Annotated in this window: 58 protein-coding genes and 1 pseudogene (2 of these 59 running past the window's edge); 17 read left to right on the forward strand and 42 right to left on the reverse strand. The window is 42.1% G+C overall.

Features of this window, described 5'->3' with window-relative positions:
* From ACIQXN_RS01215 to ACIQXN_RS01230, 4 genes are all read right to left on the reverse strand, one after another.
* Positions 1-1,131, reverse strand: the 5' portion of a protein-coding gene (locus ACIQXN_RS01215) for a DNA translocase FtsK (RefSeq protein ID WP_402960917.1). It extends 1,686 nt beyond the left edge of the window; only the first 1,131 of its 2,817 coding nucleotides appear in the window; it begins with the start codon at positions 1,129-1,131; the stop codon falls past the left edge of the window.
* A gap of 356 nt (positions 1,132-1,487) precedes the next feature.
* Positions 1,488-2,288, reverse strand: a complete 801-nt coding sequence (locus ACIQXN_RS01220) for a DUF1444 domain-containing protein (RefSeq protein ID WP_402961710.1) — start codon at positions 2,286-2,288, stop codon at positions 1,488-1,490.
* A gap of 56 nt (positions 2,289-2,344) precedes the next feature.
* Positions 2,345-2,656 carry a thioredoxin family protein gene (locus ACIQXN_RS01225; protein WP_402960919.1) on the reverse strand — a complete coding sequence of 104 codons (312 nt, stop codon included), beginning with the start codon at positions 2,654-2,656 and terminating at the stop codon, positions 2,345-2,347.
* A 133-nt stretch (positions 2,657-2,789) separates the two neighbouring features.
* Positions 2,790-3,299, reverse strand: coding sequence for a hypothetical protein (locus ACIQXN_RS01230; RefSeq protein WP_402960921.1), 510 nt, complete (start codon positions 3,297-3,299; stop codon positions 2,790-2,792).
* 121 nt (positions 3,300-3,420) lie between these two features.
* Between ACIQXN_RS01230 and ACIQXN_RS01235 the strand changes: the two genes are divergently transcribed.
* Positions 3,421-3,870 (forward strand): YtoQ family protein, encoded by a 450-nt coding sequence (locus tag ACIQXN_RS01235; RefSeq protein ID WP_402960923.1) that lies wholly within the window; start codon positions 3,421-3,423, stop codon positions 3,868-3,870.
* Positions 3,871-3,942: 72 nt separating this feature from the next.
* Here the strand turns inward: ACIQXN_RS01235 and ACIQXN_RS01240 are convergent, their stop codons facing one another.
* The 3 genes from ACIQXN_RS01240 to ACIQXN_RS01250 form a co-directional block, all read right to left on the reverse strand.
* Entirely contained in the window at positions 3,943-4,806 is an 864-nt protein-coding gene (locus ACIQXN_RS01240; RefSeq protein WP_402960925.1) for an AraC family transcriptional regulator, read from the reverse strand.
* Between the two features lie 82 nt (positions 4,807-4,888).
* The gene (locus tag ACIQXN_RS01245) at positions 4,889-5,404 is read right to left on the reverse strand and encodes a DUF84 family protein (RefSeq protein WP_402960927.1); all 516 of its coding nucleotides are present in this window, start codon (positions 5,402-5,404) and stop codon (positions 4,889-4,891) included.
* 68 nt (positions 5,405-5,472) lie between these two features.
* Entirely contained in the window at positions 5,473-6,546 is a 1,074-nt protein-coding gene (locus tag ACIQXN_RS01250) for a M42 family metallopeptidase (protein WP_402960929.1), read from the reverse strand.
* Positions 6,547-6,723: 177 nt separating this feature from the next.
* Between ACIQXN_RS01250 and ACIQXN_RS01255 the strand changes: the two genes are divergently transcribed.
* Entirely contained in the window at positions 6,724-7,041 is a 318-nt protein-coding gene (locus ACIQXN_RS01255; protein WP_402960931.1) for a PepSY domain-containing protein, read from the forward strand.
* A 40-nt stretch (positions 7,042-7,081) separates the two neighbouring features.
* Here the strand turns inward: ACIQXN_RS01255 and ACIQXN_RS01260 are convergent, their stop codons facing one another.
* Positions 7,082-7,927: a YtnP family quorum-quenching lactonase gene (locus ACIQXN_RS01260; protein ID WP_402960933.1), complete on the reverse strand. Its 846-nt coding sequence runs from the start codon at positions 7,925-7,927 to the stop codon at positions 7,082-7,084.
* A 148-nt stretch (positions 7,928-8,075) separates the two neighbouring features.
* Complete coding sequence (trmB, locus tag ACIQXN_RS01265) at positions 8,076-8,714, reverse strand: tRNA (guanosine(46)-N7)-methyltransferase TrmB (protein WP_402960935.1); 639 nt, start codon at positions 8,712-8,714, stop codon at positions 8,076-8,078.
* Between the two features lie 221 nt (positions 8,715-8,935).
* Between trmB and ACIQXN_RS01270 the strand changes: the two genes are divergently transcribed.
* Positions 8,936-9,214, forward strand: a complete 279-nt coding sequence (locus tag ACIQXN_RS01270; protein ID WP_402960937.1) for a YtzH-like family protein — start codon at positions 8,936-8,938, stop codon at positions 9,212-9,214.
* Here ACIQXN_RS01270 and ACIQXN_RS01275 read toward each other — a convergent pair.
* The 10 genes and pseudogenes from ACIQXN_RS01275 to ACIQXN_RS01320 all read right to left on the reverse strand — a co-directional run bounded on the left by ACIQXN_RS01275 (position 9,211) and on the right by ACIQXN_RS01320 (position 17,502).
* Positions 9,211-9,993, reverse strand: coding sequence for a phosphotransferase (locus ACIQXN_RS01275; RefSeq protein ID WP_402960939.1), 783 nt, complete (start codon positions 9,991-9,993; stop codon positions 9,211-9,213). The two genes, ACIQXN_RS01270 and ACIQXN_RS01275, sit on opposite strands and share 4 nt — an antisense overlap.
* Before the next feature lie 310 nt (positions 9,994-10,303).
* The gene (locus ACIQXN_RS01280; RefSeq protein ID WP_402960941.1) at positions 10,304-10,666 is read right to left on the reverse strand and encodes a diacylglycerol/lipid kinase family protein; all 363 of its coding nucleotides are present in this window, start codon (positions 10,664-10,666) and stop codon (positions 10,304-10,306) included.
* 147 nt (positions 10,667-10,813) lie between these two features.
* Positions 10,814-10,939, reverse strand: coding sequence for a hypothetical protein (locus ACIQXN_RS01285; protein ID WP_402960943.1), 126 nt, complete (start codon positions 10,937-10,939; stop codon positions 10,814-10,816).
* A 40-nt stretch (positions 10,940-10,979) separates the two neighbouring features.
* Positions 10,980-11,039, reverse strand: a pseudogene (locus ACIQXN_RS01290) (hypothetical protein); the annotation flags it as partial.
* 180 nt (positions 11,040-11,219) lie between these two features.
* Entirely contained in the window at positions 11,220-12,227 is a 1,008-nt protein-coding gene (locus ACIQXN_RS01295; RefSeq protein WP_402960945.1) for an NERD domain-containing protein, read from the reverse strand.
* Positions 12,228-12,251: 24 nt separating this feature from the next.
* Positions 12,252-12,806, reverse strand: a complete 555-nt coding sequence (thpR, locus tag ACIQXN_RS01300; RefSeq protein WP_402960948.1) for an RNA 2',3'-cyclic phosphodiesterase — start codon at positions 12,804-12,806, stop codon at positions 12,252-12,254.
* A gap of 258 nt (positions 12,807-13,064) precedes the next feature.
* The gene (locus tag ACIQXN_RS01305; RefSeq protein WP_402960951.1) at positions 13,065-14,297 is read right to left on the reverse strand and encodes an Nramp family divalent metal transporter; all 1,233 of its coding nucleotides are present in this window, start codon (positions 14,295-14,297) and stop codon (positions 13,065-13,067) included.
* Between the two features lie 207 nt (positions 14,298-14,504).
* Positions 14,505-15,359, reverse strand: a complete 855-nt coding sequence (gene dat / locus ACIQXN_RS01310) for a D-amino-acid transaminase (RefSeq protein ID WP_402960953.1) — start codon at positions 15,357-15,359, stop codon at positions 14,505-14,507.
* 21 nt (positions 15,360-15,380) lie between these two features.
* Positions 15,381-16,793: a dipeptidase PepV gene (gene pepV / locus ACIQXN_RS01315; protein WP_402960955.1), complete on the reverse strand. Its 1,413-nt coding sequence runs from the start codon at positions 16,791-16,793 to the stop codon at positions 15,381-15,383.
* A gap of 223 nt (positions 16,794-17,016) precedes the next feature.
* Positions 17,017-17,502 (reverse strand): DedA family protein, encoded by a 486-nt coding sequence (locus ACIQXN_RS01320; protein WP_402960957.1) that lies wholly within the window; start codon positions 17,500-17,502, stop codon positions 17,017-17,019.
* A 222-nt stretch (positions 17,503-17,724) separates the two neighbouring features.
* Here ACIQXN_RS01320 and ACIQXN_RS01325 point away from each other — a divergent pair, with 222 nt between their 5' ends.
* Positions 17,725-18,426 carry a VOC family protein gene (locus ACIQXN_RS01325; RefSeq protein WP_402960959.1) on the forward strand — a complete coding sequence of 234 codons (702 nt, stop codon included), beginning with the start codon at positions 17,725-17,727 and terminating at the stop codon, positions 18,424-18,426.
* A gap of 114 nt (positions 18,427-18,540) precedes the next feature.
* On the opposite strand, the gene lepB is transcribed toward ACIQXN_RS01325, so the two are convergent.
* The 5 genes from lepB to ACIQXN_RS01350 all read right to left on the reverse strand — a co-directional run bounded on the left by lepB (position 18,541) and on the right by ACIQXN_RS01350 (position 22,245).
* Positions 18,541-19,089, reverse strand: a complete 549-nt coding sequence (gene lepB, locus ACIQXN_RS01330) for a signal peptidase I (RefSeq protein WP_402960961.1) — start codon at positions 19,087-19,089, stop codon at positions 18,541-18,543.
* Positions 19,090-19,352: 263 nt separating this feature from the next.
* A complete protein-coding gene (locus ACIQXN_RS01335) occupies positions 19,353-19,763 on the reverse strand; it encodes a DUF4064 domain-containing protein (RefSeq protein WP_402960963.1) in 411 nt (136 codons plus the stop codon).
* A gap of 266 nt (positions 19,764-20,029) precedes the next feature.
* On the reverse strand, positions 20,030-20,845 hold the full coding sequence (locus tag ACIQXN_RS01340) for a uroporphyrinogen-III synthase (protein WP_402960965.1): 816 nt from the start codon (positions 20,843-20,845) through the stop codon (positions 20,030-20,032).
* Positions 20,846-21,014: 169 nt separating this feature from the next.
* Positions 21,015-21,719 (reverse strand): DsbA family oxidoreductase, encoded by a 705-nt coding sequence (locus tag ACIQXN_RS01345; RefSeq protein ID WP_402960967.1) that lies wholly within the window; start codon positions 21,717-21,719, stop codon positions 21,015-21,017.
* Positions 21,720-21,795: 76 nt separating this feature from the next.
* Positions 21,796-22,245, reverse strand: a complete 450-nt coding sequence (locus ACIQXN_RS01350) for an Rrf2 family transcriptional regulator (protein WP_402960969.1) — start codon at positions 22,243-22,245, stop codon at positions 21,796-21,798.
* A gap of 147 nt (positions 22,246-22,392) precedes the next feature.
* Between ACIQXN_RS01350 and ACIQXN_RS01355 the strand changes: the two genes are divergently transcribed.
* Positions 22,393-23,283, forward strand: a complete 891-nt coding sequence (locus ACIQXN_RS01355; RefSeq protein WP_402960972.1) for an EamA family transporter — start codon at positions 22,393-22,395, stop codon at positions 23,281-23,283.
* Positions 23,284-23,321: 38 nt separating this feature from the next.
* Here ACIQXN_RS01355 and ACIQXN_RS01360 read toward each other — a convergent pair whose 3' ends face one another.
* Positions 23,322-23,711 (reverse strand): ferritin-like domain-containing protein, encoded by a 390-nt coding sequence (locus ACIQXN_RS01360; protein ID WP_402961712.1) that lies wholly within the window; start codon positions 23,709-23,711, stop codon positions 23,322-23,324.
* Between the two features lie 256 nt (positions 23,712-23,967).
* Between ACIQXN_RS01360 and ACIQXN_RS01365 the strand changes: the two genes are divergently transcribed.
* The 4 genes from ACIQXN_RS01365 to ACIQXN_RS01380 are packed head-to-tail and all read left to right on the forward strand — an operon-like array spanning position 23,968 to position 27,966.
* Complete coding sequence (locus ACIQXN_RS01365) at positions 23,968-24,720, forward strand: carotenoid biosynthesis protein (RefSeq protein ID WP_402960974.1); 753 nt, start codon at positions 23,968-23,970, stop codon at positions 24,718-24,720.
* Positions 24,717-25,379 carry a lysophospholipid acyltransferase family protein gene (locus ACIQXN_RS01370; protein ID WP_402960976.1) on the forward strand — a complete coding sequence of 221 codons (663 nt, stop codon included), beginning with the start codon at positions 24,717-24,719 and terminating at the stop codon, positions 25,377-25,379. The genes ACIQXN_RS01365 and ACIQXN_RS01370 overlap by 4 nt, the downstream gene beginning before the upstream one ends.
* Positions 25,380-25,390: 11 nt before the next feature.
* Complete coding sequence (locus ACIQXN_RS01375) at positions 25,391-26,494, forward strand: glycosyltransferase family 2 protein (RefSeq protein ID WP_402960978.1); 1,104 nt, start codon at positions 25,391-25,393, stop codon at positions 26,492-26,494.
* Positions 26,491-27,966, forward strand: coding sequence for a phytoene desaturase family protein (locus tag ACIQXN_RS01380; protein WP_402960980.1), 1,476 nt, complete (start codon positions 26,491-26,493; stop codon positions 27,964-27,966). The genes ACIQXN_RS01375 and ACIQXN_RS01380 overlap by 4 nt, the downstream gene beginning before the upstream one ends.
* A gap of 143 nt (positions 27,967-28,109) precedes the next feature.
* Here ACIQXN_RS01380 and ACIQXN_RS01385 read toward each other — a convergent pair whose 3' ends face one another.
* The 4 genes from ACIQXN_RS01385 to ACIQXN_RS01400 all read right to left on the reverse strand — a co-directional run bounded on the left by ACIQXN_RS01385 (position 28,110) and on the right by ACIQXN_RS01400 (position 33,307).
* Entirely contained in the window at positions 28,110-28,943 is an 834-nt protein-coding gene (locus tag ACIQXN_RS01385) for a phytoene/squalene synthase family protein (RefSeq protein WP_402960982.1), read from the reverse strand.
* Positions 28,936-30,396 (reverse strand): phytoene desaturase family protein, encoded by a 1,461-nt coding sequence (locus ACIQXN_RS01390; protein ID WP_402960984.1) that lies wholly within the window; start codon positions 30,394-30,396, stop codon positions 28,936-28,938. The genes ACIQXN_RS01385 and ACIQXN_RS01390 overlap by 8 nt, the downstream gene beginning before the upstream one ends.
* The gene (locus ACIQXN_RS01395; protein ID WP_402960986.1) at positions 30,396-31,919 is read right to left on the reverse strand and encodes a phytoene desaturase family protein; all 1,524 of its coding nucleotides are present in this window, start codon (positions 31,917-31,919) and stop codon (positions 30,396-30,398) included. The genes ACIQXN_RS01390 and ACIQXN_RS01395 overlap by 1 nt, the downstream gene beginning before the upstream one ends.
* Positions 31,920-32,242: 323 nt before the next feature.
* On the reverse strand, positions 32,243-33,307 hold the full coding sequence (locus ACIQXN_RS01400; RefSeq protein WP_402960988.1) for an ABC transporter ATP-binding protein: 1,065 nt from the start codon (positions 33,305-33,307) through the stop codon (positions 32,243-32,245).
* 287 nt (positions 33,308-33,594) lie between these two features.
* On the opposite strand from ACIQXN_RS01400, the gene ACIQXN_RS01405 reads away from it, so the two are divergent.
* Both ACIQXN_RS01405 and ACIQXN_RS01410 read left to right on the forward strand, forming a co-directional pair.
* Positions 33,595-35,061 (forward strand): NAD(P)-binding domain-containing protein, encoded by a 1,467-nt coding sequence (locus ACIQXN_RS01405; RefSeq protein WP_402960990.1) that lies wholly within the window; start codon positions 33,595-33,597, stop codon positions 35,059-35,061.
* 581 nt (positions 35,062-35,642) lie between these two features.
* Positions 35,643-36,146 carry a DinB family protein gene (locus ACIQXN_RS01410; RefSeq protein WP_402960992.1) on the forward strand — a complete coding sequence of 168 codons (504 nt, stop codon included), beginning with the start codon at positions 35,643-35,645 and terminating at the stop codon, positions 36,144-36,146.
* 33 nt (positions 36,147-36,179) lie between these two features.
* Here the strand turns inward: ACIQXN_RS01410 and ACIQXN_RS01415 are convergent, their stop codons facing one another.
* From ACIQXN_RS01415 to ACIQXN_RS01465, 11 genes are all read right to left on the reverse strand, one after another.
* On the reverse strand, positions 36,180-37,145 hold the full coding sequence (locus ACIQXN_RS01415) for a nucleoside hydrolase (protein WP_402960994.1): 966 nt from the start codon (positions 37,143-37,145) through the stop codon (positions 36,180-36,182).
* Positions 37,146-37,234: 89 nt separating this feature from the next.
* Positions 37,235-37,567, reverse strand: a complete 333-nt coding sequence (locus ACIQXN_RS01420) for a zinc ribbon domain-containing protein YjdM (RefSeq protein WP_402960996.1) — start codon at positions 37,565-37,567, stop codon at positions 37,235-37,237.
* Between the two features lie 43 nt (positions 37,568-37,610).
* Positions 37,611-38,219 (reverse strand): hypothetical protein, encoded by a 609-nt coding sequence (locus ACIQXN_RS01425; RefSeq protein ID WP_402960998.1) that lies wholly within the window; start codon positions 38,217-38,219, stop codon positions 37,611-37,613.
* Positions 38,220-38,470: 251 nt separating this feature from the next.
* Positions 38,471-38,662, reverse strand: a complete 192-nt coding sequence (locus tag ACIQXN_RS01430; protein WP_402961000.1) for a hypothetical protein — start codon at positions 38,660-38,662, stop codon at positions 38,471-38,473.
* A 75-nt stretch (positions 38,663-38,737) separates the two neighbouring features.
* Positions 38,738-40,342 carry a glycoside hydrolase family 43 protein gene (locus ACIQXN_RS01435; RefSeq protein WP_402961002.1) on the reverse strand — a complete coding sequence of 535 codons (1,605 nt, stop codon included), beginning with the start codon at positions 40,340-40,342 and terminating at the stop codon, positions 38,738-38,740.
* Positions 40,343-40,379: 37 nt separating this feature from the next.
* Complete coding sequence (locus ACIQXN_RS01440) at positions 40,380-41,039, reverse strand: YesL family protein (protein WP_402961004.1); 660 nt, start codon at positions 41,037-41,039, stop codon at positions 40,380-40,382.
* A gap of 35 nt (positions 41,040-41,074) precedes the next feature.
* A complete protein-coding gene (locus ACIQXN_RS01445) occupies positions 41,075-41,974 on the reverse strand; it encodes a carbohydrate ABC transporter permease (RefSeq protein ID WP_402961006.1) in 900 nt (299 codons plus the stop codon).
* A 16-nt stretch (positions 41,975-41,990) separates the two neighbouring features.
* The gene (locus ACIQXN_RS01450) at positions 41,991-42,866 is read right to left on the reverse strand and encodes a carbohydrate ABC transporter permease (protein WP_402961009.1); all 876 of its coding nucleotides are present in this window, start codon (positions 42,864-42,866) and stop codon (positions 41,991-41,993) included.
* An 82-nt stretch (positions 42,867-42,948) separates the two neighbouring features.
* Positions 42,949-44,256, reverse strand: a complete 1,308-nt coding sequence (locus ACIQXN_RS01455) for an extracellular solute-binding protein (protein WP_402961012.1) — start codon at positions 44,254-44,256, stop codon at positions 42,949-42,951.
* Between the two features lie 96 nt (positions 44,257-44,352).
* The gene (locus ACIQXN_RS01460) at positions 44,353-45,147 is read right to left on the reverse strand and encodes a response regulator transcription factor (RefSeq protein WP_402961014.1); all 795 of its coding nucleotides are present in this window, start codon (positions 45,145-45,147) and stop codon (positions 44,353-44,355) included.
* Positions 45,148-45,150: 3 nt separating this feature from the next.
* Positions 45,151-46,893, reverse strand: a complete 1,743-nt coding sequence (locus ACIQXN_RS01465; RefSeq protein WP_402961016.1) for a sensor histidine kinase — start codon at positions 46,891-46,893, stop codon at positions 45,151-45,153.
* A gap of 284 nt (positions 46,894-47,177) precedes the next feature.
* Here ACIQXN_RS01465 and ACIQXN_RS01470 point away from each other — a divergent pair, with 284 nt between their 5' ends.
* Both ACIQXN_RS01470 and bcaP read left to right on the forward strand, forming a co-directional pair.
* On the forward strand, positions 47,178-48,581 hold the full coding sequence (locus ACIQXN_RS01470; protein WP_402961018.1) for a tetratricopeptide repeat protein: 1,404 nt from the start codon (positions 47,178-47,180) through the stop codon (positions 48,579-48,581).
* Positions 48,582-48,774: 193 nt separating this feature from the next.
* The gene (gene bcaP, locus ACIQXN_RS01475) at positions 48,775-50,163 is read left to right on the forward strand and encodes a branched-chain amino acid transporter BcaP (protein ID WP_402961020.1); all 1,389 of its coding nucleotides are present in this window, start codon (positions 48,775-48,777) and stop codon (positions 50,161-50,163) included.
* Positions 50,164-50,234: 71 nt separating this feature from the next.
* On the opposite strand, the gene ACIQXN_RS01480 is transcribed toward bcaP, so the two are convergent.
* Together ACIQXN_RS01480 and codB are read right to left on the reverse strand one after the other, a co-directional pair.
* A complete protein-coding gene (locus tag ACIQXN_RS01480; RefSeq protein ID WP_402961022.1) occupies positions 50,235-51,506 on the reverse strand; it encodes a cytosine deaminase in 1,272 nt (423 codons plus the stop codon).
* The gene (gene codB, locus ACIQXN_RS01485) at positions 51,496-52,764 is read right to left on the reverse strand and encodes a cytosine permease (protein ID WP_402961024.1); all 1,269 of its coding nucleotides are present in this window, start codon (positions 52,762-52,764) and stop codon (positions 51,496-51,498) included. Before codB ends, ACIQXN_RS01480 begins: the two co-directional genes overlap by 11 nt.
* A 457-nt stretch (positions 52,765-53,221) precedes the next feature.
* Between codB and ACIQXN_RS01490 the strand changes: the two genes are divergently transcribed.
* The 4 genes from ACIQXN_RS01490 to ACIQXN_RS01505 form a co-directional block, all read left to right on the forward strand.
* A complete protein-coding gene (locus ACIQXN_RS01490) occupies positions 53,222-53,911 on the forward strand; it encodes a response regulator transcription factor (RefSeq protein ID WP_402961026.1) in 690 nt (229 codons plus the stop codon).
* A complete protein-coding gene (locus ACIQXN_RS01495) occupies positions 53,908-54,912 on the forward strand; it encodes a sensor histidine kinase (protein WP_402961028.1) in 1,005 nt (334 codons plus the stop codon). Before ACIQXN_RS01490 ends, ACIQXN_RS01495 begins: the two co-directional genes overlap by 4 nt.
* Before the next feature lie 101 nt (positions 54,913-55,013).
* Positions 55,014-55,775 carry an ABC transporter ATP-binding protein gene (locus ACIQXN_RS01500; RefSeq protein WP_402961030.1) on the forward strand — a complete coding sequence of 254 codons (762 nt, stop codon included), beginning with the start codon at positions 55,014-55,016 and terminating at the stop codon, positions 55,773-55,775.
* Positions 55,765-57,671 carry the 5' portion of an FtsX-like permease family protein gene (locus tag ACIQXN_RS01505; RefSeq protein WP_402961032.1) on the forward strand. Its footprint extends 40 nt past the window's final position, so the window shows 1,907 of its 1,947 coding nt (coding positions 1-1,907); its start codon is at positions 55,765-55,767; its stop codon lies off the right edge, out of view. Before ACIQXN_RS01500 ends, ACIQXN_RS01505 begins: the two co-directional genes overlap by 11 nt.

Raw genomic sequence — 57,671 nt, forward strand, 5'->3', positions numbered from 1 at the left:
AGCATCCGGAACAAGTTCATCTTCCTCCATTGCCCTTGCTGTTTCAGGCTTTTTTGCAGGCTTCCTTTCAACCGAGACTACTGCCCTCTCTGTTTCAAGGCTTTTTTTTTCCGTCTTCAAACTATTTAGGAAGGTAGTCTTTTCCCGGTCCTGTTTTAACATCATCACATTAAATGGAATATGTTTTTTCTTACGAATTGGAATCTCTTCCGGTTGTGGTTCCACTTCCTCATCCAGGACAGGTGCAACGGTGGCTTGTTCTTCAATATATGCCGGTTTAGCTTCTTCCAAAGGCACTTCATCAGGGGTTACAACCGGTTCCATGATGCCTACCGCCACTTCCTGACCAAATTCCATGTGTCCTGTTCCCGGTTGGATAGCATCCTGCTTTAGCGGTTGTTCTGCTATGGAAACTTCCGGTTCGTTTGTTTCCTCTGGATCATTTTCCATATTTCGGCGTATATAGGCTGGGATCTCAGTAATGGCTTCTTCTTTTTTTTCTTCTATTTGTTCTGGTACAAGAACAGTAGGCTCAAGGGTCAATTCCTCGTAAGGCGCTTCTTTTATATCGTTTGGGATATACGATTGCGCAGGCGCTTCTTTTTTAAGAACGGGAAGTTTGCTCTCTAATTCATATTCGACTGATTTAACCACTTTTTTTTCCGGTCTACGAAATCCATAAACAGGTGAAGGAATTTCTGTCGGTCGGAATGGGGTATTAGATGGTATTATTTTTTGTGTAGCTATACGTTCTGCATTCTTTCGTTTCAGCTCGGGACTCTGCAGAGGTCTTTTTGATTCATGCGTATCCTTTTCCTGCTTATGTTCCCCATCTTCTCTTCTTTTTTCCCGAGGCTTTCGCTCACGTTTTTCCTTGTCAGGTATCAGGGGAAACTTAAACTCCCCTTTCGGATATTGAAACAGGATTTTCGTATCCGGATCTTTTATCTGGGACATTTTTGCTACCGTTTGATTGTACGCTTCTATTTCTTCTTTCTTCGTTTTCGGAAGCTTGGAAAAATCCATCGTCTTTAAAGTCTCTTCATCAATTGGTTCATCTATGATTATTTCTTCAATCTCAATAATTTCTTCTGCTTGGAACCACTTTTTCATTTTATTTAGCCATTTCAAAACTATCACTCTTTCTACTATCTGAAGTTATGTAACTAATTCTACCAGTAATTTTTAAAATATCGAGAGAAATTAAATTGAATGGAGATATGTATGTAGTTTTTTGCGGATTCCCTCAAGAATCATTCCCTATTCGCATAACTCTTCTACTATTAAAACCCCTTCTGAAAAGAGTTTAAACGCATTCTATTGAATTAGTCTACTATTTAAATAAAACACCTCTGTTAAACAGAGTTTACAAAGAGATTAAGTTTTAATACAAGATATAATATCCCACCGAAAAAGGAAGGGCCAACGAAACAAAAAAGACCCCTGCCAAGTTGGAAATCGATCCAACAGGCAGGAGCCTAGATTTCTTATTGTTCACGCTTTTTATTTTTACCCATAATGAAGATTGGTTCCAACTCGTCTTCCTCATAGAGGAAGGATAACGCTGTAATCGGTACGTGGCCGCTGGCAAAAAAGCTCATCGCCATTTGAGCGAGTACGTCATAGCCTGTCTCATTTTGCACATCGGCAATGATAATGACATCTTGGTGTGGAATGGCCACAGCCATGGTCCCGGAAATCTGATCCTGCATTTCACGGAGCCATGATTCATTAAGAATCCGGCTCGCGTCATAGCCATCATTTGTATTCAGAAAGTGAAAGGTGTTACCAGCAACGACATCCGACTTCACTTTAGTCGAAAGGGAGCGTACATTGAAACGGGCAATCTCCCGAATCCGGTCCCCCTGCCATTTTTCGCGCTGGAGCATTTTTTCATCAATCAGGCGATACGTCTTTCCCAAATCCAGGGCATAAAAAACCCGTGTTTCGGCTGTATGATCGTCGAATAAAAATGGATTCCCCTCTTCTGCCTCCATTGGGAAAGAAGTCGACCGGATGACAGGGAAAATGAATTTCTCCTTCCCTTCCATGCTATGCTCTTCTCCCATTACATTCAATGCTTCATCCACATAATAGATGATTTCATCAATGGCCTTTTCTTGGATATTTTCGTAATTTGCAAGTACAGGTGGAAGTTCAACCGTTATGCCTTTGCCGGTCTTTGTATTATCAATCCGCAACGTGTCCTTTTTGCTATCGAACGTGAACGTACGATTTTCATCCGCCAAGCGTTCCTTTAAGATGTTTTTCAACTTTATGCTATCCATTTTCATGATTGACCCTCCTATCCATTGAAAAATCCCCTAAGGGAGGGGACTTTTCATTATAATGATTGAATGAATTCTTCGATTTGTTCTTGTGTCTTGCGATCCCTACTCACATACCTGCCAAGTTCTTTACCATTTTCGTACGCGATAAAGCTCGGGATTCCAAATACATCATTAGCTGCGCATACATCGATGAACTTATCACGATCTACATGGATAAATGTGAATTCCGGAAACTTCGCTTCTATTTCCGGTAAAATGGGTTCAATCACACGGCAATCTCCACACCATGTTGCCGAGAAAAGAAAAATATGTTTCCCTTCATTTTTTAATGCATCATATTGTTCCACAGTTTGTAAGTTTTCCATCTTTTTCCTCCAGCTCTATATATCCATCTTGTTATTTTATATTTCCATCATACCAGACTCCGATACAATCAACCATTAATACGGATTTTAAAAGGAACACAAAAGGTCCGGTAATGTATCTCCGGACCTTTTCTCATTTTTGCGGTACAGATGAAACGATTTTCATCATTTTCTCCGCTTCATTCTTCAAATTTTCCGTGTCGGTCTCGGTTGTCATCTTTACCCCGCCGCTTCCTACCGCAAGTTCATACTTATCCGTTGATGATTCAATAATGGAAATGAACCCGAATTTATCATCAGTCTGAAAGGACTCGAGTACTAAATAATCAGTTGGCTGTTCCTTTGCCGTCAAAAATAATTGTGAGCTGTCCCTAGTTTCGTTTGGGTTAACAAACAATATATAAGCCTGATTACCATGTTTGAGGATTAAGTTATTAGCATGTTCCTCTTCTATCTTGACGTTTTTAGGCAGATACACCTTTATAAGGCCCGCTTCTGTATTCGGTTGTAGCACATCATCACTAAAAGCTGAAACCGTGGCCTTCACAGCTTTATCAATCCGCCTTTCATTTCCTGAACAGCCGGCTATCAGTAAGCACATTAGAAAGACTAATAGAAATTTTTTTAGGGGCAGGACGTTCAAGATGTTCCCCTCCTTTGGCAAAAAATCAACTTATATTTACTTATATCCTTATTTATGAAAACCATCCATTTTCTTAAAACATGATACAATGTAAGCAAATTAGACACTAAGGAGGACAATTATGAAATTAACGGTTTATCTTGCTGGAGAAATCCATTCCAATTGGAGAAGCGAATTAAAAGAGAAGGCAGTTGCCTTAAAGCTACCATTGGAATTTGTCGGACCCATGGAAAATCATGAACGCTCCGATAATATCGGGGAGGATATTCTTGGGAGTCAGCCTTCTCCTATTTTAAAAGATACAGCTGCTTCTCAAATCAATAATTTGCGGACAGGCCTATTGATGAAGCAAGCGGATCTTGTCATCGCCCTTTTTGGAGAAAAATATAAGCAGTGGAATACCGCCATGGATGCAAGCACCGCCATCTCACTTGGCAAACCACTTATCTTGATTCGCCCGGAGTCCCATCACCATGCCCTTAAAGAACTATCTGAAAAAGCAAGCGTCACAGTCGAATCCGTGAACCAAGCTTTAAAGGTCCTTTCTTATATATTTGAAGATGGAAAATAAACCGTTGCTGTCGAACTTCAACATTTGAAGAAAAAGGCTTGCAGGATACACTTTTCCACAAGCCTTTTTTATCTACTTAATAGGTATCCAGATCTCGGAGTAATAATCGGCGGCTGTTGAATCCTTTTCGGTGTACACTTCCAATTCTGGTGTTCCGGCATGTTCATGCCCGCTTGTCGGGAACCATTCCGAAAAAATCTGTTTCCAAACCTTTTGCATCGCTTCAGGCATCGGGCCATTGACTTCGAAGACTACCCACTTGGAAGCTGGTATCGTCACTACTGAAAACTCTTTTGGGGCGTTCCCCTCAAACTCCGTCGCTATCCAATACTCTATAGACCCAGCTTCTTCGTTTTCTGGGCTAGCGTTACACACGCCTAGCAATCCTTTTATTCGGCCATGGTTTAACTTTCCTAACCGCTCGCTGGTACCGTCCGTGTTCACCTCGTGCCATAGCTTCGGAATCCCAATTAGATTTCCTTCGTTTTCTACCGAAAACTCCCGCTTGATCCCGATCACACGAAAGGAATCTCTTTCAATGATATTATACTTCATCGGTTCCGCCCCTTTTAGAACCACCTGGATAACCAGGCGTTCATAGAATGTCAGCTTTCCCATATACTTTCGGGCTTCGCTTGGAGGCACTCCATGCTGCCGGCGAAAAGCTTTTGAAAAAGCCTCGGGAGTTTCATAGCCATACTTATAGGCTACATCAATTATTTTGGCATTTGTGCTTACCAACTCCTGGGCAGCCAATGTCAATCTACGGCGCCTGATGTATTCTCCCACGGATATCTCCGTCAAGATGGTGAACGTCCGCTGAAAATGAAAGGCTGATGCATTCGCCTGACAGGAAATGTTCTCTATGGTCAAGTCATCGAGCAAATGCTCCTCCAAATAGTCGATGGCCTTTTGAATGGATTCAATCCAACCCATATGGCTTTCCCCTCCCTTGTTTTCTATATTACCAGCGCCGATATCCTAAAATCCTATCAATTTATGCTTTGTCATGGCAGCCTCAGCTCCACTTTTGATTTTCCTTATATTCCAACTGCCCGGCAAGCATTTTCATAATATTTCCGAACATGTCAGCACGGGTAATCCGTTCATTTGTGAATACCCCGATTGCCCCTTCTTTTTTTCGAATATTTTCCCTTTTAGTGAAATCATCCATAACCGGACCAAGTTCCTCCCCATTTTCCAAGCGTTCAGCAATTCTTTCGGGTAGCGGGATTCTTGCTCCCCCGGCAATGAAGATGTCGCCATCCTTCGTGACCATCGCTCCCCAGTTGCATACGAATAATCCCCGCTCCATTTTAACGACACCACCTTCAAGGCCTATTCCGATATCAGCATCCCTTTCAACCAGACAATTACGAGCGCGGTTCACCGCCCCATTTAAGGTCTCTTCGTCAGAAAATGGTTGATCGGATACCTCACTTTCCACCTGGACCGAGATGACGTCTGCCTCATTATAAATCTCCTTCACGGCCTGAACCTTCGCCGGGTTTGTACTGCCTACTGCAATTTTCATATGTACACCTACTCTCTATGCAAAAAAAAGCTGATGGAAAGGACGTCTCTCCATTTCAGCTTTCTTTGTCAGCCGTTATTTTTCAATGTTTCAAATGTCGTTTTATCGCAAGCACGCACTAGCTTCCCTATCAATTCACGGGCTGCGGCATAATCATCGATATGAATCATCGACGCATGTGTATGAATATAGCGGGAACAAATGCCAATCACTCCACTTGGGATTCCTTCATTGGCAATGTGGACTTTCCCTGCGTCCGTTCCACCTTGAGAAACGAAATATTGATAAGGAATATCATTCGATTCTGCCGTATCGAGGATGAATTCCCTCATGCCGCGATGAGTAACCATTGTCCGGTCTAGTATACGCAATAGAGCACCTTTACCCAGCTGCCCAAATTCATTCTTGTTGCCAGACATATCATTTGCCGGGCTGGCATCCAAGGCAAAGAAGATATCCGGTTTGATCATATGAGCAGCCGTTTGGGCGCCACGTAATCCCACTTCTTCCTGGACCGTCGCTCCCGAATATAAAATATTCTGTAATTTTTCATCCTTCAAATCTTTCAGTAGTTCAATCGCAAGGCCGCAACCATAGCGATTATCCCATGCTTTAGCAAGGATTTTCTTCTCATTGGCCATCGGTGTGAAGGGACAAATCGGGACAATCTGCTGACCAGGCCTAATTCCGATTCTCTTTGCATCTTCTTGATCATCTGCACCGATATCAATCAACATATTCTTAATATCCATAGGTTTCGAACGCTGCGATTCCTCAAGCAAATGTGGAGGGATGGAACCAATGACCCCAATTACCGGCCCGTTGTCCGTGATAATTTCCACTCGTTGCGCCAATAGCACCTGGCTCCACCATCCTCCAAGAGGTTGGAAGCGGATCATGCCATTGTCCGTAACGGAAGTGACCATGAAGCCCACTTCGTCCATATGACCGGCCACTAGTATGGTAGGGCCTTCTTCATTTCCTCTTTTTACACCAAAGATGCTTCCGAGGCGGTCCTGTACGATTTCATCTGAATACTTCTCAAGCTCACTTCTCATAAAATTACGCACGGCATGCTCATTTCCAGAAGCACCCGGTAATTCCGTCAATGTTTTAAATAGTGTTAAAGTCTCCTGATCCATATCTCTACCCCTTAACTCTTTTATTTCTTATTTATTTTACAGAACTTAGACGATAGTTACCACCTAGCATGTTTAAATTTATCAGCTAATGGGTAAAATTTCAAATCGTTAGTCAAAGAAAGAGTTCTTATGTATACTAGAAAGAGTGAGTAATAAAAAGCAATGGAGGAGAAATTCATGAATTGGAAAACATTTTTATTAGGAACTGCAGCCGGTTTCGCTACAGGCTATGCAACAAAACAAATTTTGGAACAATCAACTAAGCCTTCTCCGGACAAAGTTTTGGCACAAGTAAAGGAAACAGTTAAAAAAGATGGAAACATATATGGATCGTGGATTTTAATGAAACCTGAAAGCTATCAAAAAAATGAGCTCGATTATCAAGTATACAAAGGTGGCATCACTAGAAATACCGATGGCAACCGAGAACAATTCGAGTTTGTTGCCGATGCTTCAACTGGGACGATATTAGAATTGAACGCACAACATGATTGACCAAAAAAGGAGGCGATCCATATCGCCTCCTTTTTTGATCTTACCGTTTCCGTTTCACTTCATCCTTCATCTCTTTCCCTGTTTCATCCCACCTGATCGCACGATACTGGGCATCGTGGTAAAAGCTGTACCAGGCACCATTCTCCAGGCCATACTTCATCCACTTTTCTTTGGCCGAGATAGAGGTCATCGGATAATCATCATATGCGAGTACCCAAAGGACATTAGCATGGGCATGTGTCGGCATGATATCCGCCATATGAATCAGCTTGTCCTTACCATCTTCGATCAAAATGATGGCATGCCCATCACTATGTCCGCCCGTATGAATCATTTTAATGCCAGGCGTGATTTCACATTCCCCTTCAAAGGGATGGACAAGTTGGCTGATTGCCTCCCAGTTTTCCTTCCAATATGTACTTTTTGAACGGATATTGGGATATTTCATTTCATCCCATTCGATTTGAGACGTGATGATTTCGGCACGTTCGAAAACCGGGATCAATAGGTCACCTTCATGCTTCGTTAAGCCGCAGGCATGGTCGAAGTGCAGGTGGGTCATCAAGATGTAATCGATTTCATTCGGTGCAATTCCAAGTGAAGCTAAATCTTCAATAAGCCTGGATTCTTCCGTCACACCAAAATTCCGTTTCTGCTTGTCGTTCAGCTTTCCATTGCCAATTCCGGAATCTATCAGCATATTTAACCCGTTCGCTTGAACGAGTATCGGATCTGTCCGCAATTCTATCTGGTTATTTTCATTGACAGGATATTTCTTGGACCAAAGCGGTTTCGGTACAACACCAAACATTGCGCCACCATCCAAGTGAGTCACTCCGCCATTCAGCCATGTCAATTTGATTTCCCCTATTTGTAAAGTTTCCATTTTATCCCCTCCCCATCCAGTTTAACATCTACTTCCATTTATTGAAATTGATATCATGTAACACTTTAACAACCACTGCGAGGTAATAACAAACAGTTTGACGATACAAAAAAACCAGACGCCCATTCGCCTGGTTTTCTTGTATACCTTATTGGAATTTGGCTTCCATACGATAAATCACGTTGCCTTTACTTGAGAATTTCTCTTCATATTCCGTCATGATGTTGCCTTCAAAATCACTGTTATGCAAGTCAAGGCTCACATATTTCAACAGCATGCCATACTCGGAAATACTTTTCAAGGAAGACTCGAACAGACCTTGATTATCCGTTTTAAAGTGAATTTCCCCTTGATCCGGAAGAATGCTTTCATACGTTTCCAGGAAGGTTTTATACGTTAACCGCCGCTTCGCATGACGGGATTTCGGCCATGGATCGGAGAAGTTCAAATACACGCGAGCCACGTCACCCTTTGCAAAATAATCGGTCAGATTTGCTGCATCAACATTCAGCAGCTTTAAATTTGGCACTTCTGCTTCAATAAGCAAATCGAGTGCCGCAACGATGACGCTTCTATATACTTCAATTCCAATGAAATTCACATCAGGATGGGCTTTTGCCATTTCTGTAATAAAACGGCCTTTTCCCGTACCTACTTCAATATATAACGGATTATCGTTACCGAATACTTCATGCCATTTACCTTTATGGCTCACTGGCTGCTGAATCACATATTGTGGAAATTCATTCAAACGGTCTTCAGCCCAAGGTTTATTTCTTAAACGCATGATGACACCCCTATTTATAATATAATCGTTCAAACCATAACACGGGAATATCGATTCCCGCAAGTTGATTTTTCGGTTAGCGGATGGCATCTTTCCCCATTAAAGAAAAAAACTGCCGGCCATCCAGGCGGCAGTCTGTGATTATCATGTATAAAACTTTTTGCAACACACACCATAATCATGAGAACTATTTGATTTCACTACTTGAAAGGAGAGATTGTATGCCGCTTTCCGAAGAAAACCAATTAAATCTGTTAAAAGATATTCTGTACAACCAAAACATGGACTCCAGTGGTTCCGTTGCTGAATGTGAACAAGTAGAAAGACTGGTCAAATCATTGATGATCAATGCGGATATTGATCAAAATGTAAAAACGATACTGAAAGAAATATATGAATACAGTCAAATGGGGATCGGATCCCCAGACTTAGAAGCGCATATTACCTCCCATCAGGACAACTTGTCCCAATGGGTCGATGACATCGATCAATTTAATTAACCGGCCATTAATAGTGCTTCCAGTTTCATTAGTAAATCATCTCTTTCTTCATAACGTTTTCTGTCATGATGCCATTGGATGGAAAGCACCAGTTGGGAAACTGTATGCCATTTCATCCTCATCTCCAAGCCAGCATCAAGTTTCTTACCATAGCGTGCTAGCCATTGTTCCCACTCGCTCCGTGGAACATAGGAATAAAGCAACATGCCCAAATCGATGGCTGGGTCAGCAATTACCGGACCATCCCAATCAATTAAAAACAACCCATCGTTTTCGGTCATAAGCCAATTATTATGGTTCACATCACCATGGCACACCACTTTTTCATCGCATTCAATCAATAGTAGATTGTTCTCAAGAAAATGACTGGCTTGTTTAATAATCTGAAGGTTCATTACTTCTGTAGATAAACCATCTTCTATATCTGTAAGTATACTTTCAGGTCGTAAAGGATTTTTACCAAGCCTTTTGAGCATGCTTAATAAAGGGTCGGATTGATGAATTTTCTGAAGCAGTTTGGCAACCCTTTCTTTGGCCATTTCTGCTTGAGTTAGCTCCCTACCTTCCATCCAATGCTGGGCCGTAATTACATCCCCATTTGCGAGGCGTTTTGTCCACACTAATTTTGGAACAATGCCCTCAGCTGAAAGAACAGCTAAAAATGGCGATGAATTTCGTTTCAGGAACAGCTTTTGTCCGTCTTTCTCGGCAATGAAAGCTTCTCCTGTAGCTCCTCCAGCAGGGGATATATCCCACTCCTGACCTAATAAATGTTCCAACTGGCTCACCTTCAATTTCCTCGCTTAATCATACAAATGTAAGTACGTTCACCTAGTGTATGTAATACCACTAACTAATGTTTATTAAAAAACCCGCCACCTGGCGAAGCTGCATGTATACGTGCATCGGAATTCATATCCCGTAATTAAAAACATCATCTTTTTTTAAGAAAATAAAAAATAGCTATTGAGCAATCTTACAATAGCCATAAATTAAATTTTAGTTGAAAAATGGTTTCTTCGTCAAGTACTATAAAACGATTATACCCATAAAACAAGTACAAAGGAATCATTTCAAAACGGCTAACGATCATTGGCCCTTGAACATGACACAAATTTTCTCCTTCAGGATCCCTACTTCTACCTCATCCATCCCAACATTTTCTCCATCTCCCTGAACTTTGGCAGCCCGAAAATCCTTTACGGATATCATTTCCCCAGAAAAAGAATCCACATTTTTGATGTTTAGGTGACCTCCCCTTAAAACTGTCAGAAACACCGTCAATAACTTCAAAAGCGAAAGTTGATGACCTGAAAGTACCTCAAATATGCCATCATCTGGCCTTGACTTCGGGGAAATTTTCATGAAGCCTCCAAGATAAGGCTGGTTTGCGAAGACAATGAACCCTACCTTTTCGAACGTGTGCTCTTTTCCATCAATCGTCAATTCCATAGGGGCCTGGATTGTGTGTAAATAATTTTCTGATGAAAATGAATAGATAGATTAATTTACCCGATTTGAGAAAGTTAAACCATTTACTTAAAGGGGGCCGGTCCACTTCATAGGGAATTTTGTCATCAATCCCTATTCCTATGCTATTCATAAAATAGCCGCTATGCCTACTTGTCTTGTGCTGACCGATGTCCAAGTTCTACTGATATCAAGGTAAAATAGTGAAAGGGCTGCTTCTAGATTTGTCGTTTGCTGTACCCCTCTTACAATCATTGCCGGAACCTCCTGGAATGGAGCCAAGAACCGCATGGGGAAATGCATATGCTCCATTTATGACTTCGTGTAAGGTTCCATCTCCTCCAACCGCTATGATCCTTGTTTTCTGATTTGTTTACGAGAGAATCTCTTTGGTCCATCTTATAGCTTGCCCTTTTGCTTCCGTGAAAAAAATTCATAGGGAACATTTTCAGATTTCAGTATGTCCTCAGCTTTTTTCCACATGTTCAGGCTACCTTAATTCCCAGCCACTGGATTCACTAAAAAAATAGTTTCGTTAAGGCTCTGCATCCTTATTTCCCTCTGTTTTTTGTTGATCGCCATCCCATTCCGGTCGCATGCTTGAAGTCGTTTGGCAATAATCCAACAATGCCTGTGCCCCTTTTAGCTGTTGCGCCTTAAGCGGGGATGAGATCGACCGCATCCTGTCAAACCATTCTGGAAAAGTCCGCTTATCCAATAAATCAATGTCGTATGGAGTCTCCGGGTAATCCATATAGCCATTCCGCGAAAGGACCACTTTTTTTATCGGTAGATTCACTTCGTATAGCTCAAATAACTGAGAAACAATACTTCCCATCCGGTTAACGGCCAAGAAAGGATTGAGAACTTTTTTGTCCGGATATTTATGATGGCGCCGTAGCCAAAATCGATCACTCGATCCAACAAAGGCTGCGTCTTCTTCCGCTTCGAGAAAAGTGATGCACCATACATCCACCGGCGTTAGCAAAATGACATCGACTTCAATCGGAGCATTTTTCAATAGAAAGATAGGTTTATATAAAACAAGAAATGTATCAGGAAAACGCTGCAGGAAAAAGCGGAGTTTTTCTTCTAGAAAGAATGATTGGTCCACATAAGACCTTTCACGAAGCGTTGAGCTGCCCCATTTCATTTGAAAGCGAAGTAACTGGTTTAAGAAATTCTGCTTAAGTTCATCCAAGTTCGCTGGATTTGCTGGGACCCTTAACGAAAAGACATTATGATTGATCACGGGGTCTGGTATATGAATTTCTTCGGCCTCTTTCTCTTGACCGTCCGACCGTTGGAACAATCCCTTTACTTTACGGAAGAGCCCCTTTGGCTCTTCCTCCGTCGTCGCGCCTTTGAACAGGGTTTGTTCTTCAGCCGGTTGACTGTACAGCTGTTCTAGCTCACCAGCGTGATAGGCAGCCTGCAGTTTATCCCACTGTTGTTTTTTTAACTTTGCAAATTGTGACGGATATCGATAAATATCCTGCTCATACCGGGAAATATAATCCTGTATTTTTATGAGCTGTGCCATTCAACCACCACCCATCTTCCTCTATTATTGAAGGTTTATTGTATAGACTGGTTCGTATGAGGGGGATGCCCCAATATGTGTCTGATAAAGGGCTATTTGGGAAGCTTGAAATGCTTTCGCTTCCGGATTTGCCAGCTGACGGGCCTCATTGATGGAAAAAGGGGTTTCGCCCTCGAATTTCCTGGCCAGTGTAATATGCGGTTTGAACGGTTTTTTGTCCAATTCAAAACCTGCCTCTACGCACGATGCATATATTTTCTTTTGGATGGAGGTCAGCCTTTCCTCCTGTTTGACGCCTGCCCACAAAATACGCGGGCTCTCTTTTTTACCAAAAACATCGATGCCCTCTACCTCGAGCTCAAAGGCCTGTTCACTGGCGAGTGCACGTTTTATTCTTTCCAACGCCTCTTGTTTCATTGTATCTTCGGCATTTCCCAGAAATGCCATCGTAATATGATAATCGGCTGGATGTAACCATTTCTTAAATGGAAACGCCGATTTCACTTCATCTGTCTGGTTATGTAAATGACGCTTAATACCTTCTGGCAGTACTAAAGCAAAGAAAAAATGAGTATTCATCGGACACTAACATCCCTTCCCGTTTTCTATATAATTTTACCATAATTTCCACGCAAAAACTTCCCTAGTAGCATCAAACCCTGAGCCCTTATCAGTCTCCCCTTCCCCCCATTATTCATGCCCCCTTATGACTACCACAAAACGTATATCCATCATCCTTACATTAGACTACCCCCGCTTTTTACACCTTCCATTGGAAAGCAAAAGAGAAGGACCATCAGCTGGTCCTCCCCTTTTCTTTATCCGATTTTAATCGCATTACCCTAGTAGAGTCTCATATAGCAAAAACAGGTTCAGTCCGATAATGAGGACAGCGATGATCCAGGCACAGCCCGACGTCACTTTGTGATTGACTAGATTGCCCATGATTTTCTTATCACTTGTAAACCGTATGAGCGGAATGAGGGCAAATGCAATCCCAAACGATAGTACGACTTGACTCATTACGAGCGCCTTGGACGGATTCACTCCCATCAAAATGATCACTAATGGCGGAATCGTCGTGATCAGCCTTCTTAAATAAATTGGGATATGTTTTTTAATGAATCCCTGCATGACCACATCCCCTGTGAGCATACCGACGGACGAGCTTGATAGACCGGCAAACAATAAGCCGATTCCAAAAAACATGGCAACAGATGGCCCTAGCATCAAGGCAAATTGGTCATAGGCCACATCCAAATCTTCTACTAGCACCCCACTTTTATGAAACAATGCAGCTGAAACCACTAGCATGGCAGCATTGATGGCACCCGCTATGAGCATGGCAATGACGATATCAATAAACTCAAAACGAAAAATCTGTTTCCGTTCCATTTCGTCCTTCCCAACAATTCGTTTTTGCGTCAGAGAAGAATGTAGGTATATTGCATGTGGCATGACAGTCGCCCCAAGCATCCCAGCTGATAGCAAGATGCTATCGACTCCTTCAAACTTGGGTGTGAGAAGACCCATAAGGAGCGCTGAGGTATCTGGTTTCGCATAAAATACTTGAGCGCCAAAAGCTAACACCACCACGAATATCATCCCTGTGATCAACGCTTCGAATGTACGGTATCCTCTACGCTGAAACTCTAAAATGGCAAATGACCCGATTGCTGCAATTATCGCAGAAGTGATAAGCGGAAGGTCGAACAGTAAATAAATCCCGAGTGCGGCTCCGATAAACTCGGCTAAATCCGTCGCCATTATGACGATTTCGGCTTGGATCCATAAAAAGAACGATGACTTTTTGGAAAATGTCTCACGGCATAGTTCAGGAAGGTTTTTCCCTGTTGCTATTCCTAATTTTGCAGACAAGGACTGTATCAAGACCGCCATTAAATTGGAGGCAAGAATAACCCATAATAACGTATAGCCATATTTCGAACCCGCGGCAATGTTCGTTGCGTAATTCCCTGGATCAATGTATGCAACGGCGGCTATAAAAGCTGGCCCTAAAAAGGGGAACAGCTTTTTAAATCCTCTCGTATCTCCATGTAAAGAAGACATGCACTCCAACTCCTTTTTATACGCGGCTTAAAAAGTTGCGCATGGTAAACTTTTGATATTAAAAAGTATATGCCTGTAGTTTGAAAATGTCAAAATGGACGCTTACTAAAAAAGGACCGTTTTTGGAACGGGTTCATGGGTATGTCGCGTTTCGAAATGTACACATAAAAATCCCCCTGCCTCCATTCGGACAGGGGGATTCGGAATTTATTCAGTTAAACTACCACATTGTCGCTCGATTTCCTGTGTAAATAACTTTTGTAGTTGGAGCGTAATGCTTCCGACCTTTCCATCCCCGATCAATTGACCATCGATTGCGGTAATCGGTGTGACTTCAACGCCTGTACTTGTATACAGAACTTCATCTGCATTCATCATGTCCGAGAGGGTGAACGGTTCTTCCACATAAGAAATGCCATTATCGTTGCACAGCTTAAGTAGGATCTGGCGGGTAATCCCGTTCAGAATCAGATTCGTTGCCGGGTGCGTCTTCAGCGTACCCTTCACGATGATGGCCACATTGGATGAACTTCCCTCCGTAACCGTTCCATCCCGATGTTGGATCGCTTCGTCACAGCCTGCTTCAACGGCTTGCTGCTTAGCCAATATATTACCTAGCAAATTCAAGCTCTTGATATTGCAACGTAACCAGCGGATATCCTCGACCGTAACGGCTTTGACTCCAGGATTACTTCCTATATATGGCATGCCCTTGGTATAGGCGACAAAAACAGGATCCACTTCCCCTATTGGAAATGCGTGATTACGGGGCGAAATGCCTCTCGTCAATTGCATATAGACGATACCATATTCCAGATTCTCTGCAGTGATCAGTTCTTTTGTCTTCTCCTTGATCTCTGCCACTGTAAAAGGAACCTTCAGTTGAATCAGTTTCGCGCTGTCCATGAGTCGGTTAAGGTGCATATCGGCTGCAAATAGTTTTCCGTTATAAACCCGGATGACTTCATAAACACCATCGCCGAACTGGTATCCTCGATCCTCGACATCTATCTGGATGGCAGGCCGGTCTTTCAATTCACCGTTATAAATGATCTTCCCCATGTCTTACTCCTTCTTAACCTCTTATTTGGCTAGTTCATGAATGGCACGGGCATAAATGGCCGTTGCCTTCAGCATATCTTCTATATCGATATACTCATCCTTTTGGTGCGCGATATCCTCACTGCCTGGGAATAGGGGGCCGAATGCGACGCCTTCTTTCAATGAGCGGGCATATGTTCCACCACCGATGGATAGGAGCTCCGCTTGTTCACCCGTTTCCGCTTCATACACTTCTTGCAGCGTCTTGATCAAAAAGCTATCGCTGTTCACGTAGTGAGGTGTGGAAAGCGAATCGGACTCCACACGTAGATTATAGGTGGAAAGTTTTTGTTCTAATGCCTCTTTTTGCTGTTCCCATTCATATGTGACCGGATAACGCATACTGAATCCGATGGAGCTATCACCTTGTTTCGAATAATTGAATGTACCGGCATTGATTGTCAATTCACCCGTTTGTTCATCGGTATACGCGACACCCAACTTATTTCCACGGGAATCCTCAAATAGATAATCCTTAATGAAGGTAAAATAGGATTTCGCATGTGGATCAAGCGTTAAGTCCGCTAAGAATACCGCTAAATGTAAACCGGCATTGACTCCATTTTTCGGTTCCATCGCATGTGCAGAAACACCGTTCAGTTCGAAAAGGACTTGATTTTTTTGTGGCACGGCTTGTCCCTTCAACGAATATCTTTGCAAATAATTCTCGTAAGTTGCCACGATATCCGCAGGATTGGCCGCTTCCACAATGGCCTTTGCAAAATCGGGTACCATGTTCGTTCTTCGGCCTGAAGTGAATTCCAATACATTCACCTCAGAGTTCGTTCCGGGGCCTGCATCCGCTCGCTGAATGATGGAAAAATCCCAAATCCCTTTTTCCGCACTGATAATGGGGAAGTCTGCATCCGGTGCAAAGCCCATGGACGGCATTTCTTCCACTTCGAAATAACGATCGACACAACGCCAATCTGATTCCTCGTCCGTACCAATGATCATCCGTACGCGCTTGTTCAGTGGCTTTCCAAGCTCTCGGACAAGTTTCATGGCATGATAAGCAGCCATCGTCGGGCCTTTGTCATCGATTGCCCCACGCGCATAAATCCGTCCATTGCGAATTTCAGCGCCAAAAGGATCTGAGCTCCAGCCATCTCCTTCAGGAACTACATCGACATGACATAAAATTCCGATTAGCTCCTCACCCTCACCCATTTCAATATGTCCCGCAACATTATCGACATTTTTCACGGTAAATCCGTCTTTTTCCGCTAACTGAAGCATATAGTCCAATGCTTCCTTAACCCCTTCACCAAATGGAGCTTCTTCCGTTGCTTGACTCTCATCCAATACACTTTTAATCTTCAATAAGTTCTGCGTATCCACCAAAAGGTCCATTTTACGTTTTTCTACTTCTTCACGCCAATTCATTTCATTCAAATCATGACAACTCCCTTATTCATATATTTCTCATTTTATCACTTTTTCTATATATCTCGCCAAGTGTTGGTATCTTTCTTTCTTATTCCCGTAACGCGACGCTCGTAAAACAAATTCGGTATAGCTATGAAAGTGAAGAAATATAGGATACTTTGATAAACAGGAAAAAGACTCGCTTCCATTATTAGAACGAGCCTTTTTCTCTATGTACCAAGGGGTTGGATTAGGTCAAGACGCCAATGAAATATCCGACAGCCGTAAATACCAAGCACCAACTGAATGCCCCCACGCCTGCAAAGATACAATATTTTCTTTTACCCATTCCATTCATTCCTGAAAAATAACTGGCAAAATGGCGGATGCCCGGTATGAAATAGGCTATGATAATGGTCCAAGGTCCGTATATATTGAACCACTTCTCTAGCTTCTCAAGCCTTGTGGGCGTCATCCGAACCCATTTCCCATGTTTTCTTAAAAAAGGCTTGCCAATCTTTTTACCAATGAAATAACTGATCAGCATCCCTGAAATCGAACCTAGAAAACTGACAAAGAAGGCACCTTGTACATTCAAAACAGAAATCGATGCCAAATAACCCACGAAAGTCATCATGAATTCATCGGGTACCGGCAGCCCGATCATCCCTAGCGCCAGAAGTCCATATATCGCAAAATAACCATAGTTTGAAATTAATTCTTTTACCATGTCCATTCTTTGTACTCCATCTCAGACACCCATGTAAGAAGCAATCCAATTTTCGGTACGGGTCTGGTTAACGTGATTACTTCTACATTATAGAATAACCTAATTAAACCCAAATGAGTTGTTTTTCTTAAAAAAATTTCAGAATTTGAAAATTAAATCCTTTTTTCATCTTTCTTCATTGCGATTTATTTTACAATGAAGGAAATAAGGAAAGAAGGTTAGAAAACTATGTTGATTAACAAAGTCAAACTCGCTTCAAGTTCTCTTGCAGAAACAAAAGCCTTTTACCTGAATCGGCTTGGCGGCACATTACAAGAAGAAGGACCCGATAGCTTTGCGATAAAGATCGGATCAAGTGAATTAGTATTCACCCAAACCAACAGTGAGAAGAATCCCTTTTATCATTTCGCCTTCAACATCCCATCCAATCAATTTCAGGAAGCGAAGAGATGGGTTACGGCACTCACTCCTTTAAATACGGAAGAAGGGGAGGACGAGGTATACTTCAGCCATATCAATGCCCATTCTCTATATTTCACCGACCCTAGCGGTAATATTGTCGAGTTGATTGCAAGACACTCCATCTCACCCGAAAGCAAGGAGCCATTTACCATGGATTCTTTATTGAGCATTGGTGAAATTAATGTAACGACTGGCGATATCGATGACGTTGGCCAGAAACTGATGGACGTTAATATCCCACTCCGGGATGGCGAAACCTTGAATCCTGAAGGCCTTTCTTTCATGGGCAGTGATGGGGCGTTCTTATTATTAGGCAAACCGGGGCGTCGCTGGTTCTTTTCCGAACGCCATGCCGAAATCCACCCCCTCATGATAGAAATCGATTTCAAAACAAGAATCACCCAAGATCGTACGGGGGTGATACATGTTTCTCCACTTAACGAAAAGGGGCTGTCCCAAAAAGGGTAGTTAAGCCTAAATTGAATAAATAGAAAGAGGCAGAAATGTTGATTTAACAACATTTCTGCCTCTTCAATTTTGCGTTATTTTACTCGAAAAAGGACTTATGAGACAGCCCCCGTTTTATTCCACGAATTTAAATTCCTTGATAGGCCAATACACCAAATTCGCTTTACCTACGATTTCATCTACAGACACGGGCCCGATTTCACGGCTGTCCAAACTGTTTTGGCGATTGTCGCCCATCACGAACAACTGATCGTCCGGTACCGTCATGCTACCTGACACTTCCTCAAGCTTGAAAGAACCAGTCAATGGCTCCCCGCCCAGTTCTTCTTTATATTCATCTAGATATGGTTCATCATATTTTTTGCCGTTAATATAAAGTGTGTCATCCTTATATTCAATATGATCACCAGGCAGACCAATCACCCGTTTTATGTAATCCTTATCTTCCGTGGCATGGAAGACGACAATATCAAATCGGTCGATGCTACCGATATTCGTGCCAAACTTAGTGAGCACTATTCTTTCGTGATCTTGTAAAGTCGGCATCATAGATTCCCCATCCACAACTATCGGGGCAAAAATATATGTTCGAATCAGGAATGCCAATATGACTGCAATTCCAATCGCTTTAACCCATGAAAAAACCTCTTTGCTTTTTTCCAATCGAAGTCCCTCTCTCTTGTGTTTTAGTTTAGTCATTATATCATAGTAAAGCCATAATCACTTCAACAAATACCCACATTTGCCTTATCATACTTGGATTATTCGTTACTGCGGTTCAATTATCCTTTCTCGTGGTCGAATGATTAAACATATTTCCTATACTCTGTAACTTGCTTCGCCACATTAAAAAGCGCATTCGATATTCCTAATCGAACGCGCTTCTTAAATGAGGATATTTCTCATTATCCAAACCTAAGGTTACTTTATATTTCCTCTATGTTACTGAATCTTGGCTTCCTAACCAGACACATAATTCCCGGCACGATGAAAAAGATGAGGGGCCACACATGAAATATTGTAAGGATGCCAGTAATGATGAATAAGATTCCAGCGGCCTTCACGTTGCCTTTTTTTAATAGAATAATAGCAATCAATCCACCTAGCAACGCCAATGATATAGAAATAATTCCTATCCATAACAAAATATTGAACAATTGCAGCGTCATCTCCATTTCAAAGGCTGCCATCTCCACCTCTGAGCCTAAGGAGTATTCTATCACTTCTGTAAGGTCAACCGTACTGACGTATACCGTCGTGATAATTCCGATTATTAAAGAAATCGCTGCGATAATTACGCCTATAATGCTTAACACAAATTCCCCTGTACGTTTCATAAAAAGTCCTCCCAAGAAAAAGTTTCTTAGGTACTGTACCCCATTCAGGAAGGAATTAAAGATTACTAGGCATCTTAAATTGTCTACTTCTTGCTCTTTCCCTTCAGGTATTCGTTCAATTAAATTTGCCGCACTTATCCATGCCGAATGAGCTACACGAACGTAACGAATAATCTTACAAGAAGTCCGAGAATCCAAACATATCACCACTATTCCATTCCATCCCTGTTTTTCGGTTGGCAGCTCAATAGTCGTTTCCTATCTGCCTACTTCGTTACATGGTCTTGATAAAACTTCACCAGCTCTACCATCGCACTGCCCATCCGTTGATCTTCTGGGTAGATGACCCGGTCAATCCCTTCCTCGATGATGACCTGTGCCGTCACTTTTCCGACAGCTAGGGCCACGACATCCGATTCAAAGCGATTGATCAGGCGGGCCTCCACACCTAGGTCACGGGCAAATTTCATCAAATTGCGTGGCTGTGGGGCACTTGTAAACATCACAGCATCTATTTTGCCATCGAGTATTTCCTGAATTAATAGAGTCATCGTTTCCGTTTCCGGGGCAATATGTTCATAGGGCAATATTTCTTTATGCTCGATGAGGCGTTCATCCAACCAGTTCATCAGAAGCGGCGCCGGATCTCCGTGCAGCTGCAATGCGACTTTCACATTTCCTGACAGATGTCCCTCAAGATTACGGACCAAACCTGCCATACTGCCATCGTCGTCACGGACGGTCGGTTCCAGCCCAAGCTTCTTAAGCAGATTCTTCGTTTTATAACCCCGAACGGCAATTTTCATTTTTTGCAGCGTCTCGATAAAACGGTCTCCTGCTTCCATTCTGACAGCCGTATTATATAAAAGTTCCGTTCCCATTCCTGTCGTGAGAATGATCCAATCGAACTCTCCTTCTATTAAACGGTTCACATCTTCCTCAAGGTGAGAATCATTTAGATAAACCGTTCCTTGTGCAGACCGGACAAGCGGTATTCCCCCTAGATTATGAACAATTTTACTGAGTTCTTCCGTTTTCCTCGCTCCCAATAGAGCAATGTTCCTGCCATTAAGCTTACTCATTCATAACCCCTCCATGTATGCTTCCTCTATGCTCTCCCCCTCATTATACAAATTTTCAATCTATGAAACTAATAGAAACTATAAAAACAGTATACTTGTTGATTCTTCCTCATAATCCAACCAAAAAAAAAGGAGACTCACCATCTCGAGTCTCCCGCTTATCATCTTTTTATTTTTCCGGCACGCCGCAAGAACCATCCGTGCATGCATCCCCTGTTCCGTTTACCATTTGCAAGGGGTTTTCCTCTGCCCAGACCTTCTTCAATGTATCTAGAAACGCCTCGGGAGGCTGAGCACCGGAAATGCCATACTTGCGATTGATCACGTAGAATGGAACACCTGTGATTCCTAGCAAGCTTCCTTCTTGTTCGTTGCCCCTTACTTCCGCCGTGAACGCCGTGCCGGCTAACATACTTTCCACTTCCGACTTTTGGAGGCCGACTTCTTCAGCTAAATTCGCCAATGTGGCATGGTCGCCGATATGCTTGCCTTCCGTAAAGTACGCTTTGAATAGACGTTCATTCATTTCGTTCCCTTTTCCTTTGGATTCAGCAAAGTGCATCAAGCGGTGGGCATCAAAAGAATTCGTCAAGACGACTTTATCTAAATGATAATCCAGCCCCAACTCTGCAGCTTGTTGAGTCATATTTTGGCTGTTAGCTTCCACCTGGGCCTGCGACATGCCATATTTCTTCGCCAACATTTCATTTTGGCTCATATTGATGTCCCGTTCCGCTTCCGGGTTTAATTCAAAACTGCGGAATTCTACCTCTACCTGATCCTTATGTTCAAACCGACTCAAGGCTTCCTCGAACCGACGCTTTCCAATATAACAAAACGGACATTGATAATCCGACCAAATTTCTACCTTCATCTAAAAAACCTCCTCTGAATCAAATGCAATCACATTAAGCACATTATATAGGGAGGGGTACCCTTCTGCAAGGATATTACCCTATATAAGCACTTTCGGAAAAATCTATTTTGTTCATGAACTGTTCTAACGTGTACCCTTTTAATAACTTAAGTGTTTCCTGTTCAGCCTCGATCATGATTTCTTCCAAAGCATGATCCAGCTGTTTTCCGACTTCCCCACATTCACTCGTGACCAAACTATCCAGACATTCCGGCCGTACCGCTAGATACACATCCGCCAAGGTCAGTACATCGGCGGGTACATGTAGACTATAGCCACCCTCGCGTCCTTCTTTCGTCTCCACTATCCCGGCCACCGCAAGCTGAGCCATCACCCTACGTAAAAATGTAGCATGTGAATCGACCTTAGACGCAATCACAGAACTCGTCAGCAGCTCACCGCTTTGAGCCAGCCAAACAAGAGAATGAATCGCAATGGAAAATCGAGCAGGGCCAATTTTGTTATTTTTACTAGTTGAAGACATTCCCATCCCCCTTACCACACCGAAGATTTTGTAAGACTAGTATACTATGTTCCTATCTCTGGAACAAATGGCCTTTCTATTCCTTACCGCTTATATAGTATGGTAAAATTATCAGAATAATAGAACTACATTTACAGGAGAGAACGCATGAGAGGAAAATCCGCTTATCTATTCGTCATAATGGGTGCCATGCTGTGGGGAACGACAGGTACCGCCCAATCATTCGCCCCCGATGACGCCCATCCCTTTGCCATAGGTTCAATCCGCCTTGTTTTTGGAGGTATGATGCTTGTACTAATCGCTTTCTTGCAAAAAAAATTAACGGTTCATAATTGGCCAGTACGAGAAACGCTTTTGGCGACGCTAGGCATGGCATGTTATCAACCGCTATTTTTCATGGCCGTCAGCCTGACCGGTATCGCTATCGGTACCATCATTACACTGAGCAGCGCCCCCATCATTGCCGGCTTCCTTGAATGGATGGTTGAGAAAAAGCTCCCCACAGCGAACTGGTGGCTGGCAACGGGGTTATCGATTGCGGGGTGCCTGCTTCTCTTTTCCAATGAAGGGTCAGGACCCATCAATCCATTCGGGATCCTATTGGCCCTTGGTGCCGGTACGGCCTTTAGCGTGTATACACTCGTCAGTAAAAAAATCCTGGACAGACAGCCTCCAGAAGCAACGGCTGCCGTCATCTTCATGTTGAGTGCCTTGCTATTGTCCCCTATGCTATTTATCTTTGATAGTAGCTGGATCACCACCGCTAACGGGTTGGGCATCAGCCTTCACCTTGGTCTATTTGCAACGGCATTAGCTTACTTGCTTTTTAACAAAGGCCTAACATCCGTCCCGTCATCAACAGCGGTTTCCCTGTCACTGGCCGAACCATTGGTAGCAGCCCTTCTTGGTGTCTTCCTTGTCGGAGAAAATTTGAGCCTGCTGAACTGGTTTGGTGTTGGATTGCTGTTATGCGGGATCGTTTCCCTGACCTTTTCACCGAAGGCATCTGCTCCCATCGAAAAGAGCTTTTTTTCATAAGTTGAAAATGGGAGCTTCAAGCTACTCTTTCTTGTACATCATTTATTCTTCACGAAGTAATACAAAAACCACACGGCATGGTTTTGCTCATCTGCGGCTGCACGACGAAACGCTTTTCTTATCGACCGTTCTGCCGCACCATCTGCTGTTTCCAAATAAAAATCCACGGTTTCCTGTTCATCCTGAATCGCGAACTCCAACCCTGCTTTATATGAATTCGGGCATTCTTCCGTCACTTTAGGTTGGAGCTGGTTTCCGGTCAAATTGATATAAAGTTGTGAAAATACCTGAAAATGTTTTATCTCATCTTTCCTAATCTCAAGGATTTGCTTCCGCTCTGTCTCATTAGGAGCCATCCTAGCTAATTTTTCGTAACATTGGATGGCGCTATACTCCCCATTGATCGCCTTTTCTAGCTTTCGTACCATGGCAGCCTGCTTCCTATCCTCTTCATGATTATTTCCTACATATTCATACATATATAAAGACCTCCCATTCCTCTTTCAATCATCTTATGACAAATGTAGGAACAGGTGCCTATCCGTGCACTGCCGCGTCACGCTCAATTTGAGAGAACCCATCTTCCTTTTCCATTAGTTTGAACAAAACCATTTTCAATATTTGTATAATTATTGTACAATGTTTGTATATTTAATTTCCAACAAAGGAGGGGCTCATACATACATGACATTAGATGAAGTTTTATATAAAGTATTCCTTTTTTGGTACGCTTGCGGAATCGTTCTGCTTAGCTTTGATTGGATACCATCATGGTTAGAATGGGCGAATGCCATGTTTCTGATATTGGCCGGATCGTTAGCGGTCATATTTTTTCTGAAGAAGTTCGATTGGCAGTACGGCCTCTTGATTAGTAGTGTCATATTTTGTTTTTCCTTTCTAATAGAGTACCTGGGCTCAGCCTATAATATTTTATTTGGACAATATGGATACACAGAAAAATTCGCCCCGAATTTATTCGGAGTCCCGATTGCCATCGGGTTTGCGTGGCTGATGGTGATGGGCACGTCTCATGTATTGGCAAGGAAAATCGTTCCACGAGGCGGTCTTTTATATGCCGTTGTCGGAGGGGGCATTGCAGTGGTTATCGATTTAATCATCGATCCCGTTTCCTATAAAGTGAAACAGTATTGGCTCTGGGAAGAAACGGGCATTTATTACGGGATTCCCTATAGTAATTTTTTCGGCTGGTTTCTTGTCGCCTTCATCCTTCATCTGTTTCTCTTGTTCGTCATCAAATGGAAGAACGGCACAAACGAAAATCCACTATGGGAAAAGCGGATGATTACTTTATTCGTCCTGATGATTGTAATGTTCATCTTATTAGGCCTGCTCGGAAAGCTGTGGCTTGCAAGTTCGCTCACCGCTTTACTAGCCTGCTTACTTCTCATACTCGCCTTAAAAAGGAAATCTAGATGATACAAGCCAATAAAAGCCGACTGTTCCACTCCATGTTTTCCCTTTATCATCAACGTTTACTACGCCGGTCCTTTGATCAAATCTATTTATATTCCAAAGGGAATCGTCCAACAACCCCGGCGATCTATATAGCAAATCATAGTTCTTGGTGGGACGGACTCCTCTATTTTCACCTATGTCGGAACGTCCTGCCTGAAGACACCTATATCATGATGCATGAATCGGGGTTAAGACAATATCCATATTTCAAAAAATTAGGTGCCTTTTCCATAAACCGCTCTAACCCAAAAGATATCTTACGCTCTCTTCGCTATGCAGAGCAGTTAGTACAAGATGGAAAGAGTGTCTGGATGTTTCCACAAGGAGAAGAATGCCATTTAGAGAAGCGCCCGCTTGGCTTTCAACCAGGCATTTCGTACATGTTGGAACACCTGCCCCACATACAGGTCGTCCCGATTAGCTTTTATTATTCATTCGGGCATAAGAAAAAGCCGGAAGTGTACATAGAAATAGGCCTCCCGTTATATCATCATGATTTATCCGGTCACTCGCGGAATGAAAAGACGGCTGGATTGGAACAAGTCTTCACCGAACAGCTGGATGAACTGAAGGAGCTCGTCGTAACGAGGCAGCTGAACACGTTTTCGAATCTACTTTAGGAGAGTGTTCCATGTTATTTATCTTGATTCCCTGCTTAACAATTTTTGTCATATGGACGATCCTGAATGCCCTTTGCCTGCCTAGGCTGCCTAAACATCCAAACCTAGACAAGACACCGCTCGTTTCCATCATGGTTCCCATGAGAAATGAAGACCGGAATGCCGAATCCATGGTCCGGTGCTTACAGGCCTTGACCTATCCGAACATTGAATTCATTTTATTGGATGATCAGTCCACAGATCAAACCTGTTCCATCTTAGAAAAGGCAACAGCAGGCGACAGCCGGTTTCGCATCCTTTCCGGGAAAAAGCTGCCTGAACAATGGGTAGGCAAGGTCCATGCATGTCATCAACTGCAACAAGAGGCGCACGGGGCATACTTCCTCTTTGTCGATGCGGATGTGCGTTTGAAACCCCATTGTCTCGAAAAATCGCTCTCCCTAATGAATACAAGCCGGGCGCACCTGTTAACTGGGTTCTCCGCGTTTGAAGTTCCTTCTTTTCTTAGCAAGCTATTAGTTCCCATGCAGCACTTTGTCGTCTTTTTCCATTTGCCGATCATGTTTGCCAACTGGACGAACATCTTAGCTACGACCGCTGCACATGGAGGGTTTATGCTATTTGAGCGAATGGCTTATATGAAGATGGGCGGCCACGAGGCGGTACGGTCCTCATTGGTCGAAGATGTCCATATAGCACGCAAGATGAAAGAACAAGGGTTTAAGGTATTGCTTGCCAATATTACCGATGAAGTGTCCTGCCGGATGTATGAGACGAACCGGGAAGTATGGGCTGGGTTTTTAAAAAACATTTACAACGGCTTAGGACGATCTTTTCCATTAGTCGTCTTATTGACAATTTTTTATGGTTTCTTTTACATAGGGCCACTTCTCTTGCTTGTGTTCGGGCTTTTCCAGTTTGAGCCGATTTATTTCATTCCATATCTCCTCATTACATGCCAGCGTTACATTGTCGACCGTATGACGAACCAACGAGGGTATCTATCATTTTTGATGCCATTATCCGCTGCTTCTTTCATTTGCATTATGCTTGCCTCCATGTGGAAATCATGGTCCAAACAATCCTACGAATGGAAAGGACGGTACTATTCATGAAAAAAGTCGTCATCATCGGGGGTGGTCTCGGTGGATTATCCTCGGCCATCACCCTTGCTAACAAGGGATTTCACGTGGAGCTATTTGAAAAGAATCAACATTTTGGTGGGAAATTAATGCCGATTCAACTTGGTGATTACTCGTTTGACTTCGGTCCCAATACGATCACGATGCCTTCTGTATTTAAGCGAGTGATCGAACAGACGGGTTCACGGTCTGAAGATTATTTTGAGATGATTAAATTGGAAAATCATACACGCAACATATTTCCGGATGGAACCCAGTTCGATTTATCCAGCAATCAGCAAACAATGCTTTCCCAACTTCAGAAACTTGATCCTACCGGAGCTGAAAATTATCAATCTTTCGTTAAGGAAATCACTAGATTGTTCAAGCTATCGGAACAATATTTCTTACCAAGAACGTTTCGTTCATGGCGTGATTATGTCTCACCATCCTTGGGAGCGGCAATGTTGCGAGTAAGACCATTGCAAACATTGGATTCCTTCTTCCAAGCTTACTTTTCCAATCCCCGTATCATCGAAGCGTATAATCGATATGCAACGTATATCGGCTCATCGCCATTCCAAGCGCCGGCGACGTTTGCAATGATTGCCCATCTGGAAATGGTCGAAGGCGTGTACTATGTAAAAGGCGGCAATGTGAAAATCGCCGAAAGTTTCGCTTCTCTTGCGAAGAAACTGGGTGTCGGCCTCCATAATGAATCGGAAGTAAGGAAGGTCCTCATGTCCGATAAAAAAGCAACCGGAATCGAGTTACAAAGCGGGAAAAAAGTGATGGCTGACTACGTGATCATGAACGCCGATTTATTGAAATCCTACCCGGAACTAGTATCCGAAAAAGCACGTCCTTCTTTCAAAAATGAAAAGGTGGATAAATTGGAACCGTCCATTTCGGCATTCGTTATCATGGTGGGTCTCAATAAACGGTTTGCTCAGCTGAAACATCATACGGTTTATTTTTCCGATGATTATCGACAAGAGTTCAATGACATCTTCATTAAGAAAACATACAGCGCCAAGCCAACCATCTATATTTGCAACTCGTCCCATACAGACCCTGACCGCTCGCCAAAAGGCGATAATTTATTCATCCTGGCGAACGCCCCCGCTCTTCCTCTCGACGGGAATCTGCAAATCGACCCTGTTGCCTATAAAGAACTGATCTTTGAAACGCTGTCTTCTCGTGGTCTCGACCTCACTGATCATATAGTCGAAAAGAAAGTCATCACGCCTTCCGATATTGCCACGCAATTCGGAGCCTATCGCGGGGCCTTATACGGAGTCTCTTCCAATCGAAGAAAAGATGCCTTCCTGCGTCCACAAAACGCCAGTAAAGATATAAAAAACCTATTTTTTGTAGGCGGCAGCACTCACCCTGGCGGTGGCTCTCCAATGGTCACGATTAGTGGCCAAAATGTAGCCCACGCCATCATTAAATCGGAACGATAAAGAACGGGGCTGTCCAAAAAGGGTAGTTAAGCCTAAAATGAATAAATAGAGAGAGGCAGAAATGTTGATTTAACAACACTTCTGCCTCTTCAATTTTGCGTTATTTTATTCGAAAAAGGACTTATGAGACAGCCCCGTTTTATCTACATATTGACGAGTAACTGTTGTTTTGTCTTATCGGCCACAAAATGCTTCTCATGAAAGACCCGGTGCTGCTTTGATCGTATGACCGTTATAATTTCACGGTATAAATAGGCAGCGCTTTTGACTGGTATCCGTGAATACAAGGGATATTCGTTCATTGTTTGAAAAGCTTCTTGATAAAAACCTTCAGCCTGTCTGGCTAAATCCTCCCATACTTCTACAAAAGGGGCATCCACACGTTCCGACCAAAGCGATTCCTTCCTCAAACCGTGATCCTCCATCACATCTTCGGGCAAGTATATCCGATTCCGTTCCAAGTCCTCTCCTATATCCCTTAATATATTGGTGATTTGCATGGCCAATCCTAATGAAATGGCCCCGTCTTTTAGGACAGCCACTTTCCTCGGCGCAAGGATTGGCAGTAACATCAGGCCTACCGTACTTGCTACATGATAACAGTAGTTCAACAGTTCATTCATCGTTTCATAACGGTTAGTCGTTAAATCCATTTCCTGCCCTTTGATTAATTCACGGAAATGCTGCTCATCCATCTCATAGCGTCGGAACACATCATGAAGTGCCACCCACATGGGATTGGATACATCGTACACCCCGCTTAGAAAATGCTCAAATTCTCTTTTGAACCCGGCAAGTTCCGCTGCAGGATTCTCCCCTTCATCGACGATGTCATCAACCGTCCGGCAGAAGGCATAAACGGCCCATACCGCTTTACGCTCATCCTTTGGCAACATCGAAAAGGCCTTATAAAAAGTTTTCGAATGGTGGGCAATCACCTTTTCACAATACTGGTACGCCTCTTTAACATCATACATGGACACTCACTCCTTTTTGAGCTTGATCTTTCAAGATTTGATCCGCGAGTAATTTTGCTCCCTGCATGACAAGTGGAATCCCCCCGCCCGGATGAATCGACGCTCCGACTGCATATAAATTTTCGATGGGGTACGGTTTCACTTGCGGACGGAAAACGCCAGATTGCATCAAGGTCGGTGCGACTCCGAAACTACCGCCTTTGTACAATCCAGATTTCTCGGCATCTGTCGGTGTCCTTATCTCCATCCATTCAATGGATTCACGTAATCCTGGAAAAGATGACTGTTCCATACGATCGATCAATTGATCGACCCATTCCGTTTCGGTAGACCAATCGATATCAGAATCGGCAGGAACCGGAACCAAGGTGTACATCACACCTTTTCCTTCTGGAGCCAGGCTATCATCGATGATGGACGGATGAAAGGTATAAATCGAAGGATTGACAGGCAGGCTCTTTCGATCGAATACATCTTTCATATGCTCGGAAAAATTATCACCCATGAAATATTGATGCACGTTGGCTTCCCTATAAGTCCGGTTTAAACCAAAATACAGGAGGACGCAGCCCGAAGATGGAGTGAACGTCCTTTTCTCCTTTCGATCCAGTACTTGCTTGATGTTCGGAAAGTCACCGTTAAACACGACAGAATCAAAAGCCGTATATCCATCTTTCGTCTCTATTCCCGTTACGTTCTGATGTTCAGTACGGATATTCGTTACTTTACTATTGAGATAAATGTTCACATTGCGCCTTTTCAGCTCTTTTACAAGAACGGGTATGAGGCTTGCATAGCCACCTTTTAAATAGTGGACACCTTGCTCATGCTCGGCAAATGAAACCAACGAGTACATGGCGGGAACTTGAAATGGATTGCCACCAACATATAAAGATTGAAGGGCATAGACTGATTGCAACCTTTCGTCTTTAAAGTAATGGGACATCAACTTTTGCACCGACTGATAGGGTTTTAGCTTCATCAACGTTTTGAGCTTGCTTGGTGTCCAGAAATCTTTAGGATTGACAAATGATTCTTCCAGAAACGATTTTTTGCCTAATTCAAGTCGGTATCTTCCCTCTTTCATAAAGCGTATGAAACCCTCCACTTCAGAAGGAAAGACGCGCCTGAACTCTTCTATTTGTCGATCAACATCCGGGTATTTTGTGAATGACAATCCATCAGGAAACTGAATGGAGTAGAGGGGATCACATAGAAGGAGTTCATAGCTTTTACGGTTGATGCCCGCTTCGTCTAAAAGTTGCTGAAACATTTCGGGCAGAAGTACGATGGTCGGGCCTTGGTCAATCCGATAGCCATCTTTTTCGACAAAGGTTAACCTACCTCCAAGCTGCGCCTCCTTTTCGTAAATGCTGACCTCAATTCCTTGTTTCGATAAGAACAATGCACCCAGTAAGCCTCCGACACCGCCACCAATAATCGCTGTTTTCATCAGAATCCCTCCACAGCTGGTAATGGAGATACCGGTATGGTATCCTGCTTATCTTGTTCCAAAATGCCATTTGCCGTAATCCGTGCAGATTCAAGAATAGTCGGGAGGCCCGATCCAGGATGGGTTCCTCCACCCACAAGCCAACAATGCTTAAGTTCTTCAAATTGGTTATGCGGCCTAAAAACCATCATTTGCGAAAGTTGGTGCCCAAGATTGAAAGTCGCCCCTTTGTAGACCAATTTGTCTTCTTCCCAGTTACGGGGTGTAATCATTTTTTCTTCTTCTATATGCTGTTCAAGGTTTTTAAAACCAGTCTTTTCCTCGACTGTCTTTAATATGAGTTGTCGGAACGTCTGTTGCTCTCCTTCCCAATCGATTCCGCTAAAGTTATTCGGGACTGGTGCCAAAATATAAAGGGTGGACTTTCCTTCGGGAGCTAACGTCGGATCGGTTACACTTGCATTTTGAATATAGATCGACGAGTCTTCAGAGAGGATTTTCAGACTCGTTATTTCCTCGACATTCTTTTGATAGTCCTTCGAAAAAACGATTGTATGATGAGGCAAGTCGAACTTTTTATCCAAACCTAGATACAACATAAATGTGGAGCAAGAATATTTCTTCTTCGCCAGCTTTTCAGGCGTATATTTTTTTAACAGGCCTTTACCGACCAGATTGGTCATTGCGTGGGCAAAATCCCCATTAATGATGACTTCGTCCGCTTCCACTCTTTCACCGCTTTCAAGGTCTACCCCCTTCACCGTTTTGCCTTCAATCCAAAGACTTTTCACCCCGCTATCCGTGTGGATTTCCCCTCCATGTTCACGGACGACTTTCGCCATCGATTTCGATAGCTCATTCACTCCGCCAATCGGATGAAAGACACCATAGGCATGTTCCATATATGACAGGATCGAAAAGGCACCCGGACATTCCCACGGCGACATCCCTAAGTACTTGGACTGGAATGTGAATGCCAGCTTCAGTTCGTCTTCAGTGAAATAACGTGATAAGACATCATATAGTGTCTTATTCAATTCAAGCTCCGGAAGCGCCCGAAGAACCTTCGGCTGAAAGTAGTGCATGAACCGATCCATCTTCGATTGCAAAATGGGTGATAGGGCTTCCATTTTCTTTGCCGTTTCCTTCAAGAACCTTTCATATCCCTCGCCATTTCCTGGATACAACGATTCGATTTCCTGTTTCATCTGCTCTTTATCTCGCGTCATAAGCAATTTCCGTTTTTCGAAAATCAGTTCATACATCGGATTAATCTCCACGGCATTTAAATAATCATGCAAATTTCTCCCTGCAGCCGTAAATAGTTCTTCGACGATATGAATCATCGATAAGAACGTCGGTCCCATATCAAACTTATATTCTCCTAAACGAACTTCGGCATTTCGGCCACCGATATACGATTGCTTTTCATAGACTTTTACCTCATATCCTTTACTTGCTAGAATCATGGCTGCAGCTAATCCTCCTGGCCCTGAACCAACGATGATTATACGCTTTTTCATTCCAACGCCTCCTGTCTGCACAAATATTATACAAACATTATACAACGGCTATATATCAAATACCACAAATTTTATTCCAGCAAGCTGTCCACATGTTAAAAAGCTTCTCGAAAACCTGTTTTAAATGTATTCATAGCAAAAAATAATTTATAAACATAGGCCTCCTATATGTTGTACAAACATTAAACACTTTAACAGACCCTCCGTAATTAATAGAAAAAGGCAGACATATTGCTTTTCCAACATGTCTGCCTTTTCACGAATTAAATAAGTTCTCAGAGTCAGTCCCACTATAATCGGTGTATTACTACTTTAACCCCATGCTAATCAACCAGCACCATCTGCTTTATTGGAAAAATCAAAAGGATTTCCTGCCCCACACGATATGGATTAGACATTTCCTTATTCACAATAAAATTCCCTATTGGCGTTTCCACATCAAATTGATAGTTCCTCCCCAAATACGTACGGAGCTTTATTCTACCCGGTAAACAATTCTGCTGCATACGCTCAGAAGGACTTTTTTCCTTCATAATTAAATCGTCCGGCCTGATCGTGCCTGTTTTCCCTGTCAGGTTATATTCGTGCGCGTTCTTTTGGACGACGAACGCGTAACCTGATTTAGTCAGCACGAGGTGATCTCCATCCTTCTTCCACTCATCGAATTCAATGAAGTTTTTATATCCGATGAAGTCGGCGACAAATTTGGTTTGGGGATGATTATAGATAGCTGCCGGATTGCTACACTGCTCAATGACGCCTTGATTCATGATGGCCACATGATCGGATATCGCTAGACACTCTTCTTGGTCATGAGAAACATATACCGTAGTGATCCCTAATTTTTGCTGAATCCGGCGAATTTCCGTTCTCATATCCACTCGTAAGTTTGCATCCAAGTTACTAAATGGTTCGTCCATTAAAAGGATATCCGGTTCAGTGACGATGGCCCGCGCTATTGCTATACGTTGTTTTTGCCCACCGGAAAGCTCTTGCGGATACCCACTCCTAAATCCTGTCATCTTAACGGTTTCCAGCACATCCATGACACGCTTTTCTATCTCCAGTTCAGAAAACCTTCTAAGCCTGAGTCCGAATGCGATATTATTGAAGATCGTCAGATGCGGAAACAAAACATAGTTTTGAAACACAAAGCCAAAGTTCCGCTTGTTAACAGGAATTTTCGTATAATCCCTATCATTAAAAATAAACTTCCCTTTCTTCGCTTTTAGAAAGCCGGCAATCAAACGGAGTGTCGTCGTTTTCCCACATCCACTCGGTCCAAGTAGTGAAACCAGCTCTCCTTTTTCAATTTCAAGATTGAAGTCTTTTAAAATAGTTTGTTTTCTGTACGCTACCGATATGTCTTGTAAAGCAAACAAGGCCATCCATCATTCCTCCATCATGAAAATCAGTCTCTTCATTTTGTAAATAGTATGGGCTTTCATGGTGAAATACATGTAAAATACGTTAACTTTGTTTCATCACGACATCGGCCTTCCTGATTGAACTAGTGATTATGGCTAATAGAAAAGTGAATTTTTAGATAATTTATCTAAAGAGTTTTAGAGGGAAGCATGATATTCTAAATATATGTCAGAAAACATAACATAAAATGTTAATAAATAGAACATACACTATATTTTACTTTGTCATTGAAAGGAATGATTAGAGGATGAGCTTAGAGACTTTAAATGAACAGGTTAGAACTGATTTATCCTACCTTGCCATTGGAGACAATAACCGGGTGCGTCCCTTTCACCAACCGGTAGGCCACGTCTATGATGCCATTATAGTTGGCGGCGGACAAAGTGGACTGGGTACAGCTTTTGGACTCTTGCGTGAAAAAATATCGAATATCCTGGTCATCGATGAAAATAGCGAAGGGGTAGAAGGACCGTGGAATACCTACGCACGTATGGTAACATTGCGAACGCCTAAGCATTTGACCTCCATCGACCTTGGCATCCCTTCTTTGACTTTCCGGGCATGGTGGGAAGCGCAGTTTGGACAGGAAAGCTGGGAGAGGATGGATAAGATTCCACGTGAAGAATGGATGAACTACCTGAAGTGGTACCGGGCCGTTCTCAAACTGCCTGTCATAAACAAAGTAAAACTAAAACTAGTCGAGCCGACGGATGAAGGAATCCATAAACTGCATATCGAAGGCCAAGGAGCCCACACAAACTTGCTACTTGCACGCAAGGTCATTTTAGCCACCGGGATTCAAGGTGGGGGCGAATGGCATATCCCGTCCATGATTAAAGAGAACTTGCCACGTCACCTCTATGCACATACGTCCGAATCCATTGACTTCCCCTCCCTTAAAGGGAAAAAGGTCGCTATTTTGGGGGGCGGCGCTTCTGCCTTCGATAATGCTCACTTCGCACTCTCTGAAGGGGTGGCAAAAGCTCATGTCTTTATCAGGCGCCAGGAAATTCCCCGCATTAACCCGATTCGCCATATGGAGGCTTCGGGCATAATCGAGCGTTTCCACACCTTATCGGATGCTGATAAGTATGCCGTGATGACCCATTTCTTTACGCACAATCAACCACCGACCACCGACATGTTTCAACGTGCATCTTCCTGGCCTGGCTTTGACATGCACGTAGGCTCGCCCTGGCTTGAGGTAAAGAATGTGGACAATCAAGCTGTCGTGACAACACCTAAAGGGACTTTCACATTTGACTTCCTGATCATAAGTACAGGTCTAGTCACCGACCCTTCTTTACGACCCGAATTAAAGCTGGTAGAAGACCACATAGCCCGCTGGAGCGACTGCTATAATGCCCCGGATGAAACAGCCCATCCCACTATCGATGCACACCCATACCTCAGTCCCGGCTTCGCTTTTCAAAGCCGTGATGAAACAGGAAAAAAACTGCTTCATGGAATTTTTGCCTTTAACTATTCCGCCTTGATCAGTTGCGGTATTTCAGCCTCAGCTCTTTCAGGATTACGGTTCAGTATTCCCAAACTGGTAGCAGCTGTGGCGGAACAGCTTTTCACCGACGATCGTTCAGACATCCTCACAAAGTTCTTTGATTATAATGAGGTAGAGTTCACTGAAGAATGGCCCAGAAAAGAACAACAAACAGGCCCTGAATCCCAGACGTTCAAGTACTCGATGCCCAGTTGAAATACATTAAATCTACTCAAGCAAAAGAGGCTGTCTGAAAAGAAAAGTCTCTAAAATAAAACAGGTGGAGAAAAAAGAATCGTTTTTTTTCACCTGTTTTTCTATCTTCATCTATACATATATAAAATAAAGGGCTGTAGACAAACTCGGGGAAAATCGAGTACCGTTTACGGTGTTCATATTTCTTACCTCCCCATCCAGTTTTGATGCAAAGATTGCAGAGGAAGGCGTGAAGACTCCTGCGGGAGGTAAGGGACAGGTGAGACCCCGCAGGCGTAGCCGAGGAGGCTCACCGCCCGCCCGCGGAAAGCGAACGCCTGGAACGGAAATCGACGCCCTTTTTGATTGTTTAAACAGGAATAAAGAACCAGCATGAATGATTTCAATCCACTTTTTTTGGATAAGTTAAGAGGCAGAATGTTGTTTAATAGACATTTTTACCTCTCTCTATTTACTCAATTTAGGCTTAACTACCCTTTTTGAGACAGCCCCTTATAAATTAATCGAAAGAATATTCGAACAATATTCTCCATACCTGTTGTACAATTAAGATAACGCTTAATTTGATACGGGAGGTCCTCATGAATATTCTAGAGATGAATCTATTGTTTGAAACAAGGAACCAGTTGATTGATGAAATTTCAGGACTGAACAGTCAAACAATAAATAGTAAGCCTATATCTGGTGGTTGGAGCATCGCCCAAATTTGTCACCATCTATTTCTTTCTGAGAATGTGTTTACAGAGGCTATTGTCAGCGGTTTAAAAGATAGGGACTATAAACGAATCATTCAAAAAAACATCTATTTAACTTCGGATCCCACCAAAAAATTTAAAGCACCTAAAATCACGTTACCTTCTCAAGACACTTTGAATCCAACAGTATTGTTGGATAAGCTGTTCGAATCAAGATACCTTTTACTGAATGTTATCTTTGAACAGGAAGACCGAACCGTTTTTCTTAGAAAAAAAGCAAAGCATCCCCTATTCGGCTATTTATCTTTAGAGCAATGGGTTGAATTATTATCCTTACATGAGAAAAGGCATATTGAACAAATAAAAGATGTGAAACTCCATCTCATGTAAAAAAACCGCACCGAATAGGAGCGGTTTTGCTTATTATTTAACCCTTATTCTTTCGCCAATAAACTCAACGGCATTCATAAATTCGGAAACAAATCCTTCCCGATCGACGCTATGCAATACATGGACATTTGGTGTTTGACCGCTACGCCTCGTATAATCCACGACCGTTGTACCCGCCGTCAAGCGACCTTCCATCTCAACTTGCACGTAATAATCTTCCCCTATGAATAGTTCAGGCTTTAATACATACATCACGGCACAAAGATCGTGAAAGCGTAACACTTTAGCAAAGTGAGCTTCGTAAAATGGCGTTTGTTCAGCAATATGTAAATAGAATGTTAGCATTTTGTACACTTTATCTGAAAAGTCTGTCCCCATATCTAAAATGAGATTGGCTTCTGCTAGAGTCACATACGCTTTATGTGTCACATCTAATCCGCTCATTACGATCGGTACACCTGAACGGAAGACGATTTCTACAGCATGTGGGTCGACGTATGCGTTAAACTCAGCAGTCGGTGACATATTGCCACCGACTGCTGCACCTCCCATCCAGGAAATGCATTCGATTTTCGGCTTCGTTTCGGGGTGCGCTAACAAAAGGGCTGCCACATTAGTTAACGGTCCGGTAGCCACGATTGTCACTTTTTCCTCACTCTCCATAATCGTCTCGAGCATCGCCGTTATGGCAGGACGGTCACTAACAGGCAATGTCGGCTCTGGAAATGTAACATTCGCGAAACCACTTTCCCCGTGGACATCCTCAGCCACTTCCAGTTCACGGAAAATGGGTTGATCTAATCCCCTTGCTATTTCTACATCAGCGCCGATATAACTCAGGAAGGTCCGGGCATTGTAATTCGTTTTATCCTGCGAAATATTTCCTGAACATGTTGTAACTAAACGTACGTCTATCACTTCACTTGCAAATGCAAGTGTCAACATCATGGCATCGTCAATCCCTGGGTCTGTATCGATGATCATGGGTATTTTACGCATATAGGAAACCACCTTTTAACGTTTCACATACTTCTCCTAGTAAGGGGGATTTTCACATCGATTGATGCTCCCCTCACTTTGTTATGCACTTATACTTTTTTTACAAATTCGGATTTTAACTTCATCGCACCAAAACCATCTATTTTACAATCTATATCATGGTCGCCTTCGACCAAACGGATACTTTTCACTTTAGTCCCCATTTTCAAGACGGATGAACTTCCCTTTACTTTAAGGTCCTTAATGACCGTTACAGCATCACCATCGTTCAAAACATTGCCATTGGCATCTTTAATGACCTTTTTTTCTTCTGTTTCAGATTCTATAGACCACTCATGTGCACACTCTGGGCAAATATAAAGGCTACCATCTTCGTATGTATATTTGGAATTACAAATTGGGCAATTTGGCAAATCGGACATATTTTCCATTCCTCCATTCATTAATCTCATTCGACTAGCTATCTTATTTAAATTCACCCTTAAGTAAATACACAAGATCAAATTCTTTTAATTCCTCCATGTTGCTTGTCGGATCTTCATAAAAATCATTTGATAGGGCAGTAGCACCATCCTCATCAAGAGTATAACAAATACTCGCTAAAGCCATTTCACCCTTTATTATCGGGCGATCATCGTTTAATACCCTCGTTGTAATCGAAGCATTTTCTAACCCCTTCTTCTCTTTCACTAAGCTGCTAATATTCGACTGATCACTTTCATCGTCATCCTCAGTTTCTATTCCAGTGATGAATGTAAACTGATTCTCATCTTCCGGACTTTGGGTTCTTGCGAAGATCAAAGAACCATTTCCGTAAACCGGAGCAGTACCATGATTGATCTTTTCATCAACCAATTTACCAGACTCATATTTTTCAACCCAAAATTCTACTTCTTGATAGGTATCATCGATATTGAAATCGAATAAGAATGCATCATTCGTGGTCATTGAAAGAATATCCTTTTCTCTATCCGTCAATTCCGCTACAGAAATGGTATTTGTTTTATTACCATTACATGCTCCCAAAACAATGACTAGCATCGTCATTAGTGCTGTGTATAAAATCTTCTTCATGCGTTCCCCTACCCCTTCATCAACTAAAAATCGAAAAATCTTACACATTATATCATTGACTGAATAATTATGCATTACTTTCACAGGGGTAAACCTTTCTCACAGCACTCGATTTATGGATGGGCCAAACTATAATTCTTACTAGCCTTCATCGAACTCAATTTATAGGAATAAAAAAATCTCCCATAAGGAACAAGCGATTACATGAACCGTATGTTCCTTATGGGAGATGCTCGACTAGCATTTCGAGGTCAATCTCTAGGCACGTCAAGAGCTTGATATGCCTTCTGATACTTTCCGCCATCAGCAACTTCTGAATGATACAAGGCCTTAAGCGCAAAATTTTTCTCTAGATTATGTTCTTTCATCAACACTTTCAATTGCGTCTGTAATTCCATATTATCTTTCATTAGCTGCTTCATTTGGGTTTTGAAGTACTTCATGGTATGGTTACTTCCTTTCAGGAGCTGAGCTCTCCCGTCAAGTATACCATTTGCTCACCATACTGTTCGCTCATCCTAGCTTTTATAAATAAAGTAATCGAAATCAGCATGAAGATTTTGACCTGTTGTATCTTGACATTGCATACCTACGAATGCTCCCGTGAAAAAGCCTCCACCTTGAATATAGTCGTCCGATAGTTTATAAGAGTCGAACATTACAGGAATCGTTGTCCACTCTTCCCCATCGAAGGAATATGAATATTGGTACACGTTCACTTTCACTTCAACTCGGAGGAAAATATACGTCACCTCATCCGGTATGATGATTTCCTCTCCTTGTAATGGTTGCGAAAATCTATAATTATCACAAGCCACGAGTTCAATCATTCTGCCTTTCTCTTCATTCCAAGTGATTTGGCACGATGACCAGTTTTGAGTATTATAATAGTTCACCAAACCAGCAGATTGCTGAATCATGGTAGGATTAAAAGCCAATTTGGTCTCGGCAGTAAACGTGAAGTGCTGCCAACGTCTTGCAATGAATGCTTGGGTGAATTTAGATGTTAAGGATTCTTTTCCGTACAGTCGTAAATGTCCAGGGTTATCCTTTAATGACACAATATCCTCCCCTAATGGGATGCGTAGGTTTTGGAAATGAAGATTCAGAGATTCTGTGTCAAAATCATCTTTCTCTGGAAAATCCCTTTCCCATTGAACTTCTTCCATTTGCGGTCCTTCTATTTCTAGGGAAGGTTCATTTCCACCTAGCACGTAAGGCCAATCATTTTGCCACTCCAGCCTTTGTATCGCCGTTTCCCTTCCAAGCGGGCAAAAACCTCGCGGATCTAATAATGGTTGCCCTTCTTTCTGAAGGGGACGTCCTGTCAAATGAACAAGAAACCACTCATCAGTATGCGTATGTACGATAGATGCATGCCCGGCTTTTTGAAGTGGATTTCTTGGCGCTCCGAATGAAGAGATTAATGGATTATCAGGATGCACTTCATAAGGTCCCCTCAGTTGTCTGGAACGAGCAATCGTTGCCTGATGATCATATCTAGTACCACCTTCAGCCGTTAATAAATAATAATAGTCGTTTACCTTGTATATATGTGGCGCTTCCGTAAGTTTAATATCGGTCCCTTTGAATATGATTTCCATTTTTCCAACTAGCTTTTGCTCTTCGACACTATATTCCTGCAAAGCAATACCAAGGAAATGATGTTTCCCCACGCGATGATCCCACACCATGTTCACCAAGTACTTTTTGCCATCATCATCATGAAATAAAGACGGGTCGAACCCTGTGCTGTTCAAATAGATCGGCTCCGTCCATTCCCCATCGATCGTATCACAGGTAACGAGATAATTGTGGCAATCCTTCCATTGCCCATCCACGACCTTGACATCCGTAAAGATGAGCCAAAACTGGTTGTCATGATAAGATAAGGCCGGTGCCCAAACTCCTCCGGAATCTGGATTGCCCATCATATTCAATTGACTTACACGATTTAAAGGGCGAAATATCAGGCGCCAATTTTTCAAATCCTTTGAATGATAAATGCCCACACCCGGAAACCACTCGAATGTGGAAACGGCGATATAATAATCATCTTCCACTCGACAAATGCACGGGTCAGGATTAAACCCTGTTAATATTGGATTAGTGATTACAGTCATCTTTACACCCCTATTCTTTACTTGATTAATCAGGCCATCACCTGGTTAATTCTTTTACGCCACTCATCTTATTTTTCTTGATTTCTATCCGGTGGAAGCTGTACATTCCCCCAAACATCATGATCCATGCAAAAGACACGACACCAAAAAACGGAATCAGACTCGGTTGGTACAACAAGACGAATAATATCGCCGCCATACTTCCTACCATCAATAAGCTCATATGAATATGAAAAACGCCCAATAGGAAAGCTTGCTTCAGATAATCCATCCATTTCAAATCGTAATGGACATACACGGGAAAGAAATATAGAAGAGTTATAAGATATAAACATGCCACAATTAGCAATGGCACTGCCATTGCCAATGGAAGTGTTCCACCCATATTGATTAGATAGACGGCATCAAGGATGATGCAGGCTCCCACCAAGGTTAGAATTGCTCCCAGGCCATTCGCCCTCTTGAACTCACTCCCATATACTTCCCTGAATGTGCGCCAAATGGGAACCTCCCATTCTTTCATCATCCATTTTCGTATAATGGTAAAGAGGGCGACAGTCGCAGGAAAAAAACCAAACACCAGCATCCCTGCCATCGTAAATAGGAACCATAACAAATTGACGTAAGCAAGCCTCATGATCCACTCACATAAAACGAACAACTTCCCCATTGTTCTCTCTAAAACGATGGAAATCACTCCTCTCTATATAACTGACAGGCCCTTGTTGCCATTTAGCCTTTGACCGAACCCGCTGCTATGCCCTCGACAATCCGATTACTTAAAATTAGGAACGCTATCAAAATCGGGAGGATACTAATAACGAGCGTCGCCCCAATTGCCCCCCAATCAGTCGTATATTGTCCAATGAAATTTTGGATCCCGACGGTAAGCGTCTTAAAGCGATCAGAGCTTATAAACGTATTGACGAAAACGAATTCGTTCCAGTTATAAATCATATTGATGATTCCTGCGGTTGCCATGACAGGCATTGTCATCGGTAAGGTGATTTTGAAAAAAATATGATGAATCGATGCTCCATCCATGACAGCCGCCTCTTCCACCTCAAGAGGCAGAGTTTCATAAAACCCCAGCAAGATCATGATGGTCACTGGTAAATTGAAGGCTGTAAATGCCAAAATGACCGAAAGAGGATGGTCGATGAGGTTTATTTTTGTAAATGTACTGAATAGAGGGATGAGGGTGGAATGGACCGGGATCATTAAGCCAACCATGAACAAGCCCAGAACCAACTTGCTTCCTCTCCACTTCATCCTCGTCAACGCAAATGTCACCATGCTTGCCAATAGGACAGTCAAAATAACCGCAACAGCTGTATAGACTACGCTATTGAAGAAATATAAACTGATGTTCCCTTCCGTCCAAACCTTTACATAATTTTCCCACTTCGGGGTTTCTGGAATGGAAAATGGCGACATATTAAAGACTTCCTGATTATCTTTCAAGGAAAAAAGAAAAAGCCAGATGATCGGGAATATCTGAAAAATGGCCACGATGATTAAAAAAAGATACATCATTCCTTTAAGTAGTCGACTAAAAATCGTTTTTGAAACAGGATTCACTTCTTTTTCTACTACCAAAATGGGTGGTACCGTTGATTTTAAAGACTCCATCTAATCTCCCCTCGCTTTAGTTGATATCATCATTCGCCACCGTCAGCCTTCTTATGATATATGTCACCACAAGGCAGATCACTAATAGGAAAAAGCCCACCGCACTTGCGTATCCAAAATCGAAGCTTTTAAAAGCTTTTTGATACATATAAGAGGCCATAACTTCGCTCGACCCGTTAGGTCCACCGCCCGTCATCACATAAATGAGATCAAAATATTTGAGTGAACCCACGACAGCAAGAACGATTGTCACTTTGACCACATTCATGATAAGTGGCAACTTAATTTGCAAGGCGATTTGCAGCGAGGTAGCTCCATCGACTTTGGCAGCCTCGATGAGGGATTCTGGAATGTTTTTGAGTGCTGCATAATAAATGAGAATATAAAAACCCGCGTACTGCCAAATAATTGGAATGATGATGGCATATAAGGCTAAATCCGTCTCCGCAAGCCATGCAGGCGGGTTATCGATCCCGAGAGAGACGAGGAGGGTGTTTAATATCCCATTGGTCGGATGATAAATCTTCAACCATAGCTGGGCAATCGCAACCGATGCAAGGAGCATGGGAATCAAATAGATCTTCCTTAGCAAGTCGGCCCCCTTCACCTTGCTGGCAAGAATAAAGGAAATGAACAAATAACCGATCAAGCTTAGCGCTGAAAACAGAGCCAACAAAAAAGAGTGCAGGGCACTTTCCCAAAATACGGAATCCTGCAGGAGTTTCGCATAGTTCTTCAGACCAATGAACTCTTTCTCGCCGATTCCATTCCATTTCATCAGACCGAAGTATCCTGTCTGTACGATGGGAACATAGATCAAGGCAATAATGAGCAGCAAGGCCGGAGCGACGTATAGGGCGATTACCTTCTTATTGGACATGACATTATTCATTTCATTCAACTCCTTTCCTTATGAAGAAAGAGGACATCGAGCTATTTACCGATTTGTCCTCTTTCCCTGTTTTCTAGTTACTTCACTCTTCTGCCTTCAGGGCATCTTCATGTTGCTTAGCAAAATCCTTCGGCTTCACTTCGATTCCATACAAAGATTGGATCAAATTCAAATGTGTTTCCGCTACAGCGGCGCTCATCTGAACATCGGCGAATAGAGTAAGGTTGCTCGCTTTATTCAATTCATTCAATACATCGATGTATAGCGGTGGCAGGTCTACTGAGGCTGTATCCACCTTCGTCGCTGGAATAATTCCCGCTTTCTCAACAGCTTGCTCTCCCCATTTCTCTACAAAGAATTTCACAAATTTCTTCGATTCTTCCTTCACTTCAGAGTTTTCAGAAACGAACATGCCGACTCCAGGTCCTCCTACCCAGCTATCGAGTTCTCCCTTTCCACCTTCATAGACCGGGAATTTAAAGAAGCCCACGCTGTCTCGGAATTCTTTTGGTATTTCTTCATTTGTCGTATAGTTTGGAAGCTCCCAAGTACCCATTAGATACATAGCCGCTTTCCCATTGAGAAATTCTGATTTACCTTCATCATTGGACATACCGTTAAACCCTTTATTGAATGCGTTTTCTTTTACAAGGGTTTGAATCTCTTCGGCTGCCTTGACCAATGCAGGGTCTTCGAAAGTACCCGACCGGTCGATCGCTTTATTCAATACTTCTTTCCCACCGATTCTATCGGCTAGGTACATATACCATAAAGATCCCGTCCAGCGGTCCTTATTACCAAGAGCGATTGGGGCTACCCCTTTAGATGATAGCGTTTTGACAATCGTTTGGAACTCCGCGTACGTTTTTGGCACTTCTAGGTTATACTTTTTGAAGATTTCCTTGTTGTAATAAATCGGGGCGATGTTCAATTCTAGTGGCAAACCATATGTCTTGCCTTCTAGTGCGTACGCTTCTGTGGTCCCGCTAACGAAAGAATCTTTTAAACCATCGTTTAGCACATCATCCATCTCTGCAAAAAGCCCACCTTTTACAAATGGGGTCATGTATCCTGCAGCCCATGTAAAACCAACATCAGGGAGTTCATTGGAAGATGATAACACTTTCATTTTGTTCTTGTATTGTTCATTTTCTAGCACTTCCACTTTAATCTTTACACCCTTATTTTCCGCTTCGAACTGCTTGATGATATCCGTCAGAATCAAGTTTTGTTGCTTGGCGCTGCCAGCTGGCCACAAGTGCATGAATGTAATTGTCTTCTCTTTGGAATCGCTTTCATTTCCAGCCTTTTCAGACCCGCTACAACCAGCCAAAGCCCCTATAAGAAGGAGAACAAGTACTAACAGTAAAGTATGCGTTTTCTTAACCATCTTAAACCCCCTAATATCTTTGTTTTCCTAACAACTAAAGTGTAGCATCCTGCCATGGTCACGGTAAGGTAACGATGGTTGGGGAAAATCCCACTATTATTGGTTATTCACCCCATCAAGTTCTGGCATTTTCCTGAATTTACTCGGTGTTACGCCCTCATGCTCCTTGAAGATTTTAATGAAGTATTTAGCTGTTTGGTACCCGGCCTTATGAGCAATTTCTTCTATTTGAGCATCCGTGGTCAATAATAGTTTCTTTGAAAGTTGAAGCCTCTTGCGTGTAACGTATTCACTGAATGTCATCCGGGTATGTTCTTTAAAAAGCACGCTGAAGTAGCTTGCATTTAAATGGACAGCATCCGCTACCTGCTTCAAGGTTAGAGGGTTGCTTACGTTTTGGCCGATGAAGGAAATGGCCTCATTGATGGCTGAATTAGAATGCCCTATGTCCCGATCTATCTTGAACAGTTTATGATCCGCTACCTTTTCCATATATTCCGCGCGTTCCATGTCCGCTTCCGTTTCTAAAGCCTGTTCCACAGCCTCGATCAGTTTTTGTTTGCTTACCGGTTTTAGAAGATAATTCACCACACTGAGACGAATCGCTTCCTGGGCATATTGAAAATCTGGATGCCCGGATATGATGATGCCCACAAACCTATGCCCCCTGTTCTTCAAGCTTTGTAAAAGCTGCAAACCGGTCATCTCAGGCATACAGATATCCGTAATTAACAGGTGTGCTTTTGATTTGTTCATTACTTTGTGAGCCTCGGCCCCATCTGAGGCACTAAGAATCTGATATTGGCCTTTCGACCACTTTTCTAGTGTGTTTTTCAATCCTTGTCTTGTTCTCTCCTCATCATCCACTATTAAAATCGTTTTCGTATCCATATTTCAGTTTCCTCCTTTTATGGGAATATCGAATGTTACTCTGGTCCCCTTGTTCCACTCACTATCTAACTTAAGGCCCTTTTGCAATTCCCCATCATAATATAGATGGAGTCTTTTATTGACATTAATAAGGGCGACGCCCATTTCCTTAAAGGATGATACCCCCTCACTTTCAAGAGCTAGATTAAGAGAATGGAGAGTGTCATCGTCCATTCCAAAACCGTTATCCTCCACGGATATTTCCAGGCTTGAAGCCTGTATCATTTTTCGAACTTTAATAGATACTGTACCTTGTCTCCTGCTTTTCTCGATCCCATGCATAATGGCATTTTCAACCAATGGCTGAATGATCAGCTTTGGAACCCTCACTTGAAGGCATTCGGGCGGAACCTCTATATGCCAAAGGAGTCGGTCGCCAAGCCTCATTTTCATAACTTGTAAATAACGCTCGATATGATCAAGTTCATCCGAAACGGTCACCCATTCATTACCCTTCATATCGCCTATCGTATAACGAAAAAGCTCCGACATCGCTATGACTATATCAGCCAAATCATCCTGCTCTTTTTCTTCTAAAGACCAATAAAGGGCATTTAATGTATTGTAAAGGAAGTGGGGATCTATTTGAGCCTGTAATGCCTTTAACTCGGTTTGACTACGTAGTAACTCCTTTTCATATACTTCTTGAATTAAATGATTCGTATTATCCACCATTTGGTTATAGGTTTTATTCAACTCTATGAATTCCAAGGAACCTGAGCTTTCCTGATTCGTTTTCAGTTCATCCATCTTGGCTTTTTTCATCGTTTTTGTCAGTCTTTTAATTGGATTAGTGATCATCGTCGCTAAAAAGAAAGCGGATACAAGGAAAATGATGAAACCCATACTACCAGAAACCAAAGTGGCATTCCGTACGGCCGTTATCCGTTCTTGAAGAAAACTAGTAGGTTTTAAAATCACGATGGTCCACCCTAATTTTTCCGATACATGTTTTACCACCATATACTCCTTCCCCTCGATCATCACCACTTCGTCCCCATCTAACAGAATATTTCGAATATCCATGCCGTAGTTATCCGAAATCGGGCTCTTATCTACATCCAATAGCATCATATAATCTCCTCGATCACTGGTCCTTTCTTCCATTTGAAAGTAACTATTCGATATTCTTACCAATAAGTAGCCTCCATTTGTAAACATATGGTCCATTAAGCTAACTCTTCTAATGGCATAGGAATAATTTTTGTCATTCGGATCTTTTCCAATCCAAACTAACCTTCCCTTTTTTGAATTGGCTAAAGTGACCCACTTCTGATCAATCATGCTCGATATCTTTTTTTCACTAAAAGGATACATTCTCTTTCCATCCGTTGAATATAGTTCAAACGAGGAAATTCCATTCGAATAGGCGTGGAAATTATTAATGACCTTAATTAGCTCTGTTTTCTCGGCTGAATCCATGCGTTCATCATTTTCAACGAACTTTTGAACGGTTCCATTGGTGACCAATTGATTCGAGAGCATATCAATCTGTTGATATAGCGTCTCCATCCTTCCGTTTGCTTCAATGGCCGTTTGCTTAATCAACTTTTCTGTAGCTTCTCTCATTAACGTTCCGACTTGCTTATAAACCAGTAAAGAAACAATACATAGTACAATCATCATGACTGTCAGAAATACAGTCACAATCTGGTTTCTCAATGTATTCAGCTTTTTGAAATATGATTTAATGTTAGCTATCGTCATCACCTATTCTCTAAAACTACGATATGTTATTAGTTAAATTCTACCAAATTTTTCATATTAGTACACAAATGTTTTACGGTAGCGACCTCTAGGTACATTCTCCATCATGCACCAAAAATCACGCCCCAACGAAAAAGGAATACCCAGCTTTAGAGTTATGCATCAGGATGTCATCTGTTAGTTCGTGGTGGTTTTCTAAGAGAAAATCAGTTAGATGCTATGTTATAATGGATGAATAAGAATCACGATAATCTGCATACGATCAAAAAGGGGCTGTGTTACATATGAATCATGAACTTATCATGCCAGTTGAAATGTCCATCAAAGAAAAAAAGAAACTCTCAAAAGGGAAAGTGCTGCAAGCAGTCGTATTTTCGCGATGTACGATGATTGAAGTGGAATCATCATTGAACGAAAATTACTATCTCATTTACTATAAAAACACCCTGGTATATGGTGAAAAAGTAGACAAAGTAATAAAGAATTCATTTATCGATAAAATACGTAAAATGGGTATGGTCTTCCATTCAGATCATCCATTCCTTTCCGCAATCATCCCCAGCGAAACTGCCACGATTCCAAACAAAAACAAGCTATTCTCCCAACTTCAAAACCAATATTCTCTTCAGGAAGTAGCCTACATCGCTACGACTCTCGACTCATTTTTCACAAAAAAACAACTGACTAATGTCATTTACAAAATCTTTTACCATTACAGAAGAAATGGTAACTATATGCAGGCCTTTCAAATCATTAAAATCTTAAACAACTTTGATCCCGATTTGAATTCGGCAAGAGAGATTAAAAATTCCCTGGAATTTTACTCCTACATGGAATTTTACAAATCCTCTGCCCTATCTGCCATCCATCAAAAAGATCCGCTATATGTTGAATGGTATTGCTTCAAAAACCGATTTCAACCTGATGAAGGAAAAATGTTAGTCGATTTATTGAAGCAACAGGATTCTTGCTTGGACATCGTAATACTCTGGATGGAGAAGATTCAAAATGGGTCAAATGTGACTTCTGTTGAAACGTACACTAACATGGCCTTACCATTCACATCCATGGAAAATTGGATAGTAACGCTTGATTATCTACATATCAATCCGTTTCAAGCCTTACCACAAACCAAGACGATGATCGATAACATGCTTTTGGAAGAACGATATGAAACGGCGGCACTCTATTTATTAAATTTCCTTAACGCCCTTCCAGAAACCTACGAGGAAATCTTACATACTTTATGGGGACATCTAGATACCACATTCATTGCCGATCATCTAGATACCTTTTTGGTAGTGATTCAACAGCTCGTTTTAAAAGAGGGAGAAGAACAATCAGAACAAAGACTACTACAGCTTATTGGTAAATTACTAGAAACCTATGATCTTAAAGAGGTCCATGATAAGCTGCTCCCTATCCAACCGTCAGCACCACATTCTCCTGTATTTCAGAAGATCAATAGAATGCTCACCTTGCTAGATGACCCCGATCAAATGATGGAACTAGGTCAATATTATGCAGAGTTTAAGCGATACGATGATGCCATTGAATGCTTCTCATGGGAAATGGAGCTGTATCCGGACGATCCTACTCCTGTATCACAACTTTCCAAAATGTATCAAAATAAAGGGATGGTTAAAGAGGCATTTGCTTACCATCAAATTTACGCTTCATTGAAATAGTTACAAACTCCATACCTGTAAAAAAGAATGAGAACTCAACCTTCTTATTCTTTTTTTATAACGGCTATTCAAAACACTCAAATAACAATTCATTCGACAAAAAACTACACTTTATCGACAAATCCATTTGACATTTAAACCATAAATGTTTAGAATTTTTATGTTATTCAAATAAACGAATTGAGTGTATAAAATGAAAACGAAATTATTTCGAAAAAAATCTGTGAATCAACTTTTACAAAAGCATGGAAAAGTACAATTAAAAAAGACACTTGTTGCATTTGATTTAATACTGCTCGGTGTTGGTGCCATTGTTGGTACAGGAATCTTCATCCTGCCGGGAACTGTTGCAGCCCAATATGCAGGACCAGGGATTGTGTTCTCTTTTATCATTGCCGCCTTTGTTTGCGCATTCGCTGCAATGTGTTACTCTGAATTTTCTTCATCAGTTCCAGTAACGGGTAGTGCGTACACATACTCCTACATTGTCTTTGGGGAGATCATTGCTTGGCTAGTCGGCTGGTCCCTATTACTCGAATACGGCTTAGCTGTTGCTGCAGTTGCTACAGGCTGGTCATCCTATTTTAGCTCGCTACTTAGCGGCTTTAATATTTTGCTTCCTCATGAAGTATCTGGTGCTTTTAATCCGGACAACGGCACATACATTAACTTGCCAGCCGTGTTGATCATTTTTTTAATTGCCGGCTTATTAACTTTAGGCATTAAAGAATCGACAAAATTCAATACGATTATGGTATGTGTGAAAGTGGCTGTTATTTTACTATTCATTGTAGTCGGCGCATTCTACGTTGAACCAACAAACTGGCAGCCGTTCACACCGTTTGGTACAAGCGGAGTCCTAAATGCCGCGGCCTTGGTGTTCTTCGCCTATCTTGGCTTCGATGCTGTCTCATCTGCAGCCGAGGAAGTTAAAAATCCACAGCGTAACATGCCAATCGGTATTATCGGTTCGCTATTCATCTGTACCTTATTGTACGTTGCGTTATCCCTTGTATTGACAGGTATGGTTTCTTACACAAAATTAAATGTAAGTGACCCTGTAAGCTTTGCCATGCAAATGGTACACCAAGATTGGGTGGCAGGTATTATCTCAATCGGCGCCGTCGTTGGTATGATGACCGTAATTCTTGTTATGCTTTACGGTGGCACGCGTCTTGTATACTCATTCGGTCGTGATGGCTTACTACCAAAAGTATTATGCGAAGTTCATCCGAAACGGAAAACACCTGTAAAAAACACATGGATTTTTGCAATCCTCGTTGCCTTATGCGCAGGCTTCGTCCCATTGGATAAGCTTACAGAGCTTGTAAATATGGGTACTCTTTTAGCCTTCACTGTTGTATCAATCGGCGTCATTTACTTACGCAAAAACAAAGACATTCCGAATGAAGGATTCAAAGTACCTTTCTTCCCAGTGATTCCGATCCTTTCATTTGTTTTATGCATCTTCCTAATGACCCAGCTATCTGCACACACATGGATTGCCTGCAGTATTTGGATGATCATCGGTATTATTATTTACTTTGCTTACGGTAAAAAGCATAGTGTCTTGAACAAATAACAAATATGGCTGTTTCAGATGTGAACTTCACTTCTGAAACAGCCATTTATTTTTGCAAAGAGCTTTTTCTATTATTTATTAAAAGTAATGTTCTCTGTACCTTGTCCTAAGTGAATGGTCGTTTCTCTTGGTTTTGTTTCTGCTATCACTTTCCCATATCTGAAGGAATAGCGTACTGACGCCTGTTTACGGACTGCTTCGTATTCATTTTCTGCGGATAAAACGATAAAGTTGGCAGGTTTTCCCGCCTCTATTCCATAGTGATCCACGATTTGTAAGGTTTTTGCACTATTGGCGGTAATCAAATCGATGGAGTTGATGATTTGCTCATATCCCATTAGTTGAGAAGCATGAATGCCCATATGCAGCACTTGCAGCATGTTTCCTGTTCCTAGTGGATACCATGGGTCGAATATATCATCGTGACCGAAGCATACGTTTAATCCTGCTTCCTGCAATTCTTTGACCCGCGTTAAGCCTCTTCGTTTCGGATACGTATCGAATCTTCCTTGAAGGTGAATATTCACCAATGGATTGGATACGAAATTTATAGAAGAAAGCTTCAATAACCGAAATAACTTATAGGTATAGGCATCATTATAAGAACCCATTGCCGTCGTATGACTGGCTGTCGTTCGTGTACCTAGCCCGCGCTCGTAAGCTTCTTTTGCGACGACTTCGACAAAACGTGATTGCTCGTCATCGATTTCATCACAATGTATATCCACGAGGCGGTCGTATTTTTCCGCTAAATCAAACGCAATTTTCATTGATTCCACGCCATATTCGCGAGTGAATTCAAAGTGCGGAATGCCCCCTACAACATCGGCACCCATTTTTAGCGCTTCTTCCAGTAATCCCGTTCCATTCGGATAAGACAAAATTCCTTCCTGTGGAAAAGCCACTAACTGCAAATCAACGAAATCTGACATTTCTTCTTTTACTTCGAGCATGGCTTTTAGAGCCGTTAGGTCTGGATCGGTTACATCGATATGTGTACGAACATGCTGAATTCCTTGAGCGATTTGCCACTTTAAAGCCGTTTTCGCCCTTGTTTTCACATCTTCATTCGTCAAGGATTCTTTTCGCTGAGACCACCGCTGAATTCCCTCAAATAAAGTCCCACTTTGATTCCACTCCGGCTCTCCTGCCGTCAACGTCGTGTCGAGGTGGATATGTGGTTCAATAAAGGGAGGTAACACTAGTAATCCCTCGACATCATAAATTGGCTGATTCAGCTCGTCCTCATTAAGCGTCTGCGTAACCGCTTCAATCATTCCTTCTCTGACGACAATATTCCAAAGACCTTCTTTTCCTCTTAATTTAGCATTTTTAATAAGCATCGGTTTGTACACCTCTTTTTAGATTTTCGTGGTTTTTGTTAGTAGGTACATATTTCATCAAGACAACATAGAGGATAACGGTCCCGATTAGTGCATTAATTGGCACGATGCCAGGTCCGAACTGAGCCAATGCGACTCCTCCTGCCCAAGCTATCATCGATAACCAATTGACCTTTTCGAAAGACATCTCTTCGAACTTTCCATATTTTCTGCATTTCACGATAAAGTAGTCTGCCAGAATAATGGCCCCGATCGACGGGACTGCTGCTCCCAGTACATTCAGAAAACCGACGAAGTTATTATAAAGCCACATCGCTAACACGGTGCCGATGATTCCATTAACAACGACAAGCTTCTTCTTGGAAATTTTCGTAACATTGGCAAATCCCAATCCCGAAGCGTATAGGGCATTATCATTCGTTGTCCAAATATTCAGTCCCAGTACGATAATCGCCGGCAAAATCAGCTCTTGCAAAAACATGACTTCCGAAATATCCGAAACACCGTACGTCATCGCTCCAATCGCCCCGAATATGAACATCAATGAATTGCCTAGAAAAAAGGCTATCACAGTTGCGACAACAGCTGACCGAGTCGTCTTGGCAAAACGGGCAAAGTCAGGAGTCAAGGTACCCCCGCTGATAAATGAGCCAATGCAGATGGTTAAGGCAGCACCCACTCCCATCATTTCAGAAGGTTGATAGTTTAGCAACCCCTGAACCCCACCGATCGTTTCCGTTGCCTCAAATACCGAGTAGCTACCCAGAATGGCAATGGCCGGCACGGCAATTAACCCTAACAGCACGAGTGCCTTAATACCATAGATGGCTGATATCGTCATCATAATACCAAAACTAAAAATCAATAGATAGACATTAATCCCTGTAGCCTTTTCGACCGGAACCGCGAACATCGCCACCCCCACGCCAAACCAGCCTACTTGCGTTAACCCCAGCAATAGAGAGGGTACATAGGAGCCTTTATCACCAAAGGCATACTTTGCAAGCAGATGTGTAGAAAGCCCGGTCTTGGCGGCAATATGGGCCAACGCCCCCGTATACATGCCGAGCACACAATTACCTGCCAATACGATGAGAAGGAACTGCATCAATGTTAATCCTGTTCCCAATTCCCCTCCCGACCACATGCTGGCCGAGAAAAAAGTGAACCCTAGCATAATGGATAGAATCTTCCAAAAATTATTGCGATTTTTTTGCGGTACAGCTTGCCATGAAAATTCTGCATCTACTTTTCCCATAACGTTTCCTCCATTTTTAAACTGATACCCACAAAGAAAAAAGAGGTCTATTGTCATGAACCGACAATAAACCTCTTCTGCATTATGACGAGCAGAATCCAGGCAAAAAATGCATAGAGTCTCCCCATCATAAAAATCCGTTGTCCTTGTCAGCCTCACGGGACTGAATTAAAGATACCAATATTGAATTATTTATATTATTCCAAAAAATTAAAGTTAAGTCAATACTAAAAATAATATCCACCTAACTTTATGCTATCCCTACAAATCAAACAATACTGAATGCAGCTTTGCTATCTAATCCGTGGATTTCACATTACAGACATATAGGCCTATTTCAGGAAAGTAATGCTGCCCTATGTAAATAGATCTTACCCTCATCTCTTCCTCCTCTAGAACCCATAAAGAATTTACTATATACTTTCATTAAAATGATGAAAAGTGTGGTGACCCTTACTTGTTTAAACTCTTGTTAATTGAAGATGATACAACTCTCTTCAAGGAAATCAAGGAACGCCTTTCACAGTGGTCTTATGATGTATATGGAATTGATGATTTTGGTAAGGTGATGCAAGAATTCACAGCCATTAAGCCAGACTTGGTTATCATCGACATCCAGTTGCCGAAATTCGACGGATTTCATTGGTGCAGGATGATTCGAAACCACTCGAATGTACCCATCCTCTTTTTATCATCACGCGACCATCCGACCGACATCGTGATGTCCATGCAGTTTGGGGCAGATGATTTCATCCAGAAACCCTTTCATTTTGATGTACTGATCGCCAAGATACAAGCGACGCTTCGTCGTGTCTATAATTACAATACCGAAAAAATCGAACTAAAAACCTGGTGCGGCGCCACCTTGGATTATGAAAAAAACACGGTTACGAATGCGTCAGGCACGATCGAGCTGACAAAAAATGAAGTGTTCATCTTAAAAAGGCTGATTGAACAGAAGAATAAGATTGTAAGCCGCGATGATTTAATCAATAGTTTATGGAATGACAAACGCTTTATCAGTGATAATACACTGACAGTCAATGTAAACCGATTGAGAAAAAGACTGGACGAGCTAGGTTTAGGACAGTTCATCGAAACGAAAGTAGGACAAGGCTACATCGCTGTCGAAGAGGATTACGAATGATTAAAAATTTTATACTGGAACGGTTTAGCTGGATTGCTTGCTACCTTTTCTTTCACTTATTTATTCTATTCGTCGCCTATGTTGATTCGGCGATCCCTTTCCCACCTGTTCTATATATGGTCTTTTTATCGTTCATCATGTTCTGCATCTTTTTGACTGTCCGCTACAAAAAGGAAACCAAATTCTACCGAAGCTTAGCGGAACAGGATGATAATTTGGATTTGTCCAATATAGCTGACCCGGAAAGCCCATTTGAACGAATCATCGAAAGAAGCATCAGCAATCAAATTGACTATTTGAAACATACGGCTTCGCAAGGGCAAATGACATTGGAGCAGGAAAAGGACGAATTATTGGCTTGGATTCATGAAGTGAAAACGCCTTTGACAGCCCTACATTTAATGATGGATCGCATACAAGATGAAGAACTCAAATCTCATATGACGTATGAATGGCTCCGTATCCACCTCTTGCTTGATCAGCAATTGCACCAACGGCGCCTGCCCTTCATGGAAAATGATTTATATATCGGTCACACGGATCTGGAATCGATCATTTTCGACGAGATTAAGACATTACAGTCATGGTGCATTCAAAAAGGGATAGGCTTCGATATCGATTTAGAAAAAGCCGAGTGCTTGAGCGATAGTAAATGGATAGCATTTATCATCCGGCAACTTTTGACCAATAGCATCAAATATAGTGAAGGATCCGATATCCTGGTACAGAGCCATGAATCCAATGGACAAACGATCCTAGAAGTGAAGGATGCTGGCCGTGGCATCGACCCAAGGGACCTTCCCCGCATTTTTGATAAAGGATTCACATCAACGATCAATCACCAAGACCATGGGGCGACGGGGATGGGATTATATTTAACCAAGAAAGTTGCCGATTCTTTATTAATCGATATAACCGTACAATCCACTCTCGGAGAAGGAACCACCTTCACCTTGACCTTTCCGAAACGAAATCAATTCGTGAAATTCCTTAGCATGTGACAAAGATGTCACATGCTTTTGTTCTTTGTTCGGCCAATCGAAGGAAAAGGAAGGCAAAGGCTTTTATAATGAAGATATCGAAATAAAGGGAGTGTATTGGAATGAATATATTAGAAGCGAAAAAAATCCATAAAAGCTATGGCAATAAATTCAATAAGCAAGAAGTCTTGAAAGGATTGGATATCAACATACACGAAGGGGAATTCGTGAGTATCATGGGAGCATCCGGTTCAGGAAAAACCACGCTTCTGAATGTCCTCTCTTCGATCGATAAGATCAGTAATGGGACCATTGTTATTGAAGGAAAAGAGATTTCCGGCATGAAGGAAAAAAAGCTGGCTGAATTTCGAAAGAACCATCTAGGCTTCATCTTCCAGGACTATAACTTATTGGACACACTGACGGTCAAGGAAAATATCCTTTTACCATTATCGATCACCAAAACACCGAGAAAAGAAGCCGAGCAAAAATTTGAAACACTTGCAAATGAACTTGGCATATATGAGATCAAGGACAAATACCCCAATGAAATTTCCGGTGGACAAAAACAGCGCACCTCTGCTGCACGGGCCTTCATCCATGAACCAAGCATCATCTTCGCCGATGAGCCGACAGGTGCCCTTGATTCAAAAGCCGCATCCGATTTATTGAACAAGATGAGTGATTTAAATAAAAAACGTAAAGCCACCATCATCATGGTTACACATGACTCTGTGGCAGCTAGTTACTGTAGTCGTGTCATCTTTATTAAAGATGGACAGATTTATTCCCAATTGAATAAAGGAGAAGAAACAAGACAAACCTTCTTCAAAGACATCATGAAAACTCAAGGTGTACTAGGTGGGGTGCAAAATGAGCATTAATCAACTCATCTTCCGCAGTCTGAAAAAGAATCTAAAGAATTATTATCTATACGTTTTTGCTTTGGTCTTCAGTGCCTCCCTTTATTTTGCCTTCGTTACCCTGCAGTACGATCCGTCGATGGATGAAGCAAGTGGGACGATTAAAGGGGGAGCTGCCATCCAAGCAGCCTCCATCTTGTTGATCGCCATCGTTTCCATCTTTCTTTTATATGCGAATAGCATATTCATCAAACGACGCAGTAAGGAAATTGGCTTGTTTCAATTGATAGGCATGACCAAAAACAGGATTTTCCGCATCCTGAGCATCGAAAATTTCATCCTGTATTTCTGTTCCGTATTCCTAGGGATATTTGTAGGGTTTGCGGCTTCAAAATTGATCATCATGATATTGTTCAAGATTACGGGAGTCCAGGCAATCGCGACGCTTCACTTTACCATGCAACCATTCATTCAGACACTTATCGTATTCAGTATCATCTATCTATTCATCATGTTGATGAACTTTGGTTTCATCAAAAGACAGACAATCTTAGCACTTTTTAGGGTGACTTCGAACACTGAAGGAAAAGTGAAGAAGGTTTCCATTTTCGAAATGATCCTTGGGATGGCTGGAATCATTCTTATCATTGCTGGCTATTATGTTTCAACGAAGTTATTTGATGGATCCTTCTCCCAGACAAACTCCCTATTAATAGCCATGCTATTCATTCTGGGGTCCGTCATCATCGGAACCTACCTGTTCTATAAGGGTTCTGTTTCTTTCATCTTTAATATGATTCGCAAGAAGAAAAATGGATACCTGAACATTAACGAAGTGTTATCCCTTTCATCCATCATGTTTCGGATGAAATCCAATTCCGTTTTACTGACCATCATCACGACCGTTTCCGCTCTTGCAATCGGGTTATTATCCTTAACCTATATCTCCTATTACTCATCGGAGAAAATGGCCAAATCCTATATACCTTCTGATTTTTCCATGGCCTATAGCGAAGATTCAAAAAAACTAAAAGACGCTTTGACAACAAAATCAATCGGATATAACGAAAATAAGATAGAGGTCATTTGGGCAAAGGTCAATATAAAAGATATACTGGAAAGCACCCTAGAAGAAGCGAATTTCGACCCGAACATCATGAATCTAGCGATAATCAGCGACCGATCTGTGAAGAGAATCGATGTTACGCCGAATGAAACTATTTTTAGCGGGTATAGTGCTGCGCTACAGAGTTTTACATCACTCAAAGATTCTGGAAAAATAGAATTAAAGGGGAAAAATGAAATCATTCCACAAAACTATCTGGGACCAAAAGATGATTCCATCCTTCCCTCTTATTTAACGAATGGCGGATTGCCAGTCGCCATTGTCGATCAGACCGTTTTTGACCGTTTGAAAAAGGATGTTGACCCTGAAATGCAAATGGAATTTCCCGTTTATTATGGGATTGATCTAAAGAATAAGGATGATGTTGAAAAAGCGAATGACATTTTCGATACAATTGCTTTCCAAAATAAAGAGTATAATGCTTCACAATTCCAAGAACTGAAAAGTATAAAAATGAACATGGGTCTTACAATGTTCATAGTCGGCTTTTTAGGATTGACTTTCTTGATTACATCGGGATGTATTCTTTATTTCAAACAAATGGACGAAAGTGAAAACGAAAAGGCGAACTATACCATTTTACGAAAACTTGGTTTCACACAAAGTGATTTGTTAAAAGGGATTCAGGCCAAACAGGTCTTCAACTTTGGAATCCCGCTATTAGTCGGGTTATTCCACAGCTATTTTGCCGTTAGATCCGGCTGGTTCTTCTTTGGTACGGAAATCTGGACGCCAATGATCATTGTCATGGTCCTCTACACGGTACTGTATTCGATCTTCGGTATCCTTTC

It is taken from the genome of Peribacillus sp. NPDC097295, assembly GCF_044761665.1.
GTDB lineage: Bacteria > Bacillota > Bacilli > Bacillales > DSM-1321 > Peribacillus.

Coding starts and splice junctions, on each gene's coding strand:
- ACIQXN_RS01220 (WP_402961710.1), bottom strand. CDS start 2,288: ATGGATAGCATAAAGTTGAAAAACATCTTAAAGGAACGCTTGGCGGAT.
- ACIQXN_RS01225 (WP_402960919.1), bottom strand. CDS start 2,656: ATGGAAAACTTACAAACTGTGGAACAATATGATGCATTAAAAAATGAA.
- ACIQXN_RS01235 (WP_402960923.1), top strand. CDS start 3,421: ATGAAATTAACGGTTTATCTTGCTGGAGAAATCCATTCCAATTGGAGA.
- ACIQXN_RS01240 (WP_402960925.1), bottom strand. CDS start 4,806: ATGGGTTGGATTGAATCCATTCAAAAGGCCATCGACTATTTGGAGGAG.
- ACIQXN_RS01245 (WP_402960927.1), bottom strand. CDS start 5,404: ATGAAAATTGCAGTAGGCAGTACAAACCCGGCGAAGGTTCAGGCCGTG.
- ACIQXN_RS01250 (WP_402960929.1), bottom strand. CDS start 6,546: ATGGATCAGGAGACTTTAACACTATTTAAAACATTGACGGAATTACCG.
- ACIQXN_RS01255 (WP_402960931.1), top strand. CDS start 6,724: ATGAATTGGAAAACATTTTTATTAGGAACTGCAGCCGGTTTCGCTACA.
- ACIQXN_RS01260 (WP_402960933.1), bottom strand. CDS start 7,927: ATGGAAACTTTACAAATAGGGGAAATCAAATTGACATGGCTGAATGGC.
- trmB (WP_402960935.1), bottom strand. CDS start 8,714: ATGCGTTTAAGAAATAAACCTTGGGCTGAAGACCGTTTGAATGAATTT.
- ACIQXN_RS01270 (WP_402960937.1), top strand. CDS start 8,936: ATGCCGCTTTCCGAAGAAAACCAATTAAATCTGTTAAAAGATATTCTG.
- ACIQXN_RS01280 (WP_402960941.1), bottom strand. CDS start 10,666: ATGGAATTGACGATTGATGGAAAAGAGCACACGTTCGAAAAGGTAGGG.
- ACIQXN_RS01285 (WP_402960943.1), bottom strand. CDS start 10,939: ATGATTGTAAGAGGGGTACAGCAAACGACAAATCTAGAAGCAGCCCTT.
- ACIQXN_RS01295 (WP_402960945.1), bottom strand. CDS start 12,227: ATGGCACAGCTCATAAAAATACAGGATTATATTTCCCGGTATGAGCAG.
- thpR (WP_402960948.1), bottom strand. CDS start 12,806: ATGAATACTCATTTTTTCTTTGCTTTAGTACTGCCAGAAGGTATTAAG.
- ACIQXN_RS01305 (WP_402960951.1), bottom strand. CDS start 14,297: ATGTCTTCTTTACATGGAGATACGAGAGGATTTAAAAAGCTGTTCCCC.
- dat (WP_402960953.1), bottom strand. CDS start 15,359: ATGGGGAAGATCATTTATAACGGTGAATTGAAAGACCGGCCTGCCATC.
- ACIQXN_RS01320 (WP_402960957.1), bottom strand. CDS start 17,502: ATGGACATGGTAAAAGAATTAATTTCAAACTATGGTTATTTTGCGATA.
- ACIQXN_RS01325 (WP_402960959.1), top strand. CDS start 17,725: ATGTTGATTAACAAAGTCAAACTCGCTTCAAGTTCTCTTGCAGAAACA.
- ACIQXN_RS01335 (WP_402960963.1), bottom strand. CDS start 19,763: ATGAAACGTACAGGGGAATTTGTGTTAAGCATTATAGGCGTAATTATC.
- ACIQXN_RS01340 (WP_402960965.1), bottom strand. CDS start 20,845: ATGAGTAAGCTTAATGGCAGGAACATTGCTCTATTGGGAGCGAGGAAA.
- ACIQXN_RS01345 (WP_402960967.1), bottom strand. CDS start 21,719: ATGAAGGTAGAAATTTGGTCGGATTATCAATGTCCGTTTTGTTATATT.
- ACIQXN_RS01350 (WP_402960969.1), bottom strand. CDS start 22,245: ATGTCTTCAACTAGTAAAAATAACAAAATTGGCCCTGCTCGATTTTCC.
- ACIQXN_RS01355 (WP_402960972.1), top strand. CDS start 22,393: ATGAGAGGAAAATCCGCTTATCTATTCGTCATAATGGGTGCCATGCTG.
- ACIQXN_RS01360 (WP_402961712.1), bottom strand. CDS start 23,711: ATGGTACGAAAGCTAGAAAAGGCGATCAATGGGGAGTATAGCGCCATC.
- ACIQXN_RS01365 (WP_402960974.1), top strand. CDS start 23,968: ATGACATTAGATGAAGTTTTATATAAAGTATTCCTTTTTTGGTACGCT.
- ACIQXN_RS01370 (WP_402960976.1), top strand. CDS start 24,717: ATGATACAAGCCAATAAAAGCCGACTGTTCCACTCCATGTTTTCCCTT.
- ACIQXN_RS01375 (WP_402960978.1), top strand. CDS start 25,391: ATGTTATTTATCTTGATTCCCTGCTTAACAATTTTTGTCATATGGACG.
- ACIQXN_RS01380 (WP_402960980.1), top strand. CDS start 26,491: ATGAAAAAAGTCGTCATCATCGGGGGTGGTCTCGGTGGATTATCCTCG.
- ACIQXN_RS01385 (WP_402960982.1), bottom strand. CDS start 28,943: ATGTATGATGTTAAAGAGGCGTACCAGTATTGTGAAAAGGTGATTGCC.
- ACIQXN_RS01390 (WP_402960984.1), bottom strand. CDS start 30,396: ATGAAAACAGCGATTATTGGTGGCGGTGTCGGAGGCTTACTGGGTGCA.
- ACIQXN_RS01395 (WP_402960986.1), bottom strand. CDS start 31,919: ATGAAAAAGCGTATAATCATCGTTGGTTCAGGGCCAGGAGGATTAGCT.
- ACIQXN_RS01400 (WP_402960988.1), bottom strand. CDS start 33,307: ATGGCCTTGTTTGCTTTACAAGACATATCGGTAGCGTACAGAAAACAA.
- ACIQXN_RS01405 (WP_402960990.1), top strand. CDS start 33,595: ATGAGCTTAGAGACTTTAAATGAACAGGTTAGAACTGATTTATCCTAC.
- ACIQXN_RS01410 (WP_402960992.1), top strand. CDS start 35,643: ATGAATATTCTAGAGATGAATCTATTGTTTGAAACAAGGAACCAGTTG.
- ACIQXN_RS01415 (WP_402960994.1), bottom strand. CDS start 37,145: ATGCGTAAAATACCCATGATCATCGATACAGACCCAGGGATTGACGAT.
- ACIQXN_RS01420 (WP_402960996.1), bottom strand. CDS start 37,567: ATGTCCGATTTGCCAAATTGCCCAATTTGTAATTCCAAATATACATAC.
- ACIQXN_RS01425 (WP_402960998.1), bottom strand. CDS start 38,219: ATGAAGAAGATTTTATACACAGCACTAATGACGATGCTAGTCATTGTT.
- ACIQXN_RS01430 (WP_402961000.1), bottom strand. CDS start 38,662: ATGAAGTACTTCAAAACCCAAATGAAGCAGCTAATGAAAGATAATATG.
- ACIQXN_RS01435 (WP_402961002.1), bottom strand. CDS start 40,342: ATGACTGTAATCACTAATCCAATATTAACAGGGTTTAATCCTGACCCG.
- ACIQXN_RS01445 (WP_402961006.1), bottom strand. CDS start 41,974: ATGGAGTCTTTAAAATCAACGGTACCACCCATTTTGGTAGTAGAAAAA.
- ACIQXN_RS01450 (WP_402961009.1), bottom strand. CDS start 42,866: ATGAATAATGTCATGTCCAATAAGAAGGTAATCGCCCTATACGTCGCT.
- ACIQXN_RS01455 (WP_402961012.1), bottom strand. CDS start 44,256: ATGGTTAAGAAAACGCATACTTTACTGTTAGTACTTGTTCTCCTTCTT.
- ACIQXN_RS01460 (WP_402961014.1), bottom strand. CDS start 45,147: ATGGATACGAAAACGATTTTAATAGTGGATGATGAGGAGAGAACAAGA.
- ACIQXN_RS01465 (WP_402961016.1), bottom strand. CDS start 46,893: ATGACGATAGCTAACATTAAATCATATTTCAAAAAGCTGAATACATTG.
- ACIQXN_RS01470 (WP_402961018.1), top strand. CDS start 47,178: ATGAATCATGAACTTATCATGCCAGTTGAAATGTCCATCAAAGAAAAA.
- bcaP (WP_402961020.1), top strand. CDS start 48,775: ATGAAAACGAAATTATTTCGAAAAAAATCTGTGAATCAACTTTTACAA.
- ACIQXN_RS01480 (WP_402961022.1), bottom strand. CDS start 51,506: ATGCTTATTAAAAATGCTAAATTAAGAGGAAAAGAAGGTCTTTGGAAT.
- codB (WP_402961024.1), bottom strand. CDS start 52,764: ATGGGAAAAGTAGATGCAGAATTTTCATGGCAAGCTGTACCGCAAAAA.
- ACIQXN_RS01495 (WP_402961028.1), top strand. CDS start 53,908: ATGATTAAAAATTTTATACTGGAACGGTTTAGCTGGATTGCTTGCTAC.
- ACIQXN_RS01500 (WP_402961030.1), top strand. CDS start 55,014: ATGAATATATTAGAAGCGAAAAAAATCCATAAAAGCTATGGCAATAAA.